Origin of the sequence: Prevotella multiformis DSM 16608 (assembly GCF_000191065.1) — a bacterium.
Classification (GTDB): domain Bacteria; phylum Bacteroidota; class Bacteroidia; order Bacteroidales; family Bacteroidaceae; genus Prevotella; species Prevotella multiformis.
The window spans coordinates 610,447-668,117 of the sequence record NZ_GL872282.1 but is presented as its reverse complement, the minus strand read 5'-3'; the positions used below and the strand labels follow the sequence as shown (position 1 = coordinate 668,117).

Below are 57,671 nucleotides of genomic sequence, written 5' to 3'. Positions count from 1 at the left end.
GCGGGAAGATGTAGTCGGCTCCGTAGCCGCTCTCCACGTTGAGGAAGTACTTCCGGTTCTTGCCGCTGCCCGTGTAGCGGATCTTCGCATTGCGGGTCGTCTGCCTGAATGCCTCGGCGTCCGGATCGTATGCGGTCATCGTGAGCTTGTAGGAACCCAGGAGCGCCGGCAGGTCGTACTGCAGCACCTGTACCTGCGCCTCGTCGGTGCCGTTCGACACCTTGATCTTCGAGCCGCGGGCCTTGGTGGCCACGGGGTTGGCCTCCACCGCGATGGTCAGCGTGTTCCCGTCTTTGGAGAGGTGTACCCATGAGGCGTCGCAGGCAAGCTGGAGCTTGTCGAGGTGCGGGACGGTCTTCGTGACGGTTTTCGCTCCGTTCGACACGCTGACGGAACCGATGAGCCTGGCGATGGCGTTGACGTCGACGAAGCTCTCGGTCGTCTCGACGCCGCCGGCCGACAGCTTCGCCGTTGCGGAATCATAGGTGAAGTCGTACAGCCGTACGCCGTTCACAGTGACTGGCAGGTAGAGGCGGATGCCGTGGTCGGTGAAGGCGTAGGCCGATGTGCCTACCAGCGTGTTGCCGTCGTAGAGTGCCAGCTGGCGGTTGTCCAGGTCGGTGATGACGATGCTGTAAGGCTTCCCGCCGACGGTCACTTTCATCTCAGAGAAGATGAAGTCGGCGGACACCTCCGTCACTTTCTCCATGTATTCCGCCGCATCAGCCGTGAGCTTGCGGAGGTACATCGTGTTCTCCGACTTCTTGCCTTTCAGCTTGATACGGTCGGATCCGATGCTGTCGATGACGAACTCGAAGTCGCCCTCCTTGCCGCGGTACTCGCCGTCCTTCGGCGTCGCATAGACGTGGAGGAAGTCGTTGTAGGTGTCGAACGACAGCACGGGACCGCTGTCGTCCTTCATGCTGTAACGCGACTTCACCTCGCCGTCGTCGGGATTGTTCTCGTAGCGTACGATGGCGTTGTCGCGTGTGAAGCGGATGGTGTAGGCCACTCCGCCGTAACTCTGGTTGCTCTCCGGGTAGTAGTCCAGTGCCCATCCGTAGGGGGCCTTCACGAGCGTGTCCTGCGCCTGCTGGAGGAAATCCGACACACGTTTCGAATAAGGACTGTCGAAGACATCCTCCTGGTCCTTCAGGCACGACTGCAGGAAGAGTGCCGGCAGGGCAAGCAGAAGCGCGATAAATATTCTATTTGCTTTCATAAGTGATCCTTTCTTCAATTAGTTGAGATTCGTCAGATTGTAATTTCCGCTGACGACATCGTTCTCCCGTTCGATGACCGCGTCGCGCACCTTGTCGAGGTCGATTCCGAACGACTCCTTGTAGTATCGCTTGCAGATTTCGAGCTTCTTGTTGATGGCTGTCACGCCGGGCTGCTCTTTGGCGTCGTTCCCTTTGGCATCCTTGATGACGGCTTTTGCCAGAATGGCCTCCCACTGTGCGGGTGTCGAGATGATGTAGGTGCTGACGACCTCGGCGATGTCCTCGCGCTCCTCCTTCTGCGAGTAGGCGGTCACGAAGCCGCGCTGTTCGAAGCCCGTTCCGTACTTGCTCGAGCTCCAGGAGTCGTTGACATAGCCGTTGGGAGTCACCTTTCCGAACTCGCGCGGATAGTCCTTCGTCTGGTTGACGATGTGTACGAACTCGTGGTGGATGGTCTTCAGGTAGTACTCGTCCAGGTAGGCGCGGTTGTTCTTGAACTTGTCCAGGTGGTTGACGCCGAGCAGGCGGATTTTCTTTCCGCCCTCGGCCGTACCGAGTTTGATGTTGCCGTTGTTCTCGTACTCGAACTCGCCGAGGAAGCTGAAGAGCTTCGGGAAGTAGCGGCGTGTGAAGTCGATGCCGGCAGCCTGCGTGTAGGCTTCGACGCAGGTGTACTTGATGATGTGTGCCAGTTCGACGGACTGTGCCGAGTCGGCCGGCACGTCATAGTAGGCCATGTCCGACTCGTTGTCCTCGTAGCGCCACTGCACCTGGATGTTGTAGGGCGACACGAAGTTCTTGTACAGCCACTTGTCGAAGGCCGTTTTTTCTGTCGTGGAACGTTTGATGACGCTCTCACTCGAAAGGTCGTCTTCGGAACAGGAGGTGAAGCCTGCCGCAACGGCCGCCAAAAGCGATAAAGCCAATATGTTCTTTTTCATTTCTTATTCCTTGATTATTGATTCGTCATTCGGTTTCCGGAATCCGGTCCTGCAGGATGCCGCCTGCCGGCCGGTCCTGCTGTTCCCGGTACTTGGGAGTTGTATTCCCGATGCCTGGGAATCGTATTCCCGACGGCCGGGAATCATGTTCCCGACGTTCGGTAACGGCCGGGCCGGATGCCGGAAGCATTCTGTTCGGTTAGAGTCGGGCCTGTCCTGCGTACTTCGGCCGTGGGGTGTACGTATAGTCCGGCTTCGTGTACTGGCTGGGTGCGACGGCTTTCGGATTGCCCATTACGCCGGCCTCGCGGATGCTCTGCGGGATCTGCACCACCTGCCGGGGGTCGTCTTTCTTGAGCCAGTCGAGGTTGCGCAGCGGTTTCCCGTCGGCACCGATCAGGCGGCGCGGGATCTCGATGTTGTAGCGTTTGATGTCGAACCATCGCAGCCCCTGGAGTACGGTCTCGATGCGGCGCAGGTCGAGCACGCACTGGAGCAGCGACTCCTGTACGGATCCTTCAGCGCCGATGGTGAAGCGGGGGCTGAGGTGCTTCTTGATGCTCGGCACGAGCTTTTCGGCGTCGTCGTAGGCGTAGGGCAGGGCATCGAAGAAGGCCTTTACGCCTGCCGGGGTGAGCGTGACGGACGTGTTGAAGTAGTTCTGCATCCACGTCGTCATGTCGGCGCAGGCCGCATCGTCCTGTCCGAGCATGATCTCGGCCTCGGCGCGGTTGAGGAGTGCCTCGTCGATGGTGAAGTCGACGTTCAGCGTGCGCAGATAGCCCGAGCCGGTCGTCTTGTTGAGAATCTCCACTTCACGCGGCAGCTTCATCGTCATGGCGCAGTCTACCTCGCCCTGGTTGATGGTGAACGGCTTCCAGATGAGGCCTGACGCCGACCCCCAGATGTTCTCGCTCTCCGTCAGCTCCGTCTGCGACAGGTAGTTGGTCAGGGCGTACCGCTTGTATAGCCCCCATGGGGCGAGTGCCATGCCGGCGTAGCTGACGCTCGTCTGGATGAGCAGGTTGCATTCCGCCTCCACGTTGCAGTAGGCCTCGGCGATCTTCACGGCCTGCGAGGAGTTGCTCAGCGGCATGGCCTGCAGGGTGCGGTAGTCGCGCAGCGAGGCGCCGGGACTGCTGCCCAGGAGCTTGTCGGCGTATTCCTTGGCCTTGTCCCACTTCTCGTAATAGAGGTAGAAGCGGGTGGCGAAGGCGTAGGCGGCCTTCTTGTTGAAGTGGTACTTCGGCACCTTGTAGCTGTCGTTGATCAGCGGGATGCCGGCCTCGATGTCGGCGGCCATCTTCGCATAGTCCTCTGCCACGGTGCCGCGGTTGGCCTGTGCGGTCGTCTCGGAGAAGTCGGCCACGGTGGTCGCATAGAAGATGCCGGGGTCGGTCTGGCTGGTCTTGGAGTTGTAGGCGCGTCCGAACTCGTTGACGAGCACGAAGTGGTTGTAGGCGCGCAGCAGCAGTGCCTCGCCTTCGGAGTTGCGGAGCGATGCGTTGGAGGCGGCCCCGCCGAGTTCCTGGATGGCGTTCAGGGCTTCGTTGGCTTTGTAGATGCCTTCATAGTAGATCATCCAGATGTGTTCCGGAGAGTCGTTTCCGCCTTCGGTGTCCTCCTCCCAGAAGAACATCTGGTCGCCTTCACGGTCGCCCATGCTGTTGCGGGGACCCATGTAGTCGGTGTTGTCCGACATCCACTCGTTGATGAGTGTCGGGGTGCGGTCGGGGTAGGCCGTCACGAGCAGGCCGGCCACTTTCTCCGGGGTGTCCAGGGTGGTACGGTTGTCCGGCAGCGTGTCCAGCTCGTCGGAGCAGGAGGCGAGCAGTGCCATCGATGCGAACATCAGGCCGCTCTTGTATATGATATTCTTTATTTTCATAATTCCGTCTGTATTAAGAGTTTAAAGACCTAATCTCAGTGTCAGTGTGAACTGCTTCGGTACCGGAGCCGCTACACCGCCTGTGTTGAAGAACTCCGGATCCTGTCCGTTCAGCTTCTTGTCGGCATAGAACAGGAAGAGGTTGGTGGCCTGCAGCTTCAGTGCCAGGCTGCTGATGCCGATGGGGCTGATGAGGGATGCCGGGAAGGTATAGCCCAGCGAGATCTCCTTCATGCGGATGAAGTCGCCCTTGGCGATGCGTGCGTCGGAGTAGTTGTAGCTGTTGTAGGCCACGTTGAGCTGCGAGTCGTTGCGGTTCTGCCGGCGTGTGGCGATGGCCGGGATGTCGGTCGTCGCCTCGTCGCCGCCATGTGCCCAGCGGTTGCGGAACTCCTTGGGCAGTGCGTCCATGTCGTCGTAACGGTTGCTGAAGACCGGGTTGAGGCGCACCTTGTTGCCGAAGCTGTAGGTGATGAAGACGTTGAGGTCCCAGTTCCTGTAGCGGAAGACGTTGCCGAACGAGCCGGTCGTCGTCGGGTCGGCCGGTCCTTCATACTTGAGGAATCCGATCTTTTCCTGGTCGCGTTCCTGGAGGTAGATGCCGGAAGTCGTCCGGTTGCCGTCGGCGTCCCGGAAGGTCGGCAGACCGTCGCTGCTGAGTCCTGCGAACGGAATGCTGAAGATGGAGTTCACGGGATAGCCTACGAGGCTGTAGCCCGTTCCCTGTACGAGGTCGATGACCCGTGCATGGGTGAAGAGGCTCGTGATTTCGTTGTGTGTCCAGGAGAAGATGAAGTTGGTCTCCCAGCTGAAGTCCCTGCTCCTGATGTTCTGCGTGTTCAATGACAGTTCGACGCCGTTCGACTTCATGGCGGCGACGTTGGCGAGGTTGTAGGACCCGAGGTTCGGATGGTTCACGTAGCCGATCAGGTCCTTGTTGCGCCGCCAGTAGAAGTCGGCGGTGAGGTTGATGCGGTTGTCGAGGAAGCCGAAGTCGAACCCGAGGTTGAACTCGCGTTTCTTCTCGTAGGTGAGGTTCTTGTTGCCGAACCGCTCGTCGTAGCCGGTCTCCTGGACGGTCGTGAACGGCCGCCAGGGCACTACCGCCGTGAAGATCGGCAGGGAGTTGGTGACCGGCGGGCGGTCGCCGGTGAGCGAGTAGCTCAGACGGAGCGTGGCGTGGGTGAGGGCTTTCTTGAAGACATCGGCAAACCATCCCTCCTCGTGTGCGTTCCATGCGCCGGAGACGTTGTAGGTAGGCAGCCAGCGGGCGGAGGTCGCCTTGCCCAGATAGTTCGTGCCCTCGTAGCGGAAAGTACCCGTCACCTGGTAGCGACCTTTATAGGAATAGGTGCCCGTTCCGAAGTAAGCCAGGCTGCGGATGTGGGTGTTCGCAAGCGAATAATAGTCTGTTCCTTCCTCCTGGAACATCTTGAAGGCACGGTAGTTCAGCTTGGCAATCTCGCCGGAGTCGAACATCATGCCCCATTCCCGGTCGAAGGTCTGTTTGCGGTCTACGCTGTTGGTCTCCATACCTGCATAGAGGTTCACGATGTGCGTGTCGTTGAAGACATCGTTGTAGGATGCCGAGAAACGCGAGTCCCAGCCGAAGAAGTGGTTGCCGGTGCGGTCAAGGATACCGCCTTCCGGCAGGACAGACTCCGGCAGGGCGAACGGATTGTCAGGGTCGGTATAGAGGTAGGGGTTGGCGTCGCGGATGGTCGTCGTCCCCATGGCCCGGTAAGCCAGCGCCTGGTTGGAGTTCTCGCGCACGATGTGTTCCATCGTCGAGGCGGCGCTCTTGACGGCCACCAGGGCGGTGAGCTTCACCTTCGAGATGGGCTTGTAGTCGACGCTCGCCTGGATGCGGAGGTCGTGGATATTGAGGTCCATGTAGTTGTTGTCCAGCTCGTTGAAGATGTTGAACGGCGCATAGTTGCGGGTGTAGAACACGTTGGGGTCGAGTGTACGCGACGTGTTCAGCGAGTAGGAGTAGGGGTTGATGTCGAACGCCCGGCTCACGGTTCCCGATGCCGGGTCGACGGTCCGGGTCAGCGAGCCCGGTGCGCGCTGCTTGCGGTAAGAGGCGTTGGCGATGAGGTTCAGGCCCACCTGCTTGCTGATGTTGTAGGTGGTGTTGAGGTTGCCGGTGTAACGTTGTACACGGCTCGCCTTGTACCATCCGGGGTCGTACATGGCGGAGAGGGAGGCATAGTACTGCCCCTTGTCCGTACCGCCCGATGCGCTGACGGAGTGGTTGTGCATGATGGAACTTGAGAAGAGCCGGTCGAACCAGTCGGTGTTGCGGTATTCGGCAGCCCGCAGGTAGGCATCCCGTGCGTCCTGCGTGTTCTCCAGTCCGAACTGTCCTTTGGTGGCGTTGTACTCGGAGAGCAGCTGGTACATATACCCGTAGACGCCGCTCGTCGAGGCATTGGCGATCTCGGCATAGTTCAGGTAGCCCTTCTTCTCCAGTTCCCGGTAGACCTCCATCTGGTCCTGCGAGTTCATGATGTTGAAGTTGCGGTAGCTCGGCTTCAGGCGCAGCGTGTATTCGCCGGTATAGCTGAGGTGGCTCTGGCCGGCTTTACCCTTCTTCGTCGTGACGACGATCACGCCCGCCATGGCGCGCGCACCATAGATAGAGGTGGCGGAACCGTCCTTGAGGATCTGGAAGCTCTCGATGTCGTCGGCGTTCAGCCCGGCGATGGCGGAGGAAATCAGGGTCTTCGCGTCACCTGACGACAGGGAGCTTGCATCGACATTGGCGATGTCTTCCATGATGACGCCGTCGACTACCCACAGCGGCTTTGACGAACCGAAGATGGACGTGGCACCACGCACACGAATCTTCGGTGCCGTACCGAATGTACCCGAGACGTTCTGGACACTCACGCCGGCGGCGCGGCCTTCGAGCGACCGGCTCACGTCCGCCATACCGTCGATCTTCGCCTTGGAGGCATCGATCTTCGTAGCGGCACCCGAGAAGAGACGTTTGTCCTGCTGGGTCATACCCGTCACGACGATCTCGGTGAGCTGGTGGTTGTCGTTGGCAAGCACCACCTTCATGCCGTCCCTGGCGGTGAGGGTCTGGGTGGTCATGCCGATGTAACTGACTACGAGTTTCTTTCCTGCAGGAACATTGAGCGAGAACTTTCCGTCGATGTCGGTGACCGTTCCAGTCGTGGTACCCTGTACCATGACCGAAGCACCGGCGACGGCTTCTCCGTCTTCCTGAGAAACTACGGTACCATTGATTTTTGCCTGGCCTAATGCCGTGCCGATAGACAGGACAAGTCCAAACAAAAATAAAGCGAATCTTTTCTCCATAGAACTCTTTCTTGAATGTTAATGAATTATTGTTGTGTAACAGTTTCTCTCAATCTGCGCCCCTTCCCGGCTGCGGGGTAGGCGGGGTAGGCGGTGATGGGCGGTGATAAGCGATGATAAGCGATGAGGGGCGATGACGGGGGGATGGGGTGATGGGTTTTGAGGGCGATGGAGCGTATATAGTTTATGTGAGGTCCGGATGGGGGTAAGGTCCGCTGCGGTTTACTTAGGAAACTTTAAAGGTTCTGTCTCCTTTGCTTGCAAAATTAATGAATATTTAGAGAAGATGCAAGTTTTTGACAGAATAAATTACATTTCTTTCTTAAAATCGGTTGATTTGTTATTAATTTTAAGCAATGGAGGGCTTCCGATACACTATAAAAAGCCCTCCCCAAGCCGCTCGGAGAGGGATTGGGGAGGGGATGAAAGGGGAGAGAAGCCTTCCCCAAGCCCCCTCCGAAAGAGGGGATGGGTAGGCGGTGATAGGCGGTGATAAGCGGTGATGGGTGGCTTATCAGTGGGTTTATCGGCGGCTTATCTTACGCCGACCTTGGCAGCCTTGTTGCCCACACGTACGATGTAGGTGCCGCGGGACAGGCTGATGCGGACAGCATCGCCGGCAGCCTTGCCCTGATAGGCCACCTTGCCGTCGATGGTGTAGACGGCGACAGTGTGCTTTCCTGCGCCGAGGACGGTGATGCCGCCGTCGGTGAGCTGTACCTTCACGTCCTCGCCGGCACGGACATCATCGATGCCGGTCGGCGTGAACTCGATGTAGTTCGTGTGCAGGAGGGCATTGGGGAAGTTGTCGTTTGCCAGCACGCAGACGAGGTTCGTGAACGGCTTTTTGAGTTTCAGCGTGGTGACACCGTTCTCGATGGTGTATTCTTCGTCCTTGACGAGTTCCTCGCCCTGCAGTTCGCCGTCCACATACTGTACTTTGCCGACGAACCATCGGTAGGTAGTCGGTTCACCGCCTACGACGGCCTCGGAACTGAGGTCGACCTTTCCGTCGGCACACTTGACGTCGAGCGGTGCCTGGAGGTTGTAGGAATACCGGTTGAACGGTCTGCCGTTGTTGCTCGGCAGCGGCATGGTAGAGAACTTCAGCCGGTTGCCGACGACGTTCAATACCGACAGATTCGGGCATTGCGACACGTCCACTTTCGTCAGCTTGTTGGCGTTCAGCCAGAGCTGTTCCAGTGCCGGGAGCCTGTCGAGCGACACGCTTTCCAGTTCGTTGTTGCTCAGATCGAGGTTCCAGAGGTTCGGATTGTCGAGTGTGATGCTGTTCATCTTGTTGCTGGAGAGGTAGGCCAGTTCAAGGCTTTTCGCCTGTGAGAGGTCGAATGTCCTGAGCTTGTTGCCGATCAGCGAGAGAGAGTGGATCTTCGGGAACTTCGTCAGGTCGATTTCGCTCAGCTCGTTTCCGTCGAGGTTCAGGTCGGTCAGCGTTGAGGAAGCCGGGAGTGTGATCTGCTCCAGCCCTGTATTCGCCAGCGTGATGAGCTTGGCGTCTTTCAGCCCGGAGAGGTCGGCCTGGCTCATCTTGACGTTCGACACGCTGAATACCTTGAGCTTGTCGTCGGCCTCGGCCACGAGGACACGCACCTTCGTGTTCTCCTTCGACTTGGCGCGGAAGAGCTTGTAAGTCGTCCCGAGCGTGTACTGGGTCACGTTGCCGTCGCCGTTCCACTCGAAGTAGACCGACTTGCCCGGCACGTAGCTGGCCAGAGAGAGCTGCACGCTGTCCGTCTTGCTGACCGTCGTGAACGAGGCCAGTTCGTGCTGCGGCATGGCGATCGGATGCACGCAGGTCGTCTTGAAGACGTCGGCACCCTTGAAGTCGGGATAGCCCGGATGGGTCATCTCGCAGTAGATGGAGTCGAGTGCGAGGTTGAGGAACTTCGCCGACCCGTCCGTGAGGGTGTAGTCGGTGCCCGGCTTCAGCGTCTCTCCGCCCTTCTTCTTCCATACGAACTGCGTCTTGGCGCCGTTCCGTGTGATGTTCTGTTCGGAGAGGTCGATGCCCGGCGAGGAGGTGGAAATCTGCAGGATATGCTGCGGTGCGTAGATGAACCTGCCCTGCGGCAGTCCGAAGTCGGAAGGCATATTGCCCAGCGTGAAGCGGTTGCCGCTGACGTTGAGCTTTGCGACCGGTGCGACCGGCGGAATCTTCACCTCGTCGAGTTCATTGTTCGACACGTTGACGTCCTCGATGAGCTCGCTGTGGTTCAGCAGGACACGTGTGAACTTGTTGTACGACAGGTCGAGCGTACGCAGGTTGTCGGCATCAGACACATCCAGCTTCTCCAGGTTGTTGTGGCTGACGTTGAGCCGGCGCACGGCATAGAGGTCGTTGAAGCGGATGGAGTCCAGCTGGTTGTGGCTCAGGTCGATGTCGGCGAGCTTGCTCTTGTAGAAGTAGGACGACGGTCCGCGGAGGTCGACGAACCGGAGGCTGTTGCCGGAGAGGTCGAGCTTCTCGAGCTTGTTGTTGTAGCCCATGTCGATGGCGGTCAGGCCGGCGTTCCGGAGCGAGAGCGTGCGGAGTTCGGTCAGTGCGGAGAGGTCGATGTTGTCGATGTACTGCCCGTCGGACTCGAGCGTCGTCACGTAATGGTCCTGCGGCACGTAGACGATGATGTTGCCCGATCCCGTGCGCACGTCATTGATGTTGGGCGTCGCGGGATGCTCGGAAGTCACCTTGAGCGGCTTCGTCTCGCCGCTGCCCAGGTCGACCTTCACCGTGACCGGCTTGTCTTCCGTCGCGCCGAGGATGCCGACGGACATCTTCACCGGCGAGCCTTCCGAGCCGAGGCTTGACAGCTCAATGGCCTTCACGTCCTTTCCGAAGTCTTCGGCGGTCTTCACCCGGAAGTTCTCCGTGCGGATGGGGTAGTCCTTGAGGACGCTGTTGGTGTACTGTACGAAGACCTCGTCGTCGAGTGCCTTCTTCAGCGTCACCTTGCCGTCCTTGTAGTCATAATAGGTGTCGTCCAGCTCGACGGGCTTCGTCGGGTCCTTCTTCGGGACACGGAAGAGCCTGCCCTGCGTGGTCGTCTTCGCGCGGAGCACGCGGCTGCTGAGGTCGATGACATCGCCCACCTTGTAGGTGTCGTTCAGCTCCATCGGGTTCTGCTCATGGTAGTACTCGAACCAGTTGCCCGGCCAGGGAAGCGTGGCGAAGTCCATGTAATTGTAGCGCACGTTGACGCTGTAGAGGTCGGGGTTGTGGCTCACGTCGAGGCTGTGCAGCAGGTTGCGGTCGCACGAGAGGGTGAAGAGCTTGGGGTTCTGGCTGAGGTCGAGCGTCTTGAGGTTGTTGCCGCCGCAGTAGAAGTAGTATAGCTCCGGACAGTGCGTCACGTCGATGTTGTCGAACTTCACGTCCGTGTTCACCGTACCGGAGGAGTGGGAGATGTAAAGCTGTGTGATCTTCGGGTTGTGGCTGAGGTCGAGCGTCTTCACCCGCGAGTCGCCGACGTTCAGGATCTGCAGCTCGGGGTTCTGCGAGAGGTCGACCGATTCCACGCTCGTCATGTCGAGGCTCAGCCGCTGCAGCCTGGGACAGGCGGTCGGGTCGACGGCCTTCAGTCCCAGCGTGTGGTAGGCGTCGAAGGAGCGGAGCTTGGGGAAGTTGCGGAGCGTGAAGTCCGGTGAGAGGTGTCCGATCTGCGGAATCTCCAGCACGACGAGTTCCGGCATGCTGCCGATCATCAGCGGTGTGGACTTCGTGAAGGGGTTGTCCTGCAGGTAGATGACGTTCAGCGTCTGCAGGCGGTCGATGTTGAGTGCGTTCAGCGCGTTGTGTTCCAGGTTGAGCACATGGAGCTTGAGGTTGCTGCTGAACTCGATCTGATCGATTTCGTTGCCCGAGGCATTGAAGAAGTAGAGGTTGTCGGGGTCGCCGGTGATGGTCACCCATCCTTCGTCGGAGACCGTGCCGGTGAAGAGCGAACCCTTGATGGAGATGTCGCCGTTGTCCGACTCTACCTTGGCCTTCTTCACGTCGAACTCCTGGTCGCCGGCTCCGCAGTCGATGCTGACGGTCATGTCCTGGTCCGTCGCACCGAGCACGAAGGAGACCTGTGCCGCTATGCCGCTGCTTTTCGCCTTGGCGGGCACGTTGGTGTGGAACCTGATGAGCTGCTCTTCTTGTGCATGCACGGCAGCGGAGCTCCACAGCATTGCCATCAGCAGCAGAAAGACTGACGGCAGGAAAGTAAACTTTTTCTTCATACGATTAGGAAAAAATGTTATGTTCTGAGTTTGTTTTTTGTCGGTTGTCCGTCTTGCCACGGATGCCGCTGACGGGCTGCCGGCAGGCTTCGAGCCGTACCCGGCGACCGGAACTCCTGTTCCCGGCGGCCGGTACTCCTGTTCCCAACGGCTGGTACTCCTGTTCCCGGCGGCCGGTACGCAGGCTCCCGGTATGCGGGCGGAGGGTGTACCCTGTTCCGCCGCCCGTCCGGCGGCATGCCCGCACCGGTCAGTAGATGACGATGCGCTGTGCCTTGCCTCCGTTCACCTGGATGAGATAGACACCCTTCTGCCAGGCGGAGGCGTTGACGCTGGTCTCATCGCCCTGTGCCGACTGCACGTGGACAAGCTGGCCGCCGGGCGAGTAGACACGCACCGTGAGCGGTGCCGCACCGGCGAGGAAGACATCGAACGAACGCTCCCCCGTCATCGTGATGACGGCCTTTCCCGTGCCTTCGGATGCCTTCACGCCGCTGATGCCGGCAGACTGTTTCTCACGCAGCACCTGCTTCAGTCCGGCGTAGGCGTCGAACTTGCCGGCCCCCCACTGTACCGGGTCGCCGGTGTTCTTCACGAAGTCGTCCTTGCGGGCGGTCTCCCTGATGATGCGCTCGACGTCCCTGCAGGTCAGCTTCGGGTTCGCCTCCAGCCACAGGGCGATGGCTCCGGCGACGACCGGCGTGGCCATCGACGTGCCGAGCGACTGGTGCCAGTAATAGGTCTTCTTGCCTTTCGTCAGCTTGCCCTGCAGAGCCGCCTGCGTGTAACCCAGGTCGGGGTTCTCCACGGCGTAGGTGTTCACCGAAGAGATGACGGACGCGCCCGGCGCGCAGACGAGCGGCAGATTCCGGCCGTCGGCCAGCGTGCCGAACGACGAGAAGCGGGATGCCTCGCCTGCGGGGAAGTCGTCTTCCTGCCCTTTCTTGTTGTATCCGTAGACGAATCCGTCGATGGAAGGCCAGTGGTTGCGCACGTTGTAGCTGCCTACGGTGATGATGTTCGCCGCACAGGCCATGTCGCTGATCGATCCGTTGCGTGTTCCGCTGACGAATCCATCCTGCTTGTCGTCGTCGAAGTAGATGTGCTGTGCGTCGCCGTAGACCTCGACGCGCTGCCCGGCTTCCTTGCTCTTGATTTCCAGCGACAGCTTGTAGTTGCCGTCCTTGTTGGTCGTCTGGTTGTCGCTGGTCATGATTTCCGCCATGGCATAGTAGCGTCCTGTCTCGGGATCTTTCATCGAGGCCACGCTGACGTAGCCGTCGAAGGCCTTGGCGAAGGCCTGGTTGATGACGGCCCCCGTCATGGAGTAGTCGCCGCCGGAGGCGTAGGTCGTCGCCTGTCCGTTCGAGTTCGTCAGCACGGGGATGCGTACGACGGCGCGGTTGTCGCGCCTCCTATTGGTCACGACGATCTGGAATTCGAATTCGGTGCTGTCGTTGCTGTAGGCGGCGATCTGTCCGTTGCGGAGGTTGTAGTAGGTCTTCTTGCCCGACGGAAGCTCCCCTGTCTGCATCGGCGTGAGGAAGGTCTTGACGGTCTCGCCGGCCTTGTCGAAGGTCTTCTTCAGAGCCACGGCACGGTCGGCCTCGTTGCCGGCCGCCACGCAGATGATGGCGTGCTTGCCTTCTTCGGCCAGGAACCTGTTCATCACGCTGGTGGAGTCGTGTGCGCCGAGGTTGCTGCCCAGCGACAGGTTGATGACGCAGGGCTTGGGCTCCTTGCCTGACAGGAGCGCGTACTGCACGGCGTCGTCGACGCCGAATGCGATGTACTGGTCGCGCAGGTCGCCGCAGGAAGCCACGAGCTCCGACTCCGTGGCGCAGCCGTAGAAGGGGTTGGGCTTCTGCACGTTGTGGGAGACGTCGTTGTCCTCGGTCACGGCATAGGTGATGTCGCCCTTGTACCCGCCGGCCATGATGCCCGTTGTGTGCGTGCCGTGGAAGTTGGTGTTGTTGTCGGTCGTGAAGTCTTCGATGGCGTAGGTGTCATCCCGGTTCTTCATCGTGTCGAGCACGGCGCGGGGGTAGTAGTTGTCGTAGTGGTAGCCTTTGGGATCCTGCTGGCTTGCGGTGATCTTGCTGATGTAGCCGAAGCGGGTCGTGCCGTCGGGCTTGAGGAAGTTGATGTGGTTCGGGTCGATGCCGCCGTCGACGATGCCCGTCACGACTCCCTTGCCGGTATAGGCCTGCGGCAGGTCGATGCCCTGGTGGATCTTGTCGACGCCGATTTCCTTGCGGACGACGTCCATTTTCTGGTACATACGGCGCGGCAGCTCCATGCGGTGGACGCATTTCAGGGATGCGATGCGCTCGACATCGGCCAGGGGGACGACGGCGATGGCGATGCCGCTGCGCATGCGCAGCACCTCCACGCCCTCCGCTTCGAGCTCTGCACGGCCGTTGCCGCCCTTGAGTTCGATCATTGCCATCGTGCTCTGCGGGACACTCTGCCGCCGCTCGAACGCGCGGGTGCGGCTGTTGTAGGTGGGGATGGCCGTGTTGCGGAGCCTGTACAGGGCCATCTGGCTCTGCAGGTCGAGCTTCGACTGTCCGGAGGCTGCGGCTGCGAGAGCGGCGCAGAATGCTGTGAGTAGAATCTTTCTCATCGCTTGTTGATTGCTGTTTTTTTACCGTTGATAATATATATTCCCTTGGACAGGCCTGTTCCCTGTACGCGTGTGCCGTCGAGGCGGTAGACTTCCGCCTCTCCGCCGCGTGCCTGTCCGATGGTTCCGATGCCTGTGGGGGCACCCTTGAGGAACACCTCCAGGCGGTCGTTGTTCTTCAGGTCGAACTCGAAGCTGGTGCCGCCGGGGTAGGAGGGGGCGAGCTTCGTGCCGTTCAGTTTCACTTCCATCCTGCTCAGGTCGTTGCCGTAGGCTGCGAGCAGGAAGTGATGGTCGTCGGCCGAGAACATCACGGTGTTCTCGCCGGTCTGCATCGGTACGGTGCTGTGGTCGGAACGGTAGAAGTTGAAGCCGTAGCCGGCTTGGCTGATGTCGTCGATGAAGACGGTTGCCTTCTGGTCGCGCACGACAGCCGAAGTGGTGACGTCGATCTTCATTCCCTCCGTCAGTCTTATGTTGTAGGCTCCGTCATAATCGGCCGACTGCGCCGTGCCGTCTGCCTTCACCGACTCGATCCTGCAGCCGCTGTTGGGCTTCAGCTGGATGAGGCTGTTCTTCTCGCTCAGCTCGAGTGTGTTCTCTCCGTCATGGAGGGTGATCACCTTGTTGTCATAGCTCTGGCCCTCGTAGGCGGTGATGTTGGCCGCCTTGTCCACGGTCAGCGTGGCCTTCACGGTGGCGTACCTGTGCGCCTGGATGTCGAAGGCGGTGGCTTCCCTGACGTAGCACTCATAGGTGCCGTAGACCGTCACGGGGGTGCCGTTCACCTTGAAGGCATCGAGGGAATAGTTCGTCTTGTCGAATTTCAGCGACAGCTTCGAACCGGCCTTCACCGTGAAGCCGGCCTCCAGGAAGTCGCCGACTGCCGTTCCGTCGACCGTCACTCCTGACAGGACACCCTTTGCCGCAGCGTCGTTGAACCCGAAGGTCACCGGACAGTCTGTATCGGGATAGCCGGCCGTGATGACGATGGTGCTGCCCTGCCTGGGCACGACGAAGTACTGGCCGTCAGAGGGCACTACGTCCTGTCCGTCGACCGCCACCTTATATATAGGGGCTTCCCCGTAGTTCCTGTTGCTGATGACGAGGGTCTTCTCCGTGCCGGGAATCCATTTCACGGTGTTGTCGCCGTCCGTCAGGTCGACGGCGGTCTGCGACTCGTAGCGCATCATCTTCACCTTTGCGGCATGGTCGACCGTCACCGTACACGAGCCTGTGCGGTCAGCGTTCAGGTCGCCGCTCTTCACGGTGAACGTTGCGTTCCGGTCTGATTCGGAGATGTAGAGGCTGCAGCTCGTCAGTCCGGAGATGGTCTGCGGGGCGGCATCGCCTTGCGTGCCTTTCTTCGTGACGCTCTTCAGGTAAAAGCCCTGCCTGGCCTCGATCTGCACCGAACCGTACTGGGGTACATTCACCGTATTCGTTCCGGTGACGACGGCGACAGGTGCGTAGTTGACTTTCACGGTCACCCGGGCGGCGTCGTCCACCTTGATTTTCACGGACGTGTCAGCCTTTGCCGTTGCTGACGACAGAGCCAGTACCGCCAGCAGAAGGAAATAGTAAACCTGTTTCATATATTACGTTTTGATTGTGATTGCATGCCGGGAGCCGGTGGGCTTGTCGGCCGGAATCCGCAGGATGGGATCGGTCGGAATCCGCAAGTAGGGTTTATTTATGGGAAAACGATGTTTTTTTGTTCACAGTGTCCTTTCTGGTAAGAGTCTGTTGCAGGCAGCTTCTTGTAGATGCCGGTCGGGCAGAGAGGCCGGCTGTCTTCAGACATCCGTGTGCAAAGGTAGGTATAAATTATAAAAGAAGAAACCGTTTTCCCTCTTTTTTAAATCCTTTTTTATCGTTTGTGTTGTAAATTTGTAAGATTTGCAGCCTTATCCTGTGTTTCCCGGAAGGGGAAGAGGCCGGACGGCCGGAGCAGGGGGAGGGAGGGGCTGCTGTTCTGTCCCTGCTTCCCTCTCCGCTGTCCGTCCCTACTTTCCGGAACGTGGAGGTGCGGGCGTCATCTTGCCTCCTTGTGCGTCCTGCCGTCGTCATCCTTGACGATTACGATCTGCCTTGCGCCCCGTCTGTCACGGCCGGCCGGGATGCCCGAGAGCGTGTAGGCGGCGGCAGCGGACGGCCGGGCGTGCGGCAGGGAGCGGATGCCTGCGGTGGTGTTCAGCGGCAGATAGCTGAAGGAGACGGTGTTGTCATGGCCGCGTGTCACCTGACGGATGCCGGCCCTGTCGCCGATGCGGTAGCCGGTGTAGAAGAACAGGCGGGGGTCGGAGCCCGTGGTCAGACTGTTGTTGAGGTCGGTCGGGAAGAGGTCGCCGTCCTGCGTGTCATTGTCGAGTTGTCCGTCTGCCGGGACGATCGTGAAGCGCGGGTGGTCCTGATAGGCGGCGGCGTTGACGATGTTCGTCTGCCACGAACGGTCGTCGTAGTCGACGTGGAACACCAGCAGGCCGTGCCCGGGCAGTTCGCTGTCCCACCGGTGCGGCGTGCGGTTCTCGAAGATGTAGTACTCGTTCCTGTTGCCCGGGTTGTACAGGAAGTAGGCCTCGCCGCCTTCGGAGAGCCCTTTCAGGTTCTTCACTTCCACGGCGGCATCGCCGAGAGCGACCGGCTTGAGCCATCCCATGTACGCTTTCTCGTAGGCGTCATACCCTGCCGGCACCGTCCCGATGCCTGTCCCGCCGTAGACGTTCTTGAGGCTCTGCGGTCCGCCGTTGTAGCTGCCGGAGCACATGAGGTCGAACCGTCCGGACCCTACGTTGCTCCCGCCGCGCGTGTCGTAGAAGTCGGGCAGGCCGAGACAGTGGGAGAACTCGTGGCAGATGGTGCCGATGCCCGAGTAGAAGACGCGCTCCTTCCCGTCCAGGCGGGCACGGATGATCTCGTTGCTGCAGGCGTAGGTGTTGATCTTCACGCCGTTGAACGACAGCCTGTGCAGGCCTGCATCCTCGAGCGAGTACTTGTGCGGCCATACCGTGTCCGCTTCGCCTCCGGTGGCCTCTCCCTCGCCGGCATAGACGACGTATACCTGCTCCACCTCGCCGTCGCCGTCCCAGTCGTAGTCGGCGAAGTTCACCTTGTCCTTGACGGCCCGGCAGGCGTCGGCGATCATCTGCGGTGCCCGCTCGTCGTTTCCGGCGGCAGTGCGTTCACCGTAGTAGCTGTAAGGATGTCCGAGTTTCACCGGCCCGACGACATCGAACGTGAGGTCGAACCGGCCGCCGCTCTGGTCGAGGAAGTAGTCGTGTACGCTGCCGATGGTCCCGTTGTTGTTGGTATATCCCGCCATGTTCAGCATCTTGTCGTAGAGGGTCCTGACATCGTTCTCGCGCGGCTTGAGCGTCAGCACGTTCCGGGGATCCTTGAACTTCATGTTCTGGAACTCGACCAGGATGACAAGCCCTTTCTTCCGGCCTTCCCACGTGTCGCCGAAGCCCTGTCCGAACGGTTTGGCGGTCGCCTGCATCCGCTGCTGTGTCAGTGTTTCCAGCTGTCTTATCTGTCCGAGAGCCGCTGCCGCCTGCTCCTCCCGGCCTTTCCTCATGTCTTTTGCGTGTGCCAGTACGTCCGAGGCCACCAGCCGGCTGCCGTCGATGCGGGCATAGTAGTAGCTTCCCTTGCAGGGCAGGACGGGGATGCCGTCTTCCGTGAGGGCATAGTTGAAGTGCTCGTCGCCCACGGTCATGACCTTCAGCACGGTTCCGTCTGCCTGCCGGCAGGTGCGCCAGACGCGCATGGCAGGGATGGCGAAAGCGGGCGTCGCCAGCAGTATACCGGCAAGAAGTGTAATGATTTTCTTCATATAGATGCTGTTTTGCGATGTTTCTGTTATTTTCTCTCGTTGAAATGTCATGTTCTGAAAGATGGTGCAAAGGTAAGTAAATTTTTTCAAGTACGGCAAGTTTATTGTTTTTATTGAACAGCCGGCCCGGAATAATCCCGCTTGTCCGAGGCTGGGGCCGTCTTTCTGTTTAACATGATTTAACCGTCCTGTCAGGCAAGTTTCTGCGTTTTCCGGTTTTAATGAGTGACAAGACAATGAATCATGATCACATCTTGAACAAGCAAACAAAACTGAAAACAAGCATTTAAAAACGAAATGGAAAAGAAAACAATCTTCAAGACAATGACGGTGGCGGCATGCTGCCTGGGAGCAGCAGTGTTCGCGTCCTGCGACAAGGACAATGACAACAACAGGAGCAATGGGCTGCGGCTCAGTGCCGACAGAATCATGGTCGCACCCGGTGCCACGGCCAGCGTGGCCGTCGCCAACGCCGCACAGCCCCTCACGGTAAAATCGACCGACGAAAAGACAGCTACGGCGAAGGCCGACAAGAATACCGTCACCGTCACGGGTGTCAAGGAGGGCAAGGCCTCCGTCATCGTCACCGACAAGAACCGGCAGACGGCGACTGTCGCCGTCACCGTGGCGAAGCCCCTCGCTTTCGACAAGACCGAACTGAAGATTGACGCCGGGAAGGAGGGGATGTTCACCGTCAAGTCGGGGAAAGCACCTTATACGGTGACGGTCAGGGACAAGCGGATCGCCACGGCGACGGTAAAGGATGCCGCCGTCACGGTAAAGGGTGTCAAGAAGGGAACGACCACCGTCAGCGTGCTTGACAAGGACAAGCTGGCCGGGACGGTCACCGTCACCGTGAATTGACCGGAGCGGCCGCCTGCCTCTGCCGGACGGGGAACGGGTACATCCACCCTTCCCTGTCCGCCGCCGCCGGAAGCCTTGCCGGAGCACCGGGCGCAGGTGCTGGGGAAACGGCCCTGTCAGGCGTTTGACTATCAATGTGTTATGGAAACCTTTCGGAAAGGTGCTTAGTTGCGTCCCAAGTAAGCCTTGATTGCACCTCAATCAGGCCTTGGTTGCATCTCAATCAGGCCTTGGTTGCAATGCAGGCAATACCCGACAGGATTCCGCCCGGTCCGACGTGCTGCCGCAGCCGCATCTCCAGAGGCTCGCAGGCCGTCCGGTGCGGAGGCGGATAATGACGGAAGGCGGGAACGGTACATACGTCAGAAATATTTTGTAAATTTGCAACATAAAATCATGGAGGAAAGAAAATGAAGCGTTTTTTCAATTATCTTATTGTGCTGGGTGTACTGCTGGGGACGCTGTCCGTGCAGTCGTGCCTGAACGATGACGACACGGACAACTCCGTCAATTATCCGAACGCACTTGTCACCATCAAGACCAACAGCTCCACCGGACAGGTGTATTTCCAGCTGGACGACGAGACGACCCTCCTTCCGACGAACATGAAGACTTCGCCCTACGGGAACAGGGAGGTGCGTGCGCTCACGAACATCCGGGTGCAGGACGGACAGAGCGGACACTACTCCAAGAGCGTGTACGTGAACAGGATTGACACCCTCCTCACGAAGAACATGGCGCAGAGCTTCGGGAAGAAGAACGACGAGAAGTACGGAAAGGATCCGGTGGAAATCGTCAAGGACTGGACGACGGTCGTCGAGGACGGCTATCTCACCCTGCGCTTCCGCACTTATTACGGCAACGGGAAGAAGCATATCGTGAACCTCGTCAAGGGGGACAAGCCCTATGAGGTGGTGCTTCACCACAATGCCGCAGGCGACACGAGAGGCTTCATCCGCGACGGACTCGTGGCATTCAGGCTGAACGACCTGCCCGACACGCAGGGGAAGACCGTCGACCTCACGCTGAAGTGGCAGTCGTTCTCGGGCATGAAAAGCGTCACCTTCAAATACAAAAGCCGTAAATAGACAGAACGAGCCTTCGGGGAGCGTGATCTCCTGATGACCAATGAGACTGTTTGGGAATAATAAAGAGCAGCATATCTTGAGCCTTTTCGCCAAGGGTGATGACCGTGCCATGGACAAGCTCTATGGCACGTATGCCGATTATCTGGCACAGGTGTGCCTGCGCTACATCGGCAACCGGGAGGACCTGCACGACGTGCTGCAGGAGGCTTTCATCAGAATCTTCACCGGCATACATTCCTTTGAGTACAGAGGGAAAGGCTCTCTGAGGGCATGGCTCACCCGGACCGTCGTCAACGAATCGCTCCGCTTTCTCCGGGACCATAATACGGAACTCTTCGTGGACAAGGACATCGACCTGCCTGACAGCACGGACGACGGGCCGGAGACGGACGGCCTGACCATCACGCAGATCACCGACGCCATCCGCAGGCTGCCGCCGGGCTACAGGGCTGTCTTCAACCTGTTTGCGATAGAAGGGAAGAGTCATAAGGAAATAGCGGAAATGCTCAATATCAGACCCGACACATCCGCATCGCAGTTCCATAAAGCGAGGAATCTGCTTGCGGGAATGCTGAAGGACCTGAACAGACAAGGACATGAAGTATGAAGGAAGAGTGGCTTGACAGACTGCGGACGCGCCTGCACGGAGAATGCGGCGAGGAAGCACCCAGAGGACTTCTCGACGACATCCGGAAAGAGATGGAACGCCGGGGAACAGCTCCCGTGCGTCCGGTGCGGCAGAAGGCGATGACGGTTCCGATGTGGATCCGCCGCACAGCCTCTGCCGCCGCCGTTGTTGCAATGGTCCTGTATATAGGCAGCAGGTTCGGCGGACAGTCTCCCGTATCGCCGCAGACGGACGGCAGGACGGCGGCTGTTCCGGCACGTCCGGGGCAGACGGATCCTGCCGTGCGGCATCCTGCCGGGGCACGCACCGCCATGAGCGGGGGAATGCCGGAGCAGGCATCAGCGTACGGACTTTTTGCCAGTCTGTCTTATAGTGGGGAGAAAGGGGCGGCTTCCTGCGGGTCGTCTCGTCTCCGGGAGGACCGGGAGCAGGGAGAAGCCACCGCCGCCACGGCAGTCCGGCCGCCGCAGCCGGACAGCGGAACGGAGCAGCCCGGAGGGACGGACAGCGGTCTGCCGGCAGTCCGGCAGCCCGGGAAGCGGCCTTCGGAAGGAGAGAAGAACCCTGCCGGCGCAGGCTTCCGTACAGGAGGTGGGGCGTATGTCCGTGACGGCATGCGTCCGTCCCGGTTCAGCATCGGGACTTCTTACAGCGGTACTGCGGGGACAAGTACCGACGGGGGAGGGATGATGCTGGCGACGGCCGACCCTTACGGCAGCTACGGACCGGAGTTCTCCGGAGTGAACGTGCGGAACCAGACGATAAGGGCGGATGAGACACGGACACATACGAAGCACCGGCAGCCGGTCAAGTTCGGCCTGTCGGCAAAATACGCCCTCAGCGACCGGTGGAGCCTGCTGGCCGGTGTCAGCTACAGCCGGCATTCTTCAGAGTTCACTTATAACAGGAACGGCAGCAGCCATACCGTGGAGCAGCATCTGCATTATGTCGGTCTGCCGGTAGGGGCGAGTTACAGCCTCGTCAGGAAAGGGAAAGTCCATGTCTATGCGACGGCGGGCGGCGAGATAGAGAAACTCGTGAAAGGAGAGAGCCGGCAGACGGCGGAGGACTTGTCCGCCGGCGGGGAGCGCACGCCCGTGAAGGAAAGCCGTCCGGTCTTCTCCGTCAATGCCGCCCTCGGTGCGGAGTACAGGTTCGGCAGGGAGGTCAGTGTCTATGTCGAACCGGGCGTGAGCCGGCATTTCAACAATGGGAGTGCCGTCGAGGATATATACAAGGACAAGCCCACGGGATTTAATCTCAGCGTCGGAGTGAGGGTGCAGGTGAGGTGAAAAACAAAGCCTCACCCCCGGCCCCTCTCCGAATGGAGAGGGGAGTAGACACCGGGTTTCCCCTGCCCGGGGAGCAGATGAAAGCATATCATAAATCTTAAGTCTTAATCCTTAAACTTCAAATCTCAAAGTGCAAAGTCCAATTCTCTATTTTCAAACCTCAAACCTCAAACCTCAAATCTCAAACCTCAAACCTCAAAGTTCAATCTTCAATCCTTAAAGTGCAAAATTTAAATCTCAATCCTCAAACCTCAATCCTCAAACCTCAAACCTCAAAGTTCAATCTTCAATCCTTAAAGTGCAAAATTTAAATCTCAAACCTCAAGCCTCAATCCTCAATCCTCAAACCTCAAACCTCAAAGTCCAAACCTCAAATCTCAAACCTCAAATCTCAAACCTCAAATCTCAAACCTCAAATATAACACCTATCTCTGTCCTGTCTCATTAATTTTGTGTATCTTTGCCGTTGCTTGAAAAATCGCCGGAGGATATTCACGAATCAGGGGCTGAGGCCCTTTCCGGCAGGAAGGCAGGCTGCCTGCACGGTGTCCGTCATCCTCCCGGCGGTCTGGAGTACGGAAATCAAATACGCAACAAACATTGAAGACAGGAAGAAAGACAAGCCCATGGGCATGGATTCCCTCGCTCTATTTCGCCGAGGGGCTGCCCTATATCGCTGTAACCGTGTTGTCCATCCAGGTGTATATGCAGCTGGGACTCTCCGACAGCGAGATCACCTTCTACGCCTCGTGGCTCTATCTGCCGTGGGTCATCAAACCGCTGTGGAGTCCGTTCCTCGACCTCGTGAAGACGAAGCGCTGGTGGATCGTCGTCATGCAGCTGCTTGTCGGCGCGGCTTTCGCCGGTGTGGCCTTCACGGTCAACACGTCGCTGTGGCTTCAGGGGACCATCTGCTTCTTCTGGCTGCTGGCTTTCAGCAGCGCGACGCACGACGTGGCGGCCGACGGTTTTTATATGATGGGGCTCAATCCGCACGACCAGGCCTTCTTCGTGGGCATACGTTCTACATTCTACCGCATCTCGATGGTCGTGGGCAAGGGCGGCCTGATTGCGCTTGCCGGTTTCCTGCATCGGGAGTTTGACGTGCAGTGGACGTGGTCGCTGGTGTTCTACGGTCTGACGGCGCTTTTCATCGGTCTGGCACTCTATCACCGCTTCATCCTCCCCCGTCCGCAGGAGGATGCAGACCGGGAACGGTTGTCTGCCCGCCGGCTGCTGCACGATTTCGGCCAGACCTTCGTATCGTTCTTCCAGAAGGAACAGGCGCTGACGACCATCTGTTTCCTGCTTCTCTTCCGGCTGCCCGAAGCACTGATCATGCCGATTTCCCAGCTCTTCCTCCAGACTCCGCAGGCGAAGGGCGGACTGGCTCTTACGGAGATAGCGTTCGGTACGGTGAACGGCATCGTGGGTGTCGCAGGCCTGCTGTCAGGCGGCATCATCGGCGGAATGATGGTCAGCCGCGACGGTCTGCGCCGCTGGCTGTGGCCGATGACGGCTGCCATCACGCTGCCCAACATCGCCTATGTCTATCTGGCCTACCGGCTTCCGTCGAGTGTCTTCGCCGTCGGGGCGGCGGTGTTCATCGAGAACTTCGGTTATGGTTTCGGCTTCAGTGCCTATATGCTCTTCATGATCTATTTCAGCCGGGGTGAACACAAGACGAGCCATTATGCTCTCTGCACGGGCTTCATGGCTCTTTCGATGATGATTCCCGGGCTGTTTGCCGGCGCTTTGGCCGAGGCGGTGGGTTACCGATGGTTCTTCGTCATCGTGATGGCGGTCTGCGTCTTTCCGTTCCTTGTCGCCCACCGGCTGCGCATCGAAGGCGACTTCGGGAAGAAATAGCATCGTCGCCTCCCTCAGTGAAGAAAGTCAAAACCGGTTCTCTTCCGGCCTGAGCACGTCATCAGCCTCTTTGATACATTTCCCGGACGACGGCTCTTGCAGGGAGGTAGCTTCCCGGCACCGGCTGCTGCATGACGGCACGCTGCCGTCTTCGGAGTCAGTCGGCCGGTATGTCTGCAAGCAGGATTTCTGTCAGCCGGGGCAGGGCATGGGTCTGCAGTTCGTCTCGTGTCACCCAGATGAAGTCTTCGGGCAGCGTGGGGCGTGTATGCGGCTCCCACAGATAGAGGTCGGCAAGGATGACCTGATGGGTCAGCACGTGCTTCACCCCTTTCTTCAGCAGCCTTGCCTTCCCCTCCCATCCGGCGGCATCGGGCGACGTGAGGTGCGTGTCCTGCGGCAGTTCCCACAGTCCCTGCCAGATGTCTCCGGCCCCCCGCTGGTGAATGGCAATATGTCCCTGATGTTCTATATATAAATAGGTGAAACGGCGTTCCCGCTGTTTCACCTTTTTGCTTTTCACGGGCAGCCCCTCGGTACGGTGCTCACGGAAAGCAATGCACGTCTCGCACAGCGGGCAGGCGGCACACCTCGGGGATGCCGGTGTACACTGTATGGCTCCGAAGTCCATGATGGCCTGGTTGTAGTCGGCCGGTTCGCCGTGTGGAATGAGCGACTGCGCCATGGCCTGGAACTCCTTCTTCCCCTGTGTAGAGTCTATCGGGGTATCGATGCCGAAGTAACGGGAGAGGACACGGTAGACATTGCCATCCACCACCGCGACAGGTTCTCCAAAGGCGAAGGAGGCGATGGCGGCGGCCGTATAGTCGCCTACGCCCTTCAGGGTCTTCAGTTCCTTGAAGGTGCGGGGAAAGCCCCCCTTCCCGACCACCTGCCGGGCGGCGGCATGGAGGTTCCTCGCCCGGGAGTAATAGCCCAGTCCCTGCCATGCCTTCAGCACCTCGTCTTCCGTTGCGGCGGCCAGGTCATCGACGGAGGGCCACTGCGCCATGAACCGTTCCCAGTAGGCCGTTCCCTGCGCAATGCGCGTCTGCTGCAGGATGACCTCGCTGAGCCATATTGCGTAGGCGTCGTCCGTCTGCCGCCAGGGCAGCGGGCGTCCGTTTTCCTTGAACCATTGGAGAAGAACCGCTGAAAAAATCATGGTGCAAAGGTAGTTAAAAAGTAGAAAAAGAATGAAAAGAAGGGCGGCGATTTATGGTGGGATCCATTATTATTTCCTACTTTTGCCCTGTCTCTCCCCTGCGGGATTCCGGTGGTCCGGCACGGCCGTCCTCTCGGAACAGGCCGTTTCCCGTGGCGGACCGGGAGCTGACAGAAGTTGAATTAGAAGTTATGAAAATGAGAAACCAGATGAAGAAAGTGTTTGCGGGACTTGCCCTTTTCGCGGCGACCATCTCCGTAAGTTCCTGTGCTACACGTGAGTCGGCAATCAACGACCTCCAGAATTTCTCGTATGAGCTGCGTGACAACAGTCAGTATTACACTGCGAAGAAGTGGAAGAAGGCCGTGACGAAGTTCGGCAGGATACGTCGTGAAATAGCCCGGCACGATTACACCGTGGCCGAACGGCAGCGCATCGGGAAACTCGAAGGCGACTGCGCCCGCTACATGGTGCGGGGAGCAAAGGACGGTGTGATGGATCACGTGCTGGGCATCGGCAGCGAGATACAGGGTATCCTGGATGCCATCGGCATCAAGCAATGAACCTGTCGGACGGCTCTTTCCCGCAGCGCGTGCGGATGCGCCTCACCGGTCAGGTGCATGCCGCATCCTGCCGGCAGGAGCTGAGCCATCCGGTTCCGGCTAAAGACATCCGACAGCGTATTTTGTTCCCGGCCGCCGGGAATCCTGTTCCCAGCCGGTCGGGAATCCTGCTCCCGACCGATTGGGAATCCTGTTCCCGACCGGTCGGGAACAGGATTCCCTGCCGGCTCATGTCCGGGGGCGTGCCGTTTCGTGTTTTGGGCCGACCGCTTTCCGTCTTGTTTTTGACTTGGTTGACGGGTCAGGTACTTGTTTTCAATCGTTGCTGACGACGGCTGCAGATCCTGCCGGCAGCCTCTTCTTTCCCGGCAGCTTCCTGGAAAGACGGACGAGCCGGATGCGGGAAAGAAAGGGCGGCGGAACGGTATTTGCAAAGAAATAAGCGCAAAATGTTGTATGAAAACAAAATTATAATTATTTTTGTAGCAGATAAAATTAACAGTACGATTGATATGTTAGACGTAAAGCAGACATTAAAAGATGCCGGCGAGCGCATGGAAATGGCGGCGATGTATCTCGGTGATGAGTTGCAGCGCATCCGTGCCGGCAGGGCAAACGTAGCCATCCTCGATGGTGTGCGGGTTGATTCTTACGGTTCAAAAGTTCCTTTGAACCAGGTTGCTACTGTCATGGTGCCCGATGCGCGTACCATTGCCATCAAGCCTTGGGACAGGAAGGCCATCAAAGACATTGAGAAGGCCATCATGGATTCGGATGTGGGCATCACACCGGAGAACAACGGTGAGATGATCCGCCTGAACCTGCCGCAGCCGACCGAGGAACGCCGCCGGGAGCTGGTGAAGCAGTGCAACAAAATCGGCGAACGCACCAAGGTGGAGATCCGCAACGTCCGCTCTGACATCAAGGACAAGCTGAAGAAGGCCATCAAGGACGGCCTTTCGGAAGACAATGAGAAGGATGCTGAAAACGATCTGCAGAAGATCCACGACAAGTATATCAAACAGGTGGATGCGCTGCTGGACGAGAAGCAGAAGGAAATCATGACCGTCTGAATGAAAAAGCAAAAAGGTAAGAACGTAAAATGGTAAACAGTAAGAAAGTAAAAAAGTAAACAGTAAAAAGTCGAAAAGAAAGAAGGAGGCGGGTGCAGGCGTCTGAAAAAGAGGACTGCCCCTGTCAAGGTTTATCCATCAAATCACGTCCCCATACTCTTTTATCCCGCCTTTCTCTTGCCTTTTACCGTTTGCCACCTTACTTTCTTACCGCTTTATCCTTTTATCGTTTTACCTTTTTATCTTTTTACTTTTTTACCTTTTTCCTTTTTATCCTCTCCCCCCTTTTATTTTTTTACTTTTTACTCTTTTACTTTTAAAACAGTGCGCGGTTTAGTAATCAAGAACACAGGAAGCTGGTACACGGTAAAGACCGAGGACGGCCAGACGATAGACAGCAAGATAAAGGGCAACTTCCGGCTGAGGGGGATTCGCTCAACCAACCCGGTGGCGGTCGGCGATTACGTCGTCATCACGCCCAACCGGGAGGGGACGGCTTTCATCACGGAGATAGAAGACAGGCGGAACTACATCATCCGCAAGTCGCCCAACCTGTCGAAGCAGAGCCATATCATCGCTGCCAACATCGACCAGGCGTTTTTAGTCGTCACGGTGAACTATCCGGAGACCTCCACCGTCTTCGTCGACCGTTTCCTCGCCGGGGCAGAGGCCTACCGCATTCCTGTGACGCTGGTGTTCAACAAGCATGACCTGCTTTCGGGTGACGAACTGCGTTATCAGCATGCCGTGATGAATCTCTACGAGACCATCGGCTATCCGTGTGTGGAGGTGCAGGCGAGCGCTGCCCCTGCCGATGCCTTCAGCGTGGAGAAGCTGAAGCCGCTGCTGAACGGCAGGGTCACGCTGCTGAGCGGCAACAGCGGTGTGGGGAAGTCGACGCTCATCAATGCCCTCCTGCCCCATGCGAACCTCCGCACGGCAGACATCTCCGATGCACACAATACGGGGATGCACACCACGACGTTCAGCGAGATGCTGGAGCTGCCGGGAGGCGGCTATCTGATTGACACGCCGGGCATAAAAGGCTTCGGGACATTCGACGTAGAGCGGGAAGAACTGACAAGCTACTTCCGCGAGATCTTCAAGTTCTCAAAGGACTGCCGCTTCTCCAACTGCACGCACACGCACGAGCCGGGCTGTGCCGTGAGGAAAGCGGTGGAGGAGCACTATATCGCCGAAAGCCGGTACAACAGCTATCTTTCCATGCTGGAAGACAAAGACGAAAACAAATACCGTGAGGCCTTTTAGCTTCGCGGCGTCGGTCGCCGGACCGTGCCTCTGCGGGATTTTACCTGTCAGCAGGACACTTCCGGGCAGGCCGAGAGCGGAGAGCCTGCCCCGCACAGCGCGGCAGCGGACACGGCGGCCGAAACGCATCCGGTGCAGGGAGGGAAAGAACGTCCGGGGAAGGGAATGCCGGGCGGTCTTCATTTCCGGTCTATGTGTTCAGCGGAGAGACCTTCTGTCCGCTCCGCCGTTCCTGCGGAAGTGTCGGAAAAACAGCACCGTCTTTCTCCTGTCTTTCTTCTAAAGAAAAAGCATTTTCTTCACCCGACCGGGCCGTAGTTCGGGAATTTTATCTAAATTTGCACTGGGGACATGAAGCCAGCCGTATGCTGCTGCATCATGGAGAATGACAATCCTTTACCTTATAAATATAAAACGAAAACAATGAAAAGAAACATCTTGATTGCCGGCGGTCTGTTGGGACTTGCACTCACGCTCCAGGCACAGACGGGGGAGGGCGGTATCGACCGGCAGATGCTGCAGCAGATCCGGAAGAACGGACTGACCGCGGCCGACCGTGCATTGGCAAACGCCATTGCGACAAATTCCATTGACGATCTGGCGCGCAATTTCCGCAATGCCGGGCCGGTGGACACCTACTTCAGCGTGGAGACGCCGAAGCAGAGCATACAGGACCAGAAGAGCTCGGGACGCTGCTGGCTCTTCACCGGCCTGAACGTGCTGCGCTCCAAATTCGCCCGGCAGCACAAGGACACGCTGAAGGTGGTGTACTCGCACGTGTATCTCTCGTTCTACGACCAGCTGGAGAAGGCGAACCTGATGCTGCAGAACGTGATCGACAATGCCGGGAAGCCCCTGGACGACCCGCGTGTGCAGTTCTTCTTCAAGAATCCCATCAGCGACGGCGGCACGTTCTGCGGTCTGTCCGACCTTGCCGAGAAATACGGTGTCGTGCCGATGGAGGCGATGCCGGAGACCTACTCGGCCGAGAACACCTCCCGCATGGCGAAAATCGTATCGTCGAAGTTGCGCGAATACGGTCTGGAACTGCGTAAGATGGTGGCAGAGAAGAAGCCGAAGGCCGCCGTCAAGGCTCGCAAGACGGAGATGCTCGCCGGCATCTACCATATCCTGACACTCTCGTTAGGCGAGCCGGTGAAGAGCTTCACTTACGCTTTCAAGGACAAGAACGGGAAGCAGATCGGACAGGCAAAGACCTATACGCCGCAGGAGTTTTACAAGGAGACCGTGGGCGGGCCGATCAACGGGACTTTCATCATGGCAATGAACGACCCGCGCCGTCCTTACTACAAGACCTACGAGATTGAATACGACCGGCATACCTACGACGGGCACAACTGGAGATACGTCAACCTCCCGATGGAGGCAATCGCCCGGATGGCAATCGCCTCGCTGAAGGATTCGACGAAGATGTACACCAGTTATGACGTGGGCAAGCAGCTCGACCGCAAACGGGGCTTCCTGGACGTGGACAACTATGACTACGGCATGCTCTACGGAACGACGTTCCCCATGGACAAGGCCGACCGTATCGCCACCTTCGACAGCGGATCCACCCATGCCATGACACTCACGGCGGTAGACCTCGACGAGAACGGACGGCCGAAGAAGTGGAAGGTGGAGAACTCCTGGGGGGCTGCCTACGGACAGCAGGGCTGCCTGATCATGACCGACCGCTGGTTCAACGAGTATACCTTCCGGCTGGTGGTCGACAACAAGTATGTCCCGGCCGACATCCTGAAAGCCGCACAGCAGAAGCCGGTGATGGTCGTGCCCGAGGATCCGCTGTTCCAGGAGGATGAATAAACGGCATACAGCCTCACCCCCAGCCCCTCTCCGAATGGAGAGGGGAGTGGACACCGGGGCTCCCCACCGTGCCTGCTGCTCCTTTCCACGGTAAACGGTACATTTCTTGCCGCTCCTCGGTAAACATTCCATTTCATTCCAAATCCCTCTCCAATAAACGGTATGTCCCATTTCATATCCTTCCACAGTAAACTATATGTCCCATTTCATATCCTTCCACAGTAAACAGTACATTTCACTCCCCTCTCCATTCGGAGAGGGGTCGGGGGTGAGGCTTCTATTCCCCTTCCAATCCTTCCTCAGTAGACGGTACATTCCACTCCCCTCTCCATTCGGAGAGGGGCTGGGGGTGAGGCTTTTACTGTTCCTGCTGTCTTTTCTGCCGTCGCTGTACCTTTCTGCACAGTCGTTCAGAAAGGAGATTGACGCACAGCCGGAACTTTCGGCCAGCAACTACCTTGCCTATCCGGCACCGTCCGGCAGGCTCACGCCGCCTCCGGCAGGTTATGTCCCGGTTTACATCTCCCACTACGGACGGCACGGATCCCGCTACCTCATCCGCAAGGAGCAGTATATCCGCCCCCTGCGGGTGCTGGAACGTGCCGACTCGGCAGGTGTCCTCACCGATGCCGGCAGGGATGCGGCTGCGAAGATACGCCGGATGCTGGCAGAATCGTACAACAGGTGGGGCGAGCTGACACCCCTGGGAGCCGAGCAGCACCGCCGGATCGCACGGCGGATGTACGAGCGTTTCCCCTCCGTCTTCAGCGGCCCGGTGTGGATAGACGCCCGCTCGACGGTCGTCATCCGCTGTATCCTCTCCATGGAGAACGAACTGCAGGAGCTGCTCCGCTGCAATCCCCGGCTGCAGATCCGCCACGATGCCAGCGAACATGACATGTACTACATGAACCTCTCCGACGAGAAACTCGCCCGGCAGAAAGAGAATGACGAGGTGAAGACGACCATGAAGGAATGGGACGGGCAGCATCTGGACTGCCGCCCCCTGCTGTCACGGCTCTTTACAGACACGGCCTATGCCGGCCGGAACATCGACGCGCCGCAGCTGGCACACGACCTCTTCAGTCTGGCAGGCATCGTCCAGAACTCAGAGATACGCCACTCGCTGTCGCTGTACAGCCTCTTTACCCCCGACGAACGGTACCGGCTCTGGCAGCGTGCCAACATCTGGTGGTATCTGCACTATGGCGGTGCGCCCCAGAACGGCGGCACACAGCCTTTCTCGCAGCGGAACCTGCTGCGCAACATCATCACCACGGCCGATTCGTGCCTTGCCCTGTCCCGTCCCGGTGCCACGCTCCGCTTCGGGCACGAGACAATGGTCATGCCGCTGACCTGCCTGCTCGACCTCAACAGCAGCGGCATACAGGTGTTCTGTGTCGACAGCCTTGAGGCAAAAGGCTGGATAGGCTCGCGCATCTTCCCGATGGCCGCCAATATCCAGCTCGTCTTCTACAGGAACCCCAGACGGCCCCATGCCGACGTTCTTGTCAAGGCACTGCTCAACGAAGAGGAGGCGACAATGCCGCTGCCGGCCACCGCCACGCCGTTCTATTACAGGTGGTCCGACTTCAAAAGGCTCTATCTGGCAAAGCTCGACAGCTACCGTGAGCCGTAACGGCACGGCATGCCGCCTGCCGTCAGACAGCGCTCCGCCGTATGGCCTCCATAGACCGGAAAGTCCGCACCGTTCTGCCGTCTCGTCTCCGTGTGCAGCACGGACAGGGCGGAAGAGCCCTGCGGGCCGAAGTCTTATACGGCAGGCGGGGACATCACCGCTGTCGGTTTTCCCGCTTTAGACGGAACGGGGACGGTCTTCTCCGCGGAAGGACAGAGCGGGATGTGCTGAAGGAGAAAGCGGAAGAGGTCGCATGGAAGACACGGAGAGCGGGCAGGTCTCGTCGTGCCGGTATGCTGACAGGAAACTCCACGATATGTCAGTCTCCTGCGATTTGCAAAATAAAACAAATTTATTTTGTGCTTCATCCGTTTTACGCTACCTTTGCAGTTCCTATGTAATAATGTAGCTGAATGGAAGAAACAAAGAATTTAATAGCACTGATCACGAAAGGCATCCAAGACAAAAAAGGACATGGCATAGTTATTGCAGACCTGTCTGCGATCGACGGTACCATCTGCCGCTGTTTCGTCATCTGCCAGGGCAACTCCCCGCAGCAGGTAGAAGCCATTGCCGAATCGGTGAGCGATTACGTCCGCGAGACCACCGGCGAGAAACCGGTCAACTGCGCGGGACTTGGCAACAACCAGTGGGTGGCAATCGACTATGTGGATGTCATCGTCCACATCTTCCTCCCGGAGACACGTGCGTTCTACGACATAGAGCACCTCTGGGAAGATGCCCGGCTGACCCGGCTGGCCGACGTAGACTGATGCTGATACCCGGTAATCGACCTTTTCATATCCAAAAATTCAGACCTCAGAAATGGACAAATCAACTCCCAACAACAAGCCGAATATGCCGAAGTTCAACATGAACTGGCTCTACATATTCGTCATCATTACCCTCGGAGTGGTGTTCTTTGCCGGAGGGAACGGACTGATGTCCGCAAGCGCCGGCGTAGAAAGAGACTACACCACCTTCAAGCAATACGTTGCCAAAGGGTATGGTACGAAGGTGGTTGTCAACAAGAGCACCAACACCCTCCGCATGTACGTCAGCCCCGACCACATCCGCGACATCTTCAAGCAGGGGACGCAGGAGGTGGGGACAGCTCCGTACGTGACCGTAGAAATCGGTTCGGTAGACAAGGTGGAGAGCTTCCTCGACCAGGCCGTGCAACAGAAGAAGATCGCCAGCTACAGCTACGAGAACAAGTCGGGCAACACCCTCCTCGACATCCTCGGCTCCATTGCTCCGTGGCTGTTGTTCTTCGGCATCTGGTACTTCCTCATGCGGCGCATGGGCGGCGGTGCCGGCGGTGCCGGCGGGGTCTTCAATGTAGGAAAGTCGAAGGCCAAGCTCTACGAGAAAGCCAATGAGATGGGCATCACCTTCAAGGACGTAGCCGGACAGACGGGAGCCAAGCAGGAGGTGCAGGAGATTGTCGAGTTCCTGAAGAACCCGAAGAAATATACCGACCTGGGCGGCAAGATCCCCAAGGGGGCGCTGCTCATCGGCCCTCCGGGAACGGGCAAGACCCTCCTGGCAAAGGCCGTCGCCGGCGAGGCGGGGGTGCCGTTCTTCTCCATGAGCGGCTCCGACTTCGTGGAGATGTTCGTCGGTGTCGGTGCGAGCCGTGTGCGCGACGTGTTCCGGCAGGCCAAAGAGAAAGCCCCCTGCATTATCTTCATCGACGAGATCGATGCCGTGGGACGTGCCCGCTCCAAGAATCCCGCCATGGGCGGAAACGACGAACGGGAGAATACCCTCAACGCCCTCCTGACCGAGATGGACGGCTTCGGGACCAATTCCGGCGTCATCGTCCTTGCGGCGACCAACCGTGTCGACATGCTCGACAAGGCGCTTCTCCGTGCCGGACGCTTCGACCGGCAGATACACGTGGATCTGCCCGACCTCACCGAGCGCAAGGCGATCTTCCAGGTCCACATGCGTCCTCTGAAACTGGAAAGGAACCTCGACATCGATCTCCTCGCACGCCAGACGCCGGGCTTCTCGGGCGCCGACATTGCCAACGTCTGCAATGAGGCGGCCCTCATCGCGGCCCGCCACGACAGCAAGGACGTGTCGAAGCAGGACTTCCTCGATGCCGTCGACCGTATCGTAGGCGGTCTGGAGAAGAAGACGAAGGTGATGACAGCCGAGGAGAAGCGCACCATCGCCATCCACGAAGCCGGCCATGCCACCATCAGCTGGTTCTGCGAGCATGCCGATCCGTTGGTCAAGGTGAGCATCGTCCCGCGCGGCCAGGCGCTCGGTGCGGCATGGTATCTGCCGGAAGAACGCCCCATCACCACCAAGGAACAGATGCTCGACGAGATGTGCTCGCTGCTCGGAGGCCGTGCGGCGGAAGAGCTCTTCACGGGCCATATCTCAACAGGAGCCATGAACGACCTCGAGCGGGCGACGAAGAGCGCCTATGGCATGATCGCCTATGCCGGCATGGGCGACAGGCTGCCGAACATCTGCTATTACAACAACGATGAGTACAGCTTCCAGAAGCCTTACTCTGACACGACGGCCAAGACCATCGACGAAGAAGTCCTGAAGATGATCAACGGACAGTATGCGCGTGCCAAGCAGATCCTGACCGAGCACCGGGAAGGACACAACCAGCTGGCACAGCTCCTCGTCGACCGGGAGGTCATCATGGCGGAGGATGTGGAGAGGATCTTCGGCAGACGGCCCTGGGTCAGCCGCACGCAGGAGCTGCTTGAACAGCAGGAGAAGGCGCAGCCCCGGCTCGAGGATATGCCGGAGGAGGTGAAGAAAGCCCAGGCCGAGCACGAAGCGCGTGTGGCACGGGAAGGAAGCGACAAAGCCAGTGATCTATAAATTAGCGTACAGTTATGAGCGATAAACAGAAAAACTTGATGGTCAGAGCCGCCACAGGCATCGTCTTCGTCGTCGTCATGGTGCTGGGCATCCTGCACCCTTACGGTCTGATTGCCCTCTTCGCACTCATCACGGGAGCGACCCTGTGGGAATACACAGGGCTGGCAAACAGCATCAAAGGGGTGAAGGTCAACCGTTTCATCTCCACCATTGCAGGAATCTGCTTCTTCCTGTCGACTGCCGTCCTGCGGCTGACACCCGCAGAGGGGTTCGTCGTATTCGTCCCTTACGTGCTGACCCTGATCTACCTGTTCGTGGCGGAGCTGTACCTGAAGAACGAGAATCCTGTCAACAGCTGGGCATACACCATGCTGGGACAGCTGTACATCGCCCTGCCCTTCTCGCTGATCAACGTCCTGGCCTTCCAGCAGAACGGACTGGGACAGACGACCTTCGACTTCCTGCTGCCTCTGAGCGTCTTCGTCTTCCTGTGGACGAATGATACCGGGGCTTACCTCAGCGGATCGCTCTTCGGCAGGCACAAGCTCTTCCCGCGCATCAGCCCTGGGAAGAGCTGGGAGGGAAGCATCGGAGGCGGCATCCTCGTACTCATCGTGGCAGCCGTCATCGGCTGTCTCGCCAATACGGGGGCTGTCCCTCATCTGCTGGGCATCCCCGCCTGGATGGGGCTGGGGCTGGTCGTGGTGGTATTCGGCACATGGGGCGACCTCGTCGAAAGCCTCTTCAAGCGGACACTCGGAATCAAAGACAGCGGGAAGATCCTGCCGGGACACGGCGGCATGCTCGACCGTTTCGACTCGTCGCTCATGGCGATACCGGCAGCCGTGGTGTACCTCTATACATTGACACTTATACAGGGCTGACCTCTGCTCCATCAGCCAAAAGGCATACCCGATGTTCCATCAGGCAAGGACAGAAGTCCCCATCAAGGCAGGCTGGAAAGCCTGCCTTTGTTGTTTATAACACGTCCTTGCCCATGGGAAACACATACCGGCCTTTGCTTTTACAATTTTATTTTCTAACTTTGCAGCATCATCAGCAAAGACTGTATAAATTCTCAAGAAGTCCATATACTGATATTATCCAACATCCAAAACAATGAAGAAGCTCGCCTATCTTGCAGCGGCACTTGTCATGCCTTGGACTGCAGCAGCACAGAACAGTCGCGGCAGACTGACCCTGACACCACGTATCGGCATGACAGTCTCCGACTTCGCCTGTTGTCCCATCCACGACCAGTACGGTCCCAAAGCCGGCTTCATCGCCGGTGCAGATCTCGAATACAGCCTCAGCCGGACCTTTTCCCTCTCTGCAGGACTCTTCTACAGCATGCAGGGAGCCAGGGAGAACGCAGTCATGCTGACGACCTTCACCCAGACTCCAGACCAAGAAACAATTTATACCGGTCCTGCCGGAAGCACCCTGCGTATCGTCACGGGTAAGAATGCACACATTGATTTCGACCGGGACACCAGCCCGGGCTACTTCTATCTCACCAGTCCCAGAATCCATCTTAGTTACATCAGCGTACCTGTAACCGTACAGGCTCATGTGTGGAAAGGACTGGCCTTGAGGCTCGGAGCACAATGGGATCACCTGGCAAGTGCTCACATGAAAGCGAAACAGGAAACGAAAATCAATGGGACTGTCAGGTTCGGCGATTATGACCGGAACATAAGAAAAGAGTTCCACAAAGATGCCGTTGCCATTCCCATAGGAGTTTCCTATAACTACAAGAACATAGAGCTGGATGCCCGTTATCTGTGGGGAGTCACGAAGATTGCCGACACGAACGATCCCGATGACAAAGAAGTGATGAACAGTACCTTCGCCATAACCTTGGGCTACAGGTTCCACCTATAGCACCACCCTTTTCAAAAACAGATCCGTCTCGATGTCCTCTTTCTCAAAGATATGCCGTCAGGACTCCTCTTCCCGGCCCGATGCAAGCGGAACGCCGGAGAGAGGAAGCCTGCTTGAACGCTTCAACAGATACAATGCCCTCATCTTCGACGGACGGCTTCCTGTCCCCCGGCTGAGATGGTCGCGTGCCAGAACCCGTCTGGGACAGATGGCATGCAGACGGAAGACAAGCCTGGGGCGCACAAAATACTACGACTACACCCTTTCCGTCTCAACTTATTATGAACTCACGGAAGAGCAGACAGACGATGTGCTCATCCATGAGATGATTCACTATTCCATTGCCTACACGGGACTGAAAGACACCTCTCCGCATGGTGTCATCTTCCGCAGCATGATGGAAAAGATCAACCGGCGTTTTGGAAGACACGTCACCGTCTCCGTCAACACCCGTGACCTGCACGCACGGGAGGCGCAGCAGCCCGCAGACTGTCTGGTACTGGCACTGGAGATGAAGGACGGCAAATGCTACCTTTCTTCCGTCAACCCGTCCGCTGCCGGCAGACTGGCAGCCACGCTCGCACAGGCGCATGAGATAGCCCGTTACGGCTGGTACAGGTCGGAGGATGACTTCTTCCGCAATATGCCGCGTGTGCGTTCCCTGCGGGGCAGGTGCGTCACAGCCGACTTCTACAATTCCATGCTGCACAAGATGACTCTGCTGAAGTGACCTGACATCGGCGGAGTTCACTCCCTGCCTCTGTGTGACGGTTCATCAAGGTCGTCAACGCACGGAGCAGACCTCATCACTCCAGATTCCTGAAGAGCCGAAAATAAAAGGGTGCTTCCGTTCAATGCGCGGATGCTTTCCGTATGGCTTTAACGGAAGATCCGAAGTTAATCACTAAATAAAAACATAGCCGGGACCATCAGCTGTCCATTCTGTTATCCTCCTCCGATACAAAAACTTTTCATTTTAATACGTTGTAAATACAGAAAAGGTTTTGAAAAACCATTACATAATTTCAAACAATTCATCTGCAAATATGAAAAACACGTGCAAAAAGCAGGTCTGCAACCGGCAGTGAATCAATCGGTTATTAAGCTGTTCGTAAAAGGTGCCTGATTGGGCTTCAAAAGGGCGTTGATAACACGCTGAAGGAGCACCTGCTGCAGGCCAGTCAGGCCTCTTTTAGAAGCCAGAAGGGCATGTGCTGCTTTGCACTGCATGAAAACAGTTTACAAATGCCGATAATACGGGAACAGGTTGTCTGTAGAAGACGGAAAGACCTGCCGATGGACAGGCATCGTATCAATCTGCCTTTCCTGCATCTTACCTTGTAGTCTATCCTCCTTTGTAAGACCCTCTGATTCTGGACGGCCATGCCCTGCAAGCGTATAAGCCTTTGTTCCATTTCCCATCTGCACATTTAACGGAAGAACCGATAAAGGCAACATGGTGCTTACACGCTTTCAGAACCGCATCCCCTCGTCTGTCCGCAGACAGAGCGTTAGAGGGAGGGCGATCATGATTCTGAATTGTGGGTTTTGAAGTGGACACGGGCTGCATTCGGGGAGACATCCCCCCTCTTTTCCGAGGCGTTTGGGAAGGGCGGGAAGTTACGATGACGGCTTCATTTTGAATGAAGGCATCATTTAAAATACTTACAAATAGGTATTGTGGAAATGGGCAAGACGTATTACCTTTGCAGAGAATTTACAAACAAGATATAAGCAACTTATCTACAGGCCGTGACATGCTGATGCTTGGCTGTCATAAAAGATGAATCTCCGGATTCTCAACCCGATGCGTGGGTTGCTATATGGTTGATAACCTTTATTATGTTTTATAATACAAGACCGATGTTGTCGCTGCTGTTTGCTCTGACACCGATGGGCATGTGTGCCCAGGCGCAAGACAGCTTGCAGGCAGCAGGGAAGAGTGCCTTGACGGACTCGGTGCATAGGATGACCGAAGTGATTGTACGCTCCAACCAGATGCTGGGGAGCAAGTTTGAAGCCCGTAACCGTACAGGTTCGGCTTATTATATCTCTCCTGCCGAGATCGTGAAGTTCGGTTACACCGATATTAACCGCATGCTCAAGAGCGTGCCGGGGGTGAATGTCTACGAAGAGGACGGATATGGTCTTCGCCCGAACATCAGCCTTCGGGGAACCAAAGCCGAGCGCAGTGAGCGTATCACCCTGATGGAGGACGGCGTGCTGGCCGCCCCTGCTCCCTATGCCGCCCCTGCCGCTTATTACTTCCCGAATGCGGGCCGTATGTATGCCATTGAGGTCCTGAAGGGCAGCAGTCAGGTGCAATACGGTCCTTTCACGACGGGCGGCGCCATCAATATGGTGTCTACTCCCATCCCTTCCAAGTTCAGTCTGAAGGCGAACGCATCCTATGGCAGCTACAACACCTTGAAGTCCTACCTCGGCGTAGGCAACCGCTTCAAGTACACCGGATTCCTTATCGAGTATCTGCGTTACCAGTCCGATGGATTCCGGAAGGACGTTCCGAACGAGCGGACCGGATTCAGACGCAATGACATCATCGCTAAGTTTTCGGCCCAGACCCGTCATGAGGAAGGAATCAACCACCTGTTTGAACTGAAGTTCGGCTTTGCCAATGAGACCTCAGACGAGACTTATCTCGGTCTGACCGAACACGATTTCGCACTCCGCCCGTATTTTCGTTACGCCGGAGCACAGAAGGACAACCTCAAGACGAGACATACCCAGTGGGTGGCGACCTACGTCATAGAGTCGCCGAGGAAACTCAAGATCACGACCGACTTATACTATAATTACTTTTTTCGTAACTGGTATAAACTCAACGAGGTAAGGGTGGGGAACACCAAAGGCGAGCGCCGTTCCATTGATGCGGTATTGGCCGATCCCGAGACAAACAAATCCTATTTTGATATTGTGACCGGTCAGGCCGACTACATGGGCGAGGCTCTGATGCTGCGTGCCAACCACCGTGTCTACCGCTCGCGAGGCATCCAGTCGAAGGGAGAATACCGCACGATGCTGTGGAACGGATACCTCACTGCCGAGCTCGGACTGCGTTATCACGCTGACAGCGAAGACCGTTTTCAGCAGGATGATGGCTATTCCATGCAGGGAGGGCGCATGCGGCTCTTTCGGGCGGGGCTTCCCGGAAGCAATGCCAACCGCATTACCACTGCGCACGCCTGGTCCGGTTACTGGCTGGGGAAGTGGTCGAAAGGGATCGTCACCCTTACTGCCGGCATGCGCTACGAAGACGTCGATCTGTTGAAGAGAGACTACACCAAGGCCGATCCCCGCCGGACGGGAATGGTGCGCATCGAGACTTCCAACCGTGCAAGAGCACTGTTGCCCGGCATTGGGGTGAACGTCAGGCTCCTGCCGGCACTGTCGGCTTTCGGCGGTCTTCATAAGGGCTTCGCGCCTCCAAGTGTCACGCTGAATCAGAAAGCGGAGAGCAGCGTCAACGTCGAGGCCGGACTGCGGTACACCACCGCGAAGATGAAGGCCGAGGCAATCGTGTTTAACAACAACTACTCCAACATGTTGGGGAGTGACCTCGCCGCACAGGGCGGTCAGGGGACACTGGAGCAGTTCAACGTGGGCAGGGCACTGGTCAATGGACTGGAGTTCATGCTCCATTATCAGCCTGTCCCGCAGCATCTCGCCCTCCGTCTGCCCTTGCAGCTGTCTTACACCTACACCCATACGGAGATGAAAAACGATTTCGTCAGTTCGGCCTGGGGGCATGTCGTCTATGGAGACGAGATACCTTATATATATAAGCACGCTTTGAACTTGCAGATCGGACTTGAGTATAAATGGCTGGAAGCCAATTTCGGGGCACGGTACAATGGTGACATGCGCACAACGGCAGGACAGGGGCGCATTGCCGAAAGCGAGAAGATTCCGCATCATCTTATTCTGGATGCGTCATTGAAGGGGCGTGTAAACAAGTATCTCACGCTTACGCTGAATGCGATCAATCTGACGAACAGACGATACCTCGTATCCCGTCACCCGTCAGGACTGCGTGCCGGTCATCCCTTAGGCGTGTACGGCGGCTTGCTGCTGAAGCTCTGACTCGTATGCAACCCTGTATTATATAAAAATCAAAAGACCTATCATGATAATAGAAACAGACAGACTTGTCAACAAACGAAAGTCCCTGCTCACCCTTTTGCTGCTGTTCATTGCCGTTGCCCTGACGGCTCAGACGACGGGAACCGTCACTGGAACGGTCAGGAACGAACAGGGAGAAACGCTCATCGGCGCCTTTGTACAGGTAATGGAAACTAAACAGAAGGCAGTGAGCGACATGGACGGCCGCTTCGCCATCAACGCTTCGCAGGGACAGACCTTGCAGGTGAGTTACATCGGCATGACGACCCGGAAGGTGAAGGTGAACGGCCAGGACATGGCCGTCACGCTGAAAGCCGATGCGCGGGAGATCGATGAAGTGGTCGTAACAGGCTATCAGAACATCCGCAACCGGGTATATACCGGTGCGGCGACATCGGTCAAGATGGATGACATCAAGCTGGAAGGCGTTGCCGACGTATCGCGGATGCTGGAAGGACGGGTTCCCGGTCTGTCCATCCAGAGCATATCGGGAACATTCGGTTCGGCCCCTCGCATCAATATCCGTGGCGGCGCCTCGATCATCGGAAACGTGCAGCCTCTGTACGTGATAGACGGTGCTGTGTATGAAGACCTGGTGCACCTCAGCCTCGACCAGCTCGCCTCCGGTGACGCCGTGACGCTCATCTCCTCGGCAATATCAGGTCTGAATCCCGCCGATATACAGGACATCCAGGTGCTGAAGGATGCTTCCGCCACCTCCGTCTACGGTGCCCGCGCCCTGAACGGCGTGATCGTCATCACCACGAAAGCAGGCAGACGGGAGTCGCCCCTGCGTGTGACTTATTCCACGGAGAACTCCATCCGTCTGAAACCGAGGTACGGGGACTTCGACCTGCTGAACTCACAGGAGACCATGTCGCTCTATCAGGAGATGAATGACAAGGGCTATTTCGGCGTGACCCAGTCGCTGTATGGACGGCGGAGCGGTATCTATTACCAGTTATACAAGGCTGTCAGCACCGTCAATCCGGCGACAGGCACCTTCTATCTGCCCAATACGCCCGAGGCAAAGATGGACTTCCTGCGTAAGAGAGAGTATGCCAATACCAACTGGTTCGGCCTCCTCTTCACGATGAATCCTGCCACCAACCACATGATAACCCTGTCAGGCGGCGGCAAGAGCACGGCTACTTACGCCTCGCTCGGCTTCTATCATGATGCCGGCTGGACGATAGCCGACAAGGTGAGCCGCTTCACGGCGAACGTAAAGAACACCTTTTATATCAGCGACTGGCTGACGGCCACGCTCACGGCACAGGGCAACATCCGGTCGCAGAAAGCACCGGGAACGATGCCGCAGCGCAAGAACAACACCTTGGGAGTGTTTGAACGCGACTTCGATATCAACCCGTTTTCGTATGCTCTGGGTACGAGCAGGACTTTGAGCCCTTATGATGAAAAAGGCGATCTGGCGTATTATCGCAATAACTGGGCGCCTTTCAACATCTTCAACGAGTATGCCAACAACAAGATGGACATCAATGTCCTGGACTTCAAGATACAGTCGGAAGCCACCTGTCGAATCAATCCTGACCTTGCCCTGAAAGGCTTGGTGGCCTTGCGGCAGGCCTATACGAGCACGACGCACGAGGTGCGTGAAGGCTCGAACATCATACAGGCCTTCCGTGCGAACGAGAACCCCTTTGTGGCCAAAGAGAACATCTACTTGATACACGACAAGGACAATCCGCAGCTGCAACCGAAGATCGGCCTGACCCACGGGGGCATCCTCAACAAGACAGAAGCCTCCTTGAAGAGTTTTCTGGGACGTATCGCCGTCGACTTTGACAAGCGGCTGGGAGAACACGACCTGAAGGCTTTCGCCTTCACGGAGCTGCGTTCGGCTGTCCGCACAACCAATCCTTTCCAGGGTTACGGAATACAATATGACCGTGGCAGTCAGGTATATACCAATCCTTTGATATTCAATAAGCTCATTGATGAAGGGAACAGTTACTTCAGCTACCACAAGCGGAATGACCGCGGGATCACCTTCTCTTTCAATGGCACTTATGGGTATGCCGGCAAGTACATATTCAATGTCGTGGTCAATACCGAAGGATCGAACACGTCGGGAAAAGGCGCGCGTGCACTGTGGCTGCCCACTTGGAACGTCGGAGGAAAGTGGAACTTGGACCGGGAGGAATGGCTGAAGGATCATCGGACCGTCTCCCGCCTGGCCCTGAGAGCCAGTTACGGTCTGACTGCGAAGATGAACGAAGAGGCCGTCAATGCCAATGCCGTCTATAAGAGCGGGATAGCGAATCGGTTCCATTTCGGCGACAGAGAGAACAAGCTCAGCATCCTCCACTTAGAGAACAGAGACCTGACCTGGGAGAAGATGTACGAACTGAACATCGGCATGGAACTGGGCTTGTTCGACAACCGGATCAGCACGACCTTGGATGTCTACCAGCGCAATACATTCGATCTCATCGACCTCGTCCGTACATCGGGAGTAGGAGGTGAATACTACAAGTACGCCAACTTCGGTGATATGCGTACACAGGGCGTGGAACTCGGAGTGCATACGAAGAACATTGTCAGCAAGGACTTCCAGTGGTCGACGAGCCTCACCCTGAGTGCCATGAACCAGAAGATCACACGCCTGCTGAACACCCCGAATGCCTTCGACATGGTCGCCGGACGAGGCAGGGGGAACATTGTCGGCTATCCGCGGGGCTCCCTCTTCGCCTTTAACTTCCAGGGGCTGGACCAGAACGGTCTGCCGACTTTCGACTTCGGACTCTATCCTTCCAATCAGGGGGAGTATGCGAAGAATGCCGGGGCAGACTTCCTCGACACGCAGTATGCCAAGTCTTACCTCTTGTATTACGGGCCTATTGAACCGCAGGTGATAGGGGGCCTGTCGAATACCTTCAAGTATAAAGACTGGGAACTGTCGTTCTTTCTGACCATGCAGGCGGGCAACAAGATCCGGCTGAACCCCACTTTCGATCCCGAGTTCGGTGATCTGAACGTCTTTTCAAAGTCCTACTACAACCGCTGGCTCAACCCCGGAGACGAGAGAAGGACGGATGTCCCGGTGCTTCCGTCGCAAGAGCTGATCGGAAAAGTGGGCAGGGAGAACATCGAGAGGGCGTACAATACCTATAACTACTCGCAGATGATGGTCGCAGACGGCAGTTTCGTGCGCATGAAGAATGTCTCTTTAGCCTATCATGTGCCCGGTGACTTCCTGAAGAAGATGAGGCTGCAGACGATGGATCTGCGCCTTAACGTGACCAATCCCTTCCTCCTCTATTCGGACAAGAAGCTCAAGGGACAGGATCCGGAGTACTACAAGTCGGGCGGCGTGTCACTGCCTACTCCAAAGCAATATACCCTGACGTTGAACATTGGTTTCTAATTGATCGAAGATGAAGAAATACATATCACTGCTGCTTTTGGCCGCCGGCTTTCTGTTTGCCGGCTGTAACGACTTTCTCGACAAGAGCCCCGATTCGGAATTGGATGTCGATATTGACTCGGAAAAGAAGATAGCCGAACTGCTCACGGGCGCCTATCCCGAAGCAAGCTACATACCCTTTCTTGAACCGAGGACGGATGATGTGGAGGAACGCGCGAACGGCGTTCATACACGACTGAATGAGGCCATGTTCTTCTGGGAAGACTATGATCAGGAGGACTTGGATACGCCTCTCAATTATTGGAATGCGTGTTACAAGGGCATTGCGCAGGCCAACAAGGCATTGGAACTGTTAAGCCGCTACCCTAAGACGGAGCGTGTGAAGGCGTTGTACGGAGAGGCTTTCCTGTTGCGTGCCTACCTGCATTTCATGCTGGTGAATATATGGGCGGAGCCTTATGGCGGGGCTTCGGATAATCCCGGAATACCCTATATCACGAAGCCGGAGAAGCATGCCTTGGTGGATTACGGCCGCGGGACTGTGAATGAGGTGTACGATAAGATAGAGAAAGACCTGCGCCTGGGTGTGTCCCTGGTGACGGATGACTATTATGCACACCCTAAGTTCCATTTCAACAAGAAAGCCGCTTACGCCTTCGCGACCCGCTTCTATCTCATGAAAGGGGAATGGCGGAATGTGATTGAATATGCCGATTATGTCTTGGGGAGCGACCCGAAGCGCCAGCTCCGGTCATGGCGTCGTTACGCTGATGAGATGGAGTTTTCTCCACAGAACCTATACCATCGGTACATGGCCGTGGATGAACCTGCCAACCTCTTGCTGACGGCAACGGAATCGCGCTGGGTCCGTTCGGTGGTGAATGAGAAATATGGCTCTACGTTCAACACGGTCGATGACATCTTTGCCAAAAGAGGCATCGAAGGGGGCGGGGACTACGCAAAGATGAATTTTGTCGGTACTTACCTCTTCACCTCCTCACCGGCTCCCACCATCACAGGACGGTATATGGCTAAGTTCGACGAACTGGCCGGTTCGGAGCAGACAGGTACCAAGCCGCGCGGCATCTATGTGACCAATGCGCTCTTCACCGTCGATGAGGTGCTCCTCAACAGGATGGAGGCTTACGCCATGCTGAGGAACTACGACCATGCCATTGACGATTACCTGCAGTACATGCAAGGTAAGTTCGGCTTCATGCCGTCCGTCGAACGGGCAGTGTACACATCGACTAACAGCAATCGGTACAACCGGTATTCCCCCTTCTACGGGATGACCTTGAAGCAGCTTGCAATGGTGCAGCTGATACTCGACTTCCGCCAGAAGGAGTTCTATCAGGAGGGTCTGCGCTGGTTCGACATACGCCGCTTCCACATCGCTGTGAAGCGTTCGTCGAAGAGTGCCTATTACTTCCCCTTGGAAAAAGACGACCCCCGGAAAGTGCTTCAGATACCGGCGGAAGCCATCCAGCGGGGGCTTGCCCCCAACCCCCGTGATCGTCAGCAATTGCCGCGATAAGTAGGATGAACAAGTAAACAGATTAGTAAGATGATAAAGATAAAGACAATCCTTCTCCTGTCCGCAGTCGTCGTTCTTGCTGCCTGCGACAGCGAGAAACTGAGTGAGACAAGCGTCATCGACGAAGGAAAGAAACAGATCGCAGCCACCGGACTGGACAAGTGGATCATTGAGAATATCACGGTTCCTTATGGAATAGAAGTGGTCTATCGATGGGAAAAGAACGCAGGCTCGACAGGCACCTTCATCTATCCTCCGAAGCTGGAGAACGTCCGCAGGGTGCTTGAGGCTGTACGGACGATGGGCCTGGAGACCTATCGGTTGAAAGAGACGGGCGGGGAGAAACTGCTGCCCGGAAGGCTTCCCGTCAGGTTGTACCTGTATGGAGGCGGCAACCCGGATACGCATGGTGTGGAACGGCTGGACAATCCCCAGCTCACCGCGAAGGAGATGTGTGTCTATCACGTAGACGATTTCAACCCTGCTGACAACGACAAGGTGTTTGTCCTGATGCGCAGCGTCCACCATCAGTTGGCCAGGTGCCTGATGCTGCACATCGCCTATGACCGCGACAGGTTCTCGATGATCAGCGGACAGCGGTACACGGGTTCGACAGAGCCTCTGGCCGCCCCTTTGAGCTATGCACGCACCGGGAAGGAGCGGTTCGGACTTGACTCCTATGCCAACAAACGCGGTCTTTACACCATGTTAGGCTTCCTCTCGCCCGAAGATGATTTTGCCGAAATCATCAGCGCCACGCTCACCAGTACCCCTAAAGAGCTGTACGATGCTGCTGTTTCAGCCCGGACTCCCGACACAGACATCGATCCCGAGGTCAACGCCCGCTATGCAGAAGAGGCAAAGCAGGCCTACAAGGAGTTTACTGAGAAACAGTCATTTGTGGACGAATATGTGCTGAAGAACTGGCATATAGACCTGAAGCAAATGCAGGTAATCAGCATTAGGAGAATCAATGCTTACGTTAAACAACACCAGAGATGAATTACAGAAGAATGAAATACTGCCTCTTTGCGCTGGTCTGCCTGCTGACGGCTTGCACCGCCAATGACGATGTGTTCGACAAGAGTCCGTCACAGCGTAACAAGGAGAGCATCGCTGATTTGAAAAAGGAACTCGTCCAGGCACCTTACGGATGGCGTGTCCTTTACTTCCCGAAGACCGACTCCCTGCTCTTTTCCAACCCGTCGGAACTGATCTCGCAACAGGCTTTCAGGGGGCGTTATGGCTATGGGGGCGACTGCTATACAATGCAGTTCAGGGACGACAACACAGTCGTAATGCGTGCCGACTATACCGAGCAGACCGCCTCACAGCCGATGACGAGCGAGTATGTCGTGGGCCGGAACAGTTTCACGCAGCTGACCTTCTCCACCTATAACTATATCCATCAACTGGTCAACGACCGCTTTGAAGGGTCTTCAGACTTCCTTTATATGGGGCGGAACGAGGACGGCGACCTTGTCTTCCGCACGGCCTCCTATCTTCAACCCGCACGTGAATACATTGTCTTCTCGAAGTTGAAAGCACCGGAGGAGACGACCTCCTTCGTGCAGAAAGCGTATGAGAACCGGGCGTTCTTCGAGCGTATGAAGAACCCGCAACTGCGTATCCATCGTGGCGGGCGCACCTTCTTTCAAAGCGACATATACATCAAACGCAATGTGGAGACCAACCAGGCTCTGTTGAAGGAGATCGTTGCGAAGCGGTATTACCTCTTCCTTTTCACACAGAAGAAGAACCCTGTTCCGGGCTATCCGGCCAAGGAGATGACCGGATTAGGCTCCGGTTATGCAGGCACGGAGCAGGGCATCACCTTCCGGTCAGGGCTGCGTTACGACAGTAAAACGATGTTCTTCGACTTCCAGCGGCAGGGCGACCGCTTCACAGCCGAACTGGTGTCGGTTTACGACCCGATGTCACGCACCACCCGGCTTGTCAGCAGGCACCTGCATCCCGAAGGTGAGTTTACAGGTCTGGAAGCCGAGATCTGGGACGAACCGACTGATTAGTCCGATGACGGAACATAGATAATGACAGCTGATAAAAATATCAATCATGGTGAAGAAAATAATTGATTATATGCTGATAGGCATACTGCTTCTTGCGACGAGTTGCACAAGAGGCAGTGAAGACTATGCCGAGGAAGACTACGGCAAACTGTTTCCTTTCAAGGGAATAGACAAGCCGAAGCTCTCATACGAAGACCAGGTCATACAGCTCGGGAATCCCGATGCGCCTGTTACGGATTATGTGTATCCGGGTGTGGAGATCGCCGATAACGTGCGGGAATACACCGTTACGCTCACGTGTTCCTATACGGAGGTGGACCTCTTGGGACAGCTCGTGCCGGATAACGACATCTCTTCCCGGTACACGGTGAGGTACATTTCGCCCGATAAAAAGCTGCAGGTCATTGCGAGCAGCCGTCGGGATGATACGGCGACGACCTTCCTGGCGAATGGAAAAGAGCATAAGCTCTCCTTTACCGCGCGCTCCGGTTATCCCATGTATATCTGCGTGAACGGCGTCGGTCCCCGTGGCTCTTCCATCAGGGCGGCCATCTCTGCCGTATCAGAAGACGGGCTCACGATCGTGAAGCCGCTCACAGTCAACCAGCATCAGAACGAAGAGGGAATCGACAAGATAAAGTCTCCTTTCTGTGGTTATATTATCCTTCCATAATAGAGAAAAGATGAGAAAGAAGTCAATCCAATATCTTTTAGTGTTCTTACTGCCGCTGGCATTCTCCGCATGCAGCCAATGGGAGGGGGAGACGGTGGAGTCGGCTTATCGTGAACCGACCGTCCCTGATCCTGTCTATCAGTTTAAACGCAATGGGGCAAGCAGCGTCGATTACCTGGAGTGCAGCTTGTTGCGCGACCCCATGGACTATATCTATAACAGCTACTTGAAGATTGCCGCCATCATGTATCCGGCCAACATGGCGAAGGTACAGGACTATTTCCGCAATGGCGAGTTCGGCTTGAAACCCATAGAGGAGATTGCAGCCTCCCCTTTGCACAGGGCCGACCGCAGACACATCCTGGCCGATATTGACGACATCTTCACCACTACGGGCCGGTTGAGCGGTCTGTCCCAGCCCAGTCCCGGGACGGCCCGCAACCATCGTGCGGAACGGGGAGTGGCAGGCTATGTGGGTACGAACATCGGTGATGTCAACATCGCCTTTGTCAACGAGAAAGGGCTTGTCGTGGCAGAACTGTTTAATGGTATCGTATGGGGAGGCGTGTACCTTGACAAGGTGCTGAACGTGCATCTCAATGACAGCTTGTATAATGACGGCCGTCTGCGGCACGACCATGAGCAGACGAAACTGCTGCCTGGCCGCAATTACACGGAGCTTGAACACCATTGGGACCTGGCTTATGGCTACTATCAGTATTGGCTGCCTGTGATCCAGACAAGCGGCCTGCCTGTGCTGCGCGAGAGCCGCATCAGGATCTATAACGCCTTTGCACGAGGGCGGCAGTCGCTCACGGAGTATCGTTATGACGATGTACATGAGCAGTTACGGCTGATTAGAAGCGAGTTGTCAAAGGTCGCCGCCGTACAGGCCATGACGTTCCTTGTGGGTGAAATCACCCGTGTCAATCTCGATGAAGACGCCCGGAACGCCCTTGTGTTCCTGTCCCGTGGCTGCGGAGCGGTATATGGTCTGCAGTTCACCGTACAGTCTTCCGGCAAGCCACACCTCGGTTATGAAGAGGTGAGACAATATATCAGTCAGCTCACGGCAGGGGACGGGCTCTGGGATAAGCAGCGGCTTCTGGCACCGGAGACGACCGGGGGGTCGCTGCGCAATATAGCTTCCGCTATCGGCAGGCACTATGGTCTGACGCTTGCAGACATCAATCCGTTTAATCAATAAACACGTATCCTATGACAAATAAAATCTATCTCTTTCTGTTCTGCCTGTTGTCCTTCTCTTATACGGCGGAAGGGCAGATAGGACACGAACTGATACCCAATGGAGGATTTGAAGAATATCCTCCTGAGACGAAGCAGCCGGGCGATGAGGAGGAAGAAGACGAGGGGAAAGCCCCTGACTATTATGACCCTTATCTCAAACCGAAGTATTGGTACTTCAATTCCTCATTGGCTTACTCGAGGACAAAAGATGCCCATGACGGCACTTACGCCATAAAACTCTATCCCAATGGGGGCTCTTTCTTCTCACGCGACAAGGACTTCAATCCTTATCACATCGTGGTGGAACCGGGTGCTGAATACCAGCTTACTTACTGGTACAAAGGCTCTTTGAAACGTCCGAACATCACCGTGACGGTGGACTGGTATCGTGACCTGACATCCATAAAGAAGGATTCGCGCGAGAAAGACAAGGTCCGGACGTCTGCGGATCAATGGCAGAAGAAGACCATGACATTCAAAGCGCCGGCGGGAGTGAACCGTGCCGGTGTGGGCTTGTATATTGAGAATGACTATGAGTCGGCAGAGTCGGGCGGGTTCGTCCTCATCGATGACATCTCCTTCAAAATGACAAAGGAGGGAACGGGGACGGCCACTCTGGAGGCTCCTTCTAACCTCACGGCGCATCCGCAGCAACGTGAGATGGAACTCTCATGGAGGCCTGTTGCCGATACGGATGTGCAGTATCAGGTGCTGGTGGACGGGCAGCCTGTTGCCACAACCAAGGCTGTGTCATTCATCGTCGAGGGGCTCGAACCCGGCAGTTCTCACAGGTTCAGCGTGAAGAGTGTCAAAGGGGCGGAGCAGTCGAAACCTTCTGACGCTGTCACGCAGCAGACGCAAAGCATGAACATGGGCGTTGAGGAAGAAGGACGCATACCTTATTTGTATTGGGTGAAAGAGGCTGGAACCTGTCCTCGAAGCCTGCCGCTTTATTATCACGACCTGGCTGATCCGAATGCGGCCATTGCTTATCAGGTAGACGGCACGCCGGTTACGCCGGTTGACGGAAAGATTGTCTTCGCAACGAAGGGACAGCATATTCTGCAGATTGAGATTGTGGAAACGCCCGGACGGAAGTGGGAGATTGAATATAAACTGATGGTAGATTAAGACGTTATGAAACAGAAGCTATATCTTTTCTTACTCTTTGCTTGCAGCATCCTGCCTGCAGCCTGCGACAAAGACAATCAGCAGGAAGCGAAGGACATACAGCTTAGCGGAGAGAATCCGGACGAAGTCTCGCTCACGAAACTGTCCACACGTATGTTCCTGCTGACGGGCGGTACCGGGAAATATGTCTCTTATGTCGCCGATTCAAAAGTAGCGGGAGTGAGTGTCAGCAAGGACACCCTGCGCGTGAACGGCATCCTGGAGGGAAACACCTATGCGACCATCATCTCCGGCGATGTGCGCCGGCGGATAGACATCCATGTGGTTGCTCCGGAAATCAGCATCAGTCAGTCGGAGGTAAGACTCTTCCCGCGGGATGAAAGCAGATTCGTCAGTCTGAATGGCGGGGGCGATATTGCCGACCTGAAAGTGGACGACCCTGATAAAGTGATAAGCGTCAAATGGAATGCGAAGACCAATATCCTGGAGATCCAGGCACACTATGAAGGGGAGGCGAAGATACGGGTCATCTCGCAGGACAGGCAGGAGAAGACGTTGAAAGTGACGGTACGTTGCGAGGGGACAGCCGCTTGCGTGGGAGTGTATGGCACCACTTCGCACAGCCTCTATGCGCAGATGAACACGGTGATGGCGGTCCGCCGCCCCGGCGTGGGTGTCTGGCTCTGTAACGGAGCGCGCCCTTATTCTTCACGGAAGGTCGTTAAGATTACCCCGGCTGTCGTCAACCCTGTTGCCGGAACGTACGTCTCGGTCTCGCTCTCAATGCTTTATCCAGACGAGTTCAGTAGCAGTGGACTGAAAGAGGGGACGCATCGTTTGTACGTTGAAGAGGTCCGGGAGAAGGACGTCGTACTGCGTGGCCGTGGCTATAAATTCGTTATTCCTTATGAGAAAAGGTGATCCTTGGAATCCTGAGGCATCTGTTTTAAAAACATAAAAAACAATCGGAAACAAATGAAGATCTTTACATCAAAGAAAGTATTGACCGTAATTGCACTGGCATGTGCGTGTTTCACCGTCCATGCCCAGGAGTCATTGACAGTGACAACAGTGGCTGGGAAGCTCGCAGAGCATATTCCTGCTGCCAGGAAGTATCAGATAACCGACTTGAAGGTATCGGGCGAAATCGACGGGACCGACATCCTTCTCCTGCGCCAGATGGCAGGCAAAGGACTCAAGGAGGACGATCAGACGGAGGGCAGACTGACCTCTTTGGACCTCTCGGAGGTACGTGTCGTTGAAGGCGGAGAGAACTATTGCGCGATAAAGCAAGGTCTGTCAACCAAGTATTATAAGCCTGTGGAAGAGGATGTCATACCTCCTTATATGTTCTATAAGCTCGCCCGGCTCACGAAGATCCAGCTCCCTGCTTCGGCAAAGAAGATAGACAAGTCCGCTCTGACGGGCTGTACGGCTCTGGCAGAATGTGCCATCCCTGAGGCGGTAACAGTCATTGGGGATTACGCCTTCGCACAGTGCGAAAAGCTCGCGTCGGCAGCGTTCCCGTCTGCTTTGGAAGAGATCGGGGCGCACGCATTCGAGGGCTGCTCCGCCCTTTCCACACTTTCCGAGTTCCCCCGGACATTGGCGGATATAGGGGAGAACGCCTTTTACAAGACGGCCGTGACGGCATTCTCTGTATCGGAGGAAAGCGATGATTATGCTGCTGTTGAGGGGGTGCTCTATAACAAGGACCGGACTTCTCTCGTTGCTTACCCTACCGGCAGCACGGCGACGACAATACAGTTCCCGGACGAGATCGCCGATATCGAAGCGAACGCCTGCGCCTATGCCGGGAACCTGAAGACGCTTGTCCTGCCTGAAGGACTTACCAACATAGGCGAGGGCGCGTTTGCTTACGCTGGCCTGACGCATATAACGTCTCTTGCCTCTGGGTTGTCCGTTAAGGAGCAGGCCTTTGCGGGTTGTGCGGACCTGGTAAGCGTCAACTTCAAGGGAGCCGTCTCCGGTATCGAGAAGAAAGCTTTCTTCGGTGCGAAGAAGCTGGCCGTTGTTCATTTCGCAGGTACGGGTATCCCGGAGTTCGGAGAGTCTGTCTTTACAGCTTTTCGCACGCAGCTCTCCATCTATGTACCTGCTGAGATGGTTGCGAAATTCAAGGAGACCATCACGAAGAAGAAAGTTGTCTTGGGCAGCCGATACGATGTCCTCGATATTACTACATCGGATATCAAGACCGCAGATCAGCTTTACAACGTCTCCGAGTCAGCACGTTATGACTTGAATGGCAACCGCCTCTCTGCACCGGCAAAGGGTGTCAACGTCATCAGGCTGTCGAACGGAAAGACCATCAAGGCAATAGAGCGATAGGCGGAGAATGCCTCACTTCCCGAGAGGGTGTGTCGGAACAGACACACCCTCTCTTTTTTTTGCTCCTCCGCGCACCGACGTTGCCTCCGTTATAGGGGCTTACCTCCGCTCCCTGCCTCTGTGTGGTATTTCATCAAAGTCGTCAACGCACGGGACAGACCTCATCACGCCAGATTCCTGAAGACCCCCGAATGGTTCTTCCGTTAAACGCATGGATGCTTTCCGTATAGCTTTAGCGGAAGACCCGAGGTGGTTCCCTAAACAAAAACATGGCCAAGACCGTCAACTGTCCATTCTGTCCTCCTCCTCCGATACAAAGACCTTTTCAATTTCAATACGTTGGAAACACAGACAAGATTCTGAAAAGTCATTACATAATCTCAAACAAATCATCTGCAAATAAAAAGAATACGTACAAAAAGCAGGTTTGCGACAAGCAGTCAATCAGTCGGTTATTAAGCCGTTTACAAAAGGTGCTTGATTGGACTTCAAAAGGGCGTTGGTAACACGCTAAAGGAGCACCTGTTGCAGGTCAATCAGGCATCTTTTAGAAGCCAGAAGAGCATGTGTCAGCTTTGAGCTGCATAAAAATGTTTACAAACACCGATGATATGGAAATAAATTGTGTGTAAAAGACGGAAAGACAGGCTGACGGACAGGCATCGTATCCATTTGTCTTTTCTGCATTTTATCTTGCAGTTTGTCCTCCTTTGCAAGACCATCCGTTTTGGGACGGTCATACCCTGCAGGTAAACTTTGAAAGAGTCCTTCCAAGAACAAACTTTCCCAAAAGGGACCAATATCCTGTCGTTCGTGGCACTTTTATCACTCAGAACCTTGGATAGGTCTGAAATCTGTTGTATGTCTGTATTCACAGAAGAAATGTCAATGTTCTGCATAACAATTGATCACACGTGCAAATATACAAAGAAAAACAATTGGCATTTCTTCTTCCCCATTTTGTTTCAATGACTTATGACACTTGTCCCTGTTAAGTGGGAAGCTTTAGCTGAGCATTAAAAAGCCTTGTTACTGCGGAATGATTACATAATACGTCTATGACAGAAAAGGAATAAGCGTGTGATGTGGGAACGTGCGTTCGTTTGCACGCCATATCCACATCTATTTCTGTTTTTTTCTTGCGGGTTTCGGAAACTTTAGTTATCTTTGCAGCCGGTATAACTATTGACAAGTGAGCAAGTTGGAGAGGAGTTTTTTTCTACGACCATTGTCTTTGTATAATAAATGCATGGGTACGGAGCAGGGAAATCGAAATTTTCTTGTAAATTTGTCGTCGAATTATTTGGTGGTTCCAAATAATCGGACATCAATAATAAAAAACGCGGAACGTATAGATGACCCTATCGTTCCGCGTAATTTCTAATTATATAGCTATGGGTTAATCTTCCCAAACGCTATGTTTTGACCACTCATTAGCAGTCTCTTCGTCAAACATGTTGTTCTCCTTTGCTCCAATCTCTTCATTTGGATCGTAGTTTCCACCTACACCAGGACTGGCAGTCAGCATGAGGTGTTCATTCTTCATGCGAACAGCCTCTGTTACTGGGATAATATATTTCTTTTTTTCCATAATTCCTTTGTTGTTATTTAACAATTACCTTGCGACCGTTCTGGATGTAGATACCACGCTGTGGTGTGGTTACACGCTGGCCATTGAGGTTATAGTAAACATTATCAGCAGGCTTCTCTGCATCAACTGACATGATACCCGTTGTTGATGAGTCATCGTCAGAGAATGAGAACATAACCTTAGCTCCTGCAGGTATATTTCCAAGTGAAGCATAAGCCTTATGGATTGGGAACTGTACCGTTTGTGTAAGCTTTTCAAAGATACCTTTTTTCTTTGTAATCACATAAACAGGACCGCCTTCCTCAGTAGGTGACACACTGCGTGAATTTACAGTAACACCACGCATGACGTTACCATTTATGGTATATTTTACATCATCCTTCTCACCGATAGTATAGAAGAAATCGGCTGGTGTAGCCTCTTTGTCAAGAACCTTCAGCAATACGCCTGTTTCAGCAGGTACATAACCATAGTGACCTCTTACACCACCGTTAACGTCAACACTTGTCATACTTACGTGATATGTAGAAATACCATAGTCACCGTTACCAATCTTTATATCTGTTCTCTTAGAAACGAAAGCTGCAACATCGGTGTTGTTATTCTCTGCCTTGTAAGCACTGAAGTCTGTATCGAACTCACGAGCAAATGTTCCGTACTTATTTGTGATGAACTTTTTAACAGGAATCTTATAGTCAATCTGACTGATGAAGTTGAATTCACTCTCTTTGAATTTATGGATAGCACGGTCATAAACCTTCTTATTCCATTTCTCTCTATAGATTGGAAGTGCAGACTTCTTTACATATACCTTAGTTGTAGGTGCAAACTCGTTATAGTTGGTGCCTGTTTCGTCGAGTTCAAAGCGAGTAGTACTCAACATCTTTGCAGTAGGTTCGCTCTCAATGAAGAACACACTCTCAACAGTACTTTGAAGGTTATTCTTGTCCTTGTTTGTAACGAAAGCCTTAGCACCGATGTACTCTACATTCTTCTTAACAACAACTTCCTTAATTTTATTGTTTACGCCTTCAAAAGCATAATCACCAATCAAGTTTACTTCATACTTCTTACCCTCGTGCTCGATTTCTGTAGGAAGTACAAAGGTATAATCCTCACGCTTCGTTTTGAGCATATTCACACTCTTATCAGACATCGCAATGTATTCCTCATCGTTTACGAAGAATGACTTTTTAATACCACCCTTGAACTTCTTGTAGAATTCATTGTTGGCATATTGATCATAAAGTTCCTTACGAACGTTGATAGTTATGTTCTTAAACATATCATCAGCCTGAGAACCATCATCGAATGACATGTTATTTTGTGCCTGATTAATCTTGCTTGGATCAATCATATCGTCGCAGAGGAAAGTGATAGTATTCAAGTTCTTACAGAGACCGAAAGCACGTCGACCAATTTCTTTCACCTTGTTAGGGATGGTCACGTTAGTCAGCTTCTCGCAATTTAAGAAAGAGTTGTCACCAATCTTCTTAATAGATGGAGGGAGCAAGGTGAACTTGCTGTTTGCTTTGCCTGGAGGGAAGAGAATAAGAGTCTCCTTATCTGGAGAAAGCAAGTAACCATCTATACTTGAGTATACTGTATTTTCTTTATCTATATTAATATCTGTGAGGTTATCACAGTATTTAAATGCTTCTGGGTCAATGCGGGTGGTATATTTTTTAATATTGATTACCTCAAGAGCCTTACACTTAAGGAAAGCCTCTTTTTCAATTTCTTTAACCTTCTCAGGGAGACTAATAGTTGTTAAACCACAGTCAGCAAAAGCACCTTCTCCAATTTTTTCAATATCAGCATTCTCATCGAATTTTACGGTCTTCATATTCGCACAACCAGTGAAAGCGTTGCGTTCGATATTTGTTACCGTTTTAGGGAAATTGAATGTTTCAAAATTCTTAAGATCTTGGAATGCATTTGCCTTGATTGTTTTCAGAGGGCAAGTTCCTTTAAAATTGAAGTTCTTCAGATTTTTGTTGGTTTTAAAAGCATCTTCTTCAATAGTTTCTATTTTCGAACCATTTGGAACATTAATCGTCTCCAAAATATCACAATCGACAAACGATTTGCCTATTTTATCAATAGAAGAAGGCAAGGTTACCTCTTTCAGTTTAGGGCAAGTCCAGAATGCATAATTTTCAAGTTTCGTCAGGTTGGATGGTTCTTTGAATTCAACTGAGCTAAGATTGTAATTCTGACGGAAAGCTTCACCCTTGATTCTCTTGACGTTAGTTGGAATCACCAGAGAGGTTATCCAACTTGCGCCCTGAAATGCCTTATCTCCAATTTCCTCAACCGTATTAGGGATTGTATAAGACTTATCCTTCTTTCCAATCGGATAAAAATAAAGTATTTTTTTATCAGCTGAGAAGAGAACACCATCTTCTGCAGAAAAATCGGGATTACCAGGTGCAACAGCGTAAGCCTCAAGTTTAGGACAGTTCTCGAAAGCACCCTGGACTAATCCGTCCTTCTTAAGATTCTTAGGAAGAGTAATCTTCTTTAGGTTTGGAAGGTGTGCAATAGCTGAGACATCCACTTTTGTCACTTCATTTAAATTGATATCAGTTAGGGAAGGAGTTCCACTAAAGCCATTACCAGCAATTCCAGCAACTCCTGCAGGAACTGTATATGTTGCCTGATTCTTTGCGTGTGGATAACGAATCAATTTATTAGGTCCCTTGGTGAAAAGAACTCCATCTACTACTTGGTAATTTGTACCAACACCATCCATAACAAACGCCTCTAACGTAGATGTTGAAGCAATAGTAGGCCAGAAATCATCCACTTTTTCTAAGGTTGTAGGTAATTTAATTTTTTTCAGATTTTCAGAATCGCGAAAAGCAGCTTTGGTTATATACTTTACAGTTATATTTACGGTATAAGTATCACCGCCCACCTTGCTCATAATGTTATAAGGAACTGTGCGCAACTCTGTCTTACCTTTTGTGTAGAGTACTCCATTTTCATCTGATTCAAACTTAGGGTTCTCTGAAGCAACATGGCACTCTGGATTTTTTGATAACTTTATCCATGCATTTGTTTGGATTTCAGCTACATTCTTAGGAATATCAATTCGCGTAATTTTAGAATCAGAAAAACTGCCATCATTAATCTTCACTATTGATTCGGGCATTGTAACTGACGTAACATTCTTACAGTTATAATCACCCTCTGCTCCAATCTCTGTAACCTTGAAAGTTATTCCCCTACCATCATTTACTGTAGCAGGAATATCCACATGTCCAGTTTTCGTTGTGCCAACAAACATCAATTTAGGATCTTTGCCATGACCATCTTCTTCCAGGACTTTGTAGCTGAGTCCTTCAAACGTGACAACCTTGTCCTTTGTATACGCCCAAAGGAAATTAGGTATTGCCGCAAATAGCAATGCCAATAATAAAAGTTTAATTTTTACCATGTTTATCATTTAAATGTGATTAATATGGGTCAGT

Annotated in this window: 36 protein-coding genes (1 of these 36 running past the window's edge); 25 read left to right on the top strand and 11 right to left on the bottom strand. The window is 55.3% G+C overall.

The window, feature by feature from the left end:
• From HMPREF9141_RS02715 to HMPREF9141_RS02675, 8 genes are all read right to left on the bottom strand, one after another.
• Positions 1-1,222, bottom strand: partial view of a DUF4302 domain-containing protein gene (locus HMPREF9141_RS02715; RefSeq protein ID WP_007366920.1) — the 5' portion only. 524 nt of this gene lie to the left of the window's left edge; 1,222 of the gene's 1,746 nt are visible here — the first part of the coding sequence; its start codon is at positions 1,220-1,222; its stop codon lies beyond the left edge, outside the window.
• An 18-nt stretch (positions 1,223-1,240) separates the two neighbouring features.
• Positions 1,241-2,164, bottom strand: a complete 924-nt coding sequence (locus HMPREF9141_RS02710) for a zinc-binding metallopeptidase (RefSeq protein WP_007366919.1) — start codon at positions 2,162-2,164, stop codon at positions 1,241-1,243.
• A gap of 199 nt (positions 2,165-2,363) precedes the next feature.
• Positions 2,364-4,052: a RagB/SusD family nutrient uptake outer membrane protein gene (locus HMPREF9141_RS02700; RefSeq protein ID WP_007366917.1), complete on the bottom strand. Its 1,689-nt coding sequence runs from the start codon at positions 4,050-4,052 to the stop codon at positions 2,364-2,366.
• 21 nt (positions 4,053-4,073) lie between these two features.
• A complete protein-coding gene (locus HMPREF9141_RS02695) occupies positions 4,074-7,382 on the bottom strand; it encodes a SusC/RagA family TonB-linked outer membrane protein (RefSeq protein WP_007366916.1) in 3,309 nt (1,102 codons plus the stop codon).
• A gap of 534 nt (positions 7,383-7,916) precedes the next feature.
• Positions 7,917-11,624: a DUF6383 domain-containing protein gene (locus HMPREF9141_RS02690; protein WP_007366915.1), complete on the bottom strand. Its 3,708-nt coding sequence runs from the start codon at positions 11,622-11,624 to the stop codon at positions 7,917-7,919.
• A gap of 250 nt (positions 11,625-11,874) precedes the next feature.
• A complete protein-coding gene (locus HMPREF9141_RS02685) occupies positions 11,875-14,250 on the bottom strand; it encodes a S8 family peptidase (RefSeq protein WP_007366913.1) in 2,376 nt (791 codons plus the stop codon).
• On the bottom strand, positions 14,247-15,845 hold the full coding sequence (locus tag HMPREF9141_RS02680) for a hypothetical protein (RefSeq protein ID WP_007366912.1): 1,599 nt from the start codon (positions 15,843-15,845) through the stop codon (positions 14,247-14,249). The genes HMPREF9141_RS02685 and HMPREF9141_RS02680 overlap by 4 nt, the downstream gene beginning before the upstream one ends.
• Before the next feature lie 440 nt (positions 15,846-16,285).
• The gene (locus HMPREF9141_RS02675; protein WP_040554385.1) at positions 16,286-18,085 is read right to left on the bottom strand and encodes a M6 family metalloprotease domain-containing protein; all 1,800 of its coding nucleotides are present in this window, start codon (positions 18,083-18,085) and stop codon (positions 16,286-16,288) included.
• Positions 18,086-18,382: 297 nt separating this feature from the next.
• Here HMPREF9141_RS02675 and HMPREF9141_RS02670 point away from each other — a divergent pair, with 297 nt between their 5' ends.
• The 5 genes from HMPREF9141_RS02670 to HMPREF9141_RS02650 all read left to right on the top strand — a co-directional run bounded on the left by HMPREF9141_RS02670 (position 18,383) and on the right by HMPREF9141_RS02650 (position 23,826).
• Positions 18,383-18,949 (top strand): Ig-like domain-containing protein, encoded by a 567-nt coding sequence (locus HMPREF9141_RS02670; RefSeq protein ID WP_007366910.1) that lies wholly within the window; start codon positions 18,383-18,385, stop codon positions 18,947-18,949.
• A gap of 410 nt (positions 18,950-19,359) precedes the next feature.
• Complete coding sequence (locus HMPREF9141_RS02665; protein ID WP_007366908.1) at positions 19,360-20,037, top strand: NigD1/NigD2 family lipoprotein; 678 nt, start codon at positions 19,360-19,362, stop codon at positions 20,035-20,037.
• A 40-nt stretch (positions 20,038-20,077) separates the two neighbouring features.
• Positions 20,078-20,644, top strand: a complete 567-nt coding sequence (locus tag HMPREF9141_RS02660) for an RNA polymerase sigma factor (protein WP_007366907.1) — start codon at positions 20,078-20,080, stop codon at positions 20,642-20,644.
• Positions 20,641-21,957 (top strand): porin family protein, encoded by a 1,317-nt coding sequence (locus HMPREF9141_RS02655; RefSeq protein WP_007366906.1) that lies wholly within the window; start codon positions 20,641-20,643, stop codon positions 21,955-21,957. Before HMPREF9141_RS02660 ends, HMPREF9141_RS02655 begins: the two co-directional genes overlap by 4 nt.
• A 600-nt stretch (positions 21,958-22,557) precedes the next feature.
• Complete coding sequence (locus tag HMPREF9141_RS02650; protein ID WP_007366904.1) at positions 22,558-23,826, top strand: MFS transporter; 1,269 nt, start codon at positions 22,558-22,560, stop codon at positions 23,824-23,826.
• Positions 23,827-23,983: 157 nt separating this feature from the next.
• Here the strand turns inward: HMPREF9141_RS02650 and mutY are convergent, their stop codons facing one another.
• Complete coding sequence (gene mutY, locus HMPREF9141_RS02645; RefSeq protein WP_007366902.1) at positions 23,984-24,991, bottom strand: A/G-specific adenine glycosylase; 1,008 nt, start codon at positions 24,989-24,991, stop codon at positions 23,984-23,986.
• A 209-nt stretch (positions 24,992-25,200) separates the two neighbouring features.
• On the opposite strand from mutY, the gene HMPREF9141_RS02640 reads away from it, so the two are divergent.
• The 20 genes from HMPREF9141_RS02640 (at position 25,201) to HMPREF9141_RS02540 (ending at position 52,604) form a co-directional block, all read left to right on the top strand.
• Positions 25,201-25,554: an outer membrane protein assembly factor BamD gene (locus HMPREF9141_RS02640; RefSeq protein ID WP_370991926.1), complete on the top strand. Its 354-nt coding sequence runs from the start codon at positions 25,201-25,203 to the stop codon at positions 25,552-25,554.
• 512 nt (positions 25,555-26,066) lie between these two features.
• The gene (frr, locus tag HMPREF9141_RS02635; RefSeq protein ID WP_040554169.1) at positions 26,067-26,627 is read left to right on the top strand and encodes a ribosome recycling factor; all 561 of its coding nucleotides are present in this window, start codon (positions 26,067-26,069) and stop codon (positions 26,625-26,627) included.
• 324 nt (positions 26,628-26,951) lie between these two features.
• Positions 26,952-27,896, top strand: coding sequence for a ribosome small subunit-dependent GTPase A (gene rsgA / locus HMPREF9141_RS02630; RefSeq protein ID WP_040554167.1), 945 nt, complete (start codon positions 26,952-26,954; stop codon positions 27,894-27,896).
• A gap of 423 nt (positions 27,897-28,319) precedes the next feature.
• Positions 28,320-29,723: a C1 family peptidase gene (locus HMPREF9141_RS02620; protein WP_040554382.1), complete on the top strand. Its 1,404-nt coding sequence runs from the start codon at positions 28,320-28,322 to the stop codon at positions 29,721-29,723.
• A 196-nt stretch (positions 29,724-29,919) separates the two neighbouring features.
• The gene (locus HMPREF9141_RS02615) at positions 29,920-31,362 is read left to right on the top strand and encodes a histidine-type phosphatase (protein WP_007366895.1); all 1,443 of its coding nucleotides are present in this window, start codon (positions 29,920-29,922) and stop codon (positions 31,360-31,362) included.
• 413 nt (positions 31,363-31,775) lie between these two features.
• Positions 31,776-32,135 (top strand): ribosome silencing factor, encoded by a 360-nt coding sequence (gene rsfS / locus HMPREF9141_RS02610; RefSeq protein WP_007366892.1) that lies wholly within the window; start codon positions 31,776-31,778, stop codon positions 32,133-32,135.
• A 52-nt stretch (positions 32,136-32,187) separates the two neighbouring features.
• Positions 32,188-34,218, top strand: a complete 2,031-nt coding sequence (gene ftsH / locus HMPREF9141_RS02605; protein ID WP_007366891.1) for an ATP-dependent zinc metalloprotease FtsH — start codon at positions 32,188-32,190, stop codon at positions 34,216-34,218.
• Between the two features lie 14 nt (positions 34,219-34,232).
• A complete protein-coding gene (locus HMPREF9141_RS02600; RefSeq protein ID WP_007366890.1) occupies positions 34,233-35,102 on the top strand; it encodes a phosphatidate cytidylyltransferase in 870 nt (289 codons plus the stop codon).
• 235 nt (positions 35,103-35,337) lie between these two features.
• Positions 35,338-36,102 (top strand): porin family protein, encoded by a 765-nt coding sequence (locus HMPREF9141_RS02595; protein ID WP_007366888.1) that lies wholly within the window; start codon positions 35,338-35,340, stop codon positions 36,100-36,102.
• Positions 36,103-36,133: 31 nt separating this feature from the next.
• On the top strand, positions 36,134-36,832 hold the full coding sequence (locus HMPREF9141_RS02590) for a SprT-like domain-containing protein (RefSeq protein ID WP_040554162.1): 699 nt from the start codon (positions 36,134-36,136) through the stop codon (positions 36,830-36,832).
• A 1,112-nt stretch (positions 36,833-37,944) separates the two neighbouring features.
• A complete protein-coding gene (locus tag HMPREF9141_RS02585) occupies positions 37,945-40,203 on the top strand; it encodes a TonB-dependent receptor family protein (protein ID WP_040554160.1) in 2,259 nt (752 codons plus the stop codon).
• Between the two features lie 43 nt (positions 40,204-40,246).
• Positions 40,247-43,633, top strand: a complete 3,387-nt coding sequence (locus tag HMPREF9141_RS02580; RefSeq protein ID WP_007366884.1) for a SusC/RagA family TonB-linked outer membrane protein — start codon at positions 40,247-40,249, stop codon at positions 43,631-43,633.
• 10 nt (positions 43,634-43,643) lie between these two features.
• Positions 43,644-45,170, top strand: a complete 1,527-nt coding sequence (locus tag HMPREF9141_RS02575; protein WP_007366883.1) for a RagB/SusD family nutrient uptake outer membrane protein — start codon at positions 43,644-43,646, stop codon at positions 45,168-45,170.
• A gap of 30 nt (positions 45,171-45,200) precedes the next feature.
• Positions 45,201-46,172 carry a putative zinc-binding metallopeptidase gene (locus HMPREF9141_RS02570; RefSeq protein WP_007366882.1) on the top strand — a complete coding sequence of 324 codons (972 nt, stop codon included), beginning with the start codon at positions 45,201-45,203 and terminating at the stop codon, positions 46,170-46,172.
• Positions 46,169-47,200: a DUF4302 domain-containing protein gene (locus tag HMPREF9141_RS02565; protein WP_007366881.1), complete on the top strand. Its 1,032-nt coding sequence runs from the start codon at positions 46,169-46,171 to the stop codon at positions 47,198-47,200. Before HMPREF9141_RS02570 ends, HMPREF9141_RS02565 begins: the two co-directional genes overlap by 4 nt.
• 46 nt (positions 47,201-47,246) lie before the next feature.
• Positions 47,247-47,873 (top strand): hypothetical protein, encoded by a 627-nt coding sequence (locus tag HMPREF9141_RS02560; protein ID WP_007366880.1) that lies wholly within the window; start codon positions 47,247-47,249, stop codon positions 47,871-47,873.
• 10 nt (positions 47,874-47,883) lie between these two features.
• Entirely contained in the window at positions 47,884-49,080 is a 1,197-nt protein-coding gene (locus HMPREF9141_RS02555) for a DUF4856 domain-containing protein (RefSeq protein WP_007366879.1), read from the top strand.
• Between the two features lie 11 nt (positions 49,081-49,091).
• Positions 49,092-50,252 (top strand): fibronectin type III domain-containing protein, encoded by a 1,161-nt coding sequence (locus tag HMPREF9141_RS02550; protein ID WP_007366878.1) that lies wholly within the window; start codon positions 49,092-49,094, stop codon positions 50,250-50,252.
• 6 nt (positions 50,253-50,258) lie between these two features.
• On the top strand, positions 50,259-51,173 hold the full coding sequence (locus HMPREF9141_RS02545) for a hypothetical protein (protein WP_007366877.1): 915 nt from the start codon (positions 50,259-50,261) through the stop codon (positions 51,171-51,173).
• 54 nt (positions 51,174-51,227) lie between these two features.
• Positions 51,228-52,604: a leucine-rich repeat domain-containing protein gene (locus HMPREF9141_RS02540; RefSeq protein ID WP_007366876.1), complete on the top strand. Its 1,377-nt coding sequence runs from the start codon at positions 51,228-51,230 to the stop codon at positions 52,602-52,604.
• A gap of 1,399 nt (positions 52,605-54,003) precedes the next feature.
• Here the strand turns inward: HMPREF9141_RS02540 and HMPREF9141_RS02530 are convergent.
• Together HMPREF9141_RS02530 and HMPREF9141_RS02525 are read right to left on the bottom strand one after the other, a co-directional pair.
• The gene (locus HMPREF9141_RS02530) at positions 54,004-54,195 is read right to left on the bottom strand and encodes a hypothetical protein (RefSeq protein WP_007366874.1); all 192 of its coding nucleotides are present in this window, start codon (positions 54,193-54,195) and stop codon (positions 54,004-54,006) included.
• Positions 54,196-54,208: 13 nt separating this feature from the next.
• Positions 54,209-57,646, bottom strand: a complete 3,438-nt coding sequence (locus HMPREF9141_RS02525) for a leucine-rich repeat domain-containing protein (protein ID WP_007366873.1) — start codon at positions 57,644-57,646, stop codon at positions 54,209-54,211.
• Positions 57,647-57,671: the final 25 nt, after the last annotated feature.

Bases quoted from the DNA above. Each gene is read 5' to 3' on its own strand.
- HMPREF9141_RS02540 (WP_007366876.1), top strand. From the start codon at position 51,228: ATGAAGATCTTTACATCAAAGAAAGTATTGACCGTAATTGCACTGGCA.
- HMPREF9141_RS02550 (WP_007366878.1), top strand. From the start codon at position 49,092: ATGACAAATAAAATCTATCTCTTTCTGTTCTGCCTGTTGTCCTTCTCT.
- HMPREF9141_RS02710 (WP_007366919.1), bottom strand. From the start codon at position 2,164: ATGAAAAAGAACATATTGGCTTTATCGCTTTTGGCGGCCGTTGCGGCA.
- HMPREF9141_RS02695 (WP_007366916.1), bottom strand. From the start codon at position 7,382: ATGGAGAAAAGATTCGCTTTATTTTTGTTTGGACTTGTCCTGTCTATC.
- HMPREF9141_RS02570 (WP_007366882.1), top strand. From the start codon at position 45,201: ATGATAAAGATAAAGACAATCCTTCTCCTGTCCGCAGTCGTCGTTCTT.
- HMPREF9141_RS02660 (WP_007366907.1), top strand. From the start codon at position 20,078: ATGAGACTGTTTGGGAATAATAAAGAGCAGCATATCTTGAGCCTTTTC.
- HMPREF9141_RS02655 (WP_007366906.1), top strand. From the start codon at position 20,641: ATGAAGGAAGAGTGGCTTGACAGACTGCGGACGCGCCTGCACGGAGAA.
- frr (WP_040554169.1), top strand. From the start codon at position 26,067: ATGTTAGACGTAAAGCAGACATTAAAAGATGCCGGCGAGCGCATGGAA.
- HMPREF9141_RS02665 (WP_007366908.1), top strand. From the start codon at position 19,360: ATGAAGCGTTTTTTCAATTATCTTATTGTGCTGGGTGTACTGCTGGGG.
- HMPREF9141_RS02600 (WP_007366890.1), top strand. From the start codon at position 34,233: ATGAGCGATAAACAGAAAAACTTGATGGTCAGAGCCGCCACAGGCATC.
- HMPREF9141_RS02555 (WP_007366879.1), top strand. From the start codon at position 47,884: ATGAGAAAGAAGTCAATCCAATATCTTTTAGTGTTCTTACTGCCGCTG.
- HMPREF9141_RS02575 (WP_007366883.1), top strand. From the start codon at position 43,644: ATGAAGAAATACATATCACTGCTGCTTTTGGCCGCCGGCTTTCTGTTT.
- HMPREF9141_RS02595 (WP_007366888.1), top strand. From the start codon at position 35,338: ATGAAGAAGCTCGCCTATCTTGCAGCGGCACTTGTCATGCCTTGGACT.
- HMPREF9141_RS02525 (WP_007366873.1), bottom strand. From the start codon at position 57,646: ATGATAAACATGGTAAAAATTAAACTTTTATTATTGGCATTGCTATTT.
- HMPREF9141_RS02670 (WP_007366910.1), top strand. From the start codon at position 18,383: ATGGAAAAGAAAACAATCTTCAAGACAATGACGGTGGCGGCATGCTGC.
- HMPREF9141_RS02640 (WP_370991926.1), top strand. From the start codon at position 25,201: ATGAAGAAAGTGTTTGCGGGACTTGCCCTTTTCGCGGCGACCATCTCC.
- HMPREF9141_RS02530 (WP_007366874.1), bottom strand. From the start codon at position 54,195: ATGGAAAAAAAGAAATATATTATCCCAGTAACAGAGGCTGTTCGCATG.
- HMPREF9141_RS02685 (WP_007366913.1), bottom strand. From the start codon at position 14,250: ATGAGAAAGATTCTACTCACAGCATTCTGCGCCGCTCTCGCAGCCGCA.
- HMPREF9141_RS02590 (WP_040554162.1), top strand. From the start codon at position 36,134: ATGTCCTCTTTCTCAAAGATATGCCGTCAGGACTCCTCTTCCCGGCCC.
- HMPREF9141_RS02565 (WP_007366881.1), top strand. From the start codon at position 46,169: ATGAATTACAGAAGAATGAAATACTGCCTCTTTGCGCTGGTCTGCCTG.
- ftsH (WP_007366891.1), top strand. From the start codon at position 32,188: ATGGACAAATCAACTCCCAACAACAAGCCGAATATGCCGAAGTTCAAC.
- HMPREF9141_RS02620 (WP_040554382.1), top strand. From the start codon at position 28,320: ATGAAAAGAAACATCTTGATTGCCGGCGGTCTGTTGGGACTTGCACTC.
- HMPREF9141_RS02560 (WP_007366880.1), top strand. From the start codon at position 47,247: ATGGTGAAGAAAATAATTGATTATATGCTGATAGGCATACTGCTTCTT.
- HMPREF9141_RS02700 (WP_007366917.1), bottom strand. From the start codon at position 4,052: ATGAAAATAAAGAATATCATATACAAGAGCGGCCTGATGTTCGCATCG.
- HMPREF9141_RS02690 (WP_007366915.1), bottom strand. From the start codon at position 11,624: ATGAAGAAAAAGTTTACTTTCCTGCCGTCAGTCTTTCTGCTGCTGATG.
- HMPREF9141_RS02675 (WP_040554385.1), bottom strand. From the start codon at position 18,085: ATGAAGAAAATCATTACACTTCTTGCCGGTATACTGCTGGCGACGCCC.
- HMPREF9141_RS02545 (WP_007366877.1), top strand. From the start codon at position 50,259: ATGAAACAGAAGCTATATCTTTTCTTACTCTTTGCTTGCAGCATCCTG.
- rsfS (WP_007366892.1), top strand. From the start codon at position 31,776: ATGGAAGAAACAAAGAATTTAATAGCACTGATCACGAAAGGCATCCAA.
- mutY (WP_007366902.1), bottom strand. From the start codon at position 24,991: ATGATTTTTTCAGCGGTTCTTCTCCAATGGTTCAAGGAAAACGGACGC.
- HMPREF9141_RS02585 (WP_040554160.1), top strand. From the start codon at position 37,945: ATGTTTTATAATACAAGACCGATGTTGTCGCTGCTGTTTGCTCTGACA.
- HMPREF9141_RS02580 (WP_007366884.1), top strand. From the start codon at position 40,247: ATGATAATAGAAACAGACAGACTTGTCAACAAACGAAAGTCCCTGCTC.
- HMPREF9141_RS02615 (WP_007366895.1), top strand. From the start codon at position 29,920: ATGTCCCATTTCATATCCTTCCACAGTAAACAGTACATTTCACTCCCC.
- HMPREF9141_RS02680 (WP_007366912.1), bottom strand. From the start codon at position 15,845: ATGAAACAGGTTTACTATTTCCTTCTGCTGGCGGTACTGGCTCTGTCG.